Annotated in this window: 58 protein-coding genes and 1 pseudogene (1 of these 59 cut by a window edge); 20 read left to right on the forward strand and 39 right to left on the reverse strand. The window is 40.1% G+C overall.

Annotated elements, in window-relative coordinates:
• The 3 genes in view from SYN7502_RS06385 to SYN7502_RS06395 are tightly spaced (at most 56 nt apart) and all read left to right on the forward strand, a layout consistent with a single transcriptional unit that may run on beyond the window.
• A protein-coding gene (locus tag SYN7502_RS06385) for a cytochrome c oxidase subunit II (RefSeq protein ID WP_015168052.1) crosses the window boundary here: on the forward strand, positions 1–422 show its 3' end. Its footprint begins 601 nt before the window's first position; only the last 422 of its 1,023 coding nucleotides appear in the window; its start codon lies beyond the left edge, outside the window; its stop codon occupies positions 420–422.
• Between the two features lie 38 nt (positions 423–460).
• Complete coding sequence (gene ctaD / locus SYN7502_RS06390) at positions 461–2,125, forward strand: cytochrome c oxidase subunit I (RefSeq protein WP_015168053.1); 1,665 nt, start codon at positions 461–463, stop codon at positions 2,123–2,125.
• Between the two features lie 56 nt (positions 2,126–2,181).
• Positions 2,182–2,793 (forward strand): cytochrome c oxidase subunit 3, encoded by a 612-nt coding sequence (locus tag SYN7502_RS06395; protein WP_015168054.1) that lies wholly within the window; start codon positions 2,182–2,184, stop codon positions 2,791–2,793.
• 3 nt (positions 2,794–2,796) lie between these two features.
• Here SYN7502_RS06395 and SYN7502_RS06400 read toward each other — a convergent pair whose 3' ends face one another.
• Positions 2,797–3,921 carry a murein hydrolase activator EnvC family protein gene (locus SYN7502_RS06400; RefSeq protein WP_015168055.1) on the reverse strand — a complete coding sequence of 375 codons (1,125 nt, stop codon included), beginning with the start codon at positions 3,919–3,921 and terminating at the stop codon, positions 2,797–2,799.
• 96 nt (positions 3,922–4,017) lie between these two features.
• Here SYN7502_RS06400 and SYN7502_RS06405 point away from each other — a divergent pair, with 96 nt between their 5' ends.
• The gene (locus SYN7502_RS06405) at positions 4,018–4,275 is read left to right on the forward strand and encodes a hypothetical protein (RefSeq protein ID WP_015168056.1); all 258 of its coding nucleotides are present in this window, start codon (positions 4,018–4,020) and stop codon (positions 4,273–4,275) included.
• On the opposite strand, the gene SYN7502_RS06410 is transcribed toward SYN7502_RS06405, so the two are convergent.
• On the reverse strand, positions 4,268–4,840 hold the full coding sequence (locus tag SYN7502_RS06410) for a 5-formyltetrahydrofolate cyclo-ligase (RefSeq protein ID WP_015168057.1): 573 nt from the start codon (positions 4,838–4,840) through the stop codon (positions 4,268–4,270). The two genes, SYN7502_RS06405 and SYN7502_RS06410, sit on opposite strands and share 8 nt — an antisense overlap.
• A 162-nt stretch (positions 4,841–5,002) precedes the next feature.
• On the opposite strand from SYN7502_RS06410, the gene minD reads away from it, so the two are divergent.
• From minD to SYN7502_RS06425, 3 genes are read left to right on the forward strand one after another with little or no spacing between them, the layout of a single operon-like run.
• The gene (gene minD, locus SYN7502_RS06415) at positions 5,003–5,806 is read left to right on the forward strand and encodes a septum site-determining protein MinD (RefSeq protein WP_015168058.1); all 804 of its coding nucleotides are present in this window, start codon (positions 5,003–5,005) and stop codon (positions 5,804–5,806) included.
• The gene (minE, locus tag SYN7502_RS06420; protein ID WP_041430006.1) at positions 5,806–6,114 is read left to right on the forward strand and encodes a cell division topological specificity factor MinE; all 309 of its coding nucleotides are present in this window, start codon (positions 5,806–5,808) and stop codon (positions 6,112–6,114) included. The genes minD and minE overlap by 1 nt, the downstream gene beginning before the upstream one ends.
• A 37-nt stretch (positions 6,115–6,151) precedes the next feature.
• Positions 6,152–7,171 carry a thiamine phosphate synthase gene (locus tag SYN7502_RS06425; protein ID WP_015168060.1) on the forward strand — a complete coding sequence of 340 codons (1,020 nt, stop codon included), beginning with the start codon at positions 6,152–6,154 and terminating at the stop codon, positions 7,169–7,171.
• Between the two features lie 21 nt (positions 7,172–7,192).
• Here SYN7502_RS06425 and SYN7502_RS06430 read toward each other — a convergent pair whose 3' ends face one another.
• From SYN7502_RS06430 to SYN7502_RS06445, 4 genes are all read right to left on the reverse strand, one after another.
• Complete coding sequence (locus SYN7502_RS06430) at positions 7,193–8,848, reverse strand: HD domain-containing phosphohydrolase (protein WP_015168061.1); 1,656 nt, start codon at positions 8,846–8,848, stop codon at positions 7,193–7,195.
• 106 nt (positions 8,849–8,954) lie between these two features.
• Entirely contained in the window at positions 8,955–9,716 is a 762-nt protein-coding gene (locus SYN7502_RS06435; RefSeq protein ID WP_015168062.1) for a pentapeptide repeat-containing protein, read from the reverse strand.
• A 3-nt stretch (positions 9,717–9,719) separates the two neighbouring features.
• The gene (locus tag SYN7502_RS06440; RefSeq protein WP_015168063.1) at positions 9,720–10,361 is read right to left on the reverse strand and encodes a bacterial microcompartment protein; all 642 of its coding nucleotides are present in this window, start codon (positions 10,359–10,361) and stop codon (positions 9,720–9,722) included.
• Between the two features lie 96 nt (positions 10,362–10,457).
• Positions 10,458–10,673 (reverse strand): DUF2997 domain-containing protein, encoded by a 216-nt coding sequence (locus SYN7502_RS06445; protein ID WP_015168064.1) that lies wholly within the window; start codon positions 10,671–10,673, stop codon positions 10,458–10,460.
• A 13-nt stretch (positions 10,674–10,686) separates the two neighbouring features.
• Here SYN7502_RS06445 and SYN7502_RS21350 point away from each other — a divergent pair, with 13 nt between their 5' ends.
• A complete protein-coding gene (locus SYN7502_RS21350) occupies positions 10,687–10,785 on the forward strand; it encodes a DUF4351 domain-containing protein (RefSeq protein WP_071880360.1) in 99 nt (32 codons plus the stop codon).
• Between the two features lie 44 nt (positions 10,786–10,829).
• Here the strand turns inward: SYN7502_RS21350 and SYN7502_RS06450 are convergent, their stop codons facing one another.
• Positions 10,830–11,459, reverse strand: coding sequence for a Uma2 family endonuclease (locus SYN7502_RS06450; RefSeq protein WP_015168065.1), 630 nt, complete (start codon positions 11,457–11,459; stop codon positions 10,830–10,832).
• A 91-nt stretch (positions 11,460–11,550) separates the two neighbouring features.
• Complete coding sequence (locus SYN7502_RS06455) at positions 11,551–15,099, reverse strand: WD40 domain-containing protein (RefSeq protein WP_015168066.1); 3,549 nt, start codon at positions 15,097–15,099, stop codon at positions 11,551–11,553.
• 197 nt (positions 15,100–15,296) lie between these two features.
• Here SYN7502_RS06455 and SYN7502_RS20135 point away from each other — a divergent pair, with 197 nt between their 5' ends.
• A complete protein-coding gene (locus tag SYN7502_RS20135) occupies positions 15,297–15,437 on the forward strand; it encodes a hypothetical protein (RefSeq protein ID WP_015168067.1) in 141 nt (46 codons plus the stop codon).
• A 94-nt stretch (positions 15,438–15,531) separates the two neighbouring features.
• Here the strand turns inward: SYN7502_RS20135 and SYN7502_RS06460 are convergent, their stop codons facing one another.
• The 5 genes from SYN7502_RS06460 to SYN7502_RS06480 form a co-directional block, all read right to left on the reverse strand.
• Positions 15,532–16,488: a nucleotidyltransferase family protein gene (locus tag SYN7502_RS06460; RefSeq protein WP_015168068.1), complete on the reverse strand. Its 957-nt coding sequence runs from the start codon at positions 16,486–16,488 to the stop codon at positions 15,532–15,534.
• A 113-nt stretch (positions 16,489–16,601) separates the two neighbouring features.
• Positions 16,602–17,528 carry a gamma-carotene 1'-hydroxylase CruF gene (cruF, locus tag SYN7502_RS06465; RefSeq protein ID WP_015168069.1) on the reverse strand — a complete coding sequence of 309 codons (927 nt, stop codon included), beginning with the start codon at positions 17,526–17,528 and terminating at the stop codon, positions 16,602–16,604.
• A 196-nt stretch (positions 17,529–17,724) separates the two neighbouring features.
• A complete protein-coding gene (gene trpB, locus SYN7502_RS06470; protein ID WP_015168070.1) occupies positions 17,725–18,954 on the reverse strand; it encodes a tryptophan synthase subunit beta in 1,230 nt (409 codons plus the stop codon).
• A 258-nt stretch (positions 18,955–19,212) separates the two neighbouring features.
• The gene (locus SYN7502_RS06475) at positions 19,213–19,527 is read right to left on the reverse strand and encodes a DUF3155 domain-containing protein (protein WP_041430008.1); all 315 of its coding nucleotides are present in this window, start codon (positions 19,525–19,527) and stop codon (positions 19,213–19,215) included.
• A gap of 135 nt (positions 19,528–19,662) precedes the next feature.
• Positions 19,663–20,577, reverse strand: a complete 915-nt coding sequence (locus SYN7502_RS06480; RefSeq protein ID WP_015168072.1) for a YybH family protein — start codon at positions 20,575–20,577, stop codon at positions 19,663–19,665.
• A 177-nt stretch (positions 20,578–20,754) separates the two neighbouring features.
• Here SYN7502_RS06480 and SYN7502_RS06485 point away from each other — a divergent pair, with 177 nt between their 5' ends.
• Entirely contained in the window at positions 20,755–22,374 is a 1,620-nt protein-coding gene (locus tag SYN7502_RS06485; RefSeq protein ID WP_015168073.1) for an NADP-dependent glyceraldehyde-3-phosphate dehydrogenase, read from the forward strand.
• 103 nt (positions 22,375–22,477) lie between these two features.
• Here the strand turns inward: SYN7502_RS06485 and tyrS are convergent, their stop codons facing one another.
• From tyrS to SYN7502_RS06535, 10 genes are all read right to left on the reverse strand, one after another.
• Positions 22,478–23,686: a tyrosine--tRNA ligase gene (gene tyrS, locus SYN7502_RS06490; protein WP_015168074.1), complete on the reverse strand. Its 1,209-nt coding sequence runs from the start codon at positions 23,684–23,686 to the stop codon at positions 22,478–22,480.
• A gap of 115 nt (positions 23,687–23,801) precedes the next feature.
• Positions 23,802–25,244: a hypothetical protein gene (locus SYN7502_RS06495; RefSeq protein WP_015168075.1), complete on the reverse strand. Its 1,443-nt coding sequence runs from the start codon at positions 25,242–25,244 to the stop codon at positions 23,802–23,804.
• A gap of 64 nt (positions 25,245–25,308) precedes the next feature.
• Positions 25,309–26,295, reverse strand: coding sequence for a sulfate/molybdate ABC transporter ATP-binding protein (locus SYN7502_RS06500; RefSeq protein WP_015168076.1), 987 nt, complete (start codon positions 26,293–26,295; stop codon positions 25,309–25,311).
• 55 nt (positions 26,296–26,350) lie between these two features.
• A complete protein-coding gene (locus SYN7502_RS06505; protein WP_015168077.1) occupies positions 26,351–27,298 on the reverse strand; it encodes an Npun_F2552 family protein in 948 nt (315 codons plus the stop codon).
• 47 nt (positions 27,299–27,345) lie between these two features.
• On the reverse strand, positions 27,346–27,855 hold the full coding sequence (locus SYN7502_RS06510; RefSeq protein ID WP_015168078.1) for a nucleotide exchange factor GrpE: 510 nt from the start codon (positions 27,853–27,855) through the stop codon (positions 27,346–27,348).
• A gap of 22 nt (positions 27,856–27,877) precedes the next feature.
• On the reverse strand, positions 27,878–28,222 hold the full coding sequence (locus SYN7502_RS06515) for a histidine triad nucleotide-binding protein (RefSeq protein ID WP_015168079.1): 345 nt from the start codon (positions 28,220–28,222) through the stop codon (positions 27,878–27,880).
• Between the two features lie 85 nt (positions 28,223–28,307).
• Complete coding sequence (locus tag SYN7502_RS06520) at positions 28,308–30,686, reverse strand: site-2 protease family protein (protein ID WP_015168080.1); 2,379 nt, start codon at positions 30,684–30,686, stop codon at positions 28,308–28,310.
• Positions 30,687–30,889: 203 nt separating this feature from the next.
• Positions 30,890–31,549: a cupin domain-containing protein gene (locus SYN7502_RS06525; RefSeq protein ID WP_015168081.1), complete on the reverse strand. Its 660-nt coding sequence runs from the start codon at positions 31,547–31,549 to the stop codon at positions 30,890–30,892.
• Positions 31,550–31,551: 2 nt separating this feature from the next.
• The gene (locus SYN7502_RS06530; RefSeq protein WP_015168082.1) at positions 31,552–32,145 is read right to left on the reverse strand and encodes a pyridoxamine 5'-phosphate oxidase family protein; all 594 of its coding nucleotides are present in this window, start codon (positions 32,143–32,145) and stop codon (positions 31,552–31,554) included.
• Between the two features lie 49 nt (positions 32,146–32,194).
• Entirely contained in the window at positions 32,195–32,794 is a 600-nt protein-coding gene (locus SYN7502_RS06535) for a glutathione S-transferase family protein (protein ID WP_015168083.1), read from the reverse strand.
• A gap of 234 nt (positions 32,795–33,028) precedes the next feature.
• On the opposite strand from SYN7502_RS06535, the pseudogene SYN7502_RS19630 reads away from it, so the two are divergent.
• Together SYN7502_RS19630 and SYN7502_RS06540 are read left to right on the forward strand one after the other, a co-directional pair.
• Positions 33,029–33,154 (forward strand): annotated as a pseudogene (locus SYN7502_RS19630) (IS1 family transposase); the annotation flags it as partial.
• A 37-nt stretch (positions 33,155–33,191) separates the two neighbouring features.
• A complete protein-coding gene (locus tag SYN7502_RS06540) occupies positions 33,192–34,268 on the forward strand; it encodes an Mrp/NBP35 family ATP-binding protein (RefSeq protein WP_015168084.1) in 1,077 nt (358 codons plus the stop codon).
• On the opposite strand, the gene SYN7502_RS06545 is transcribed toward SYN7502_RS06540, so the two are convergent.
• Complete coding sequence (locus SYN7502_RS06545; RefSeq protein WP_015168085.1) at positions 34,265–35,206, reverse strand: DnaJ C-terminal domain-containing protein; 942 nt, start codon at positions 35,204–35,206, stop codon at positions 34,265–34,267. The genes SYN7502_RS06540 and SYN7502_RS06545 overlap by 4 nt on opposite strands.
• A 173-nt stretch (positions 35,207–35,379) precedes the next feature.
• Positions 35,380–35,670: an RNA recognition motif domain-containing protein gene (locus tag SYN7502_RS06550; RefSeq protein WP_015168086.1), complete on the reverse strand. Its 291-nt coding sequence runs from the start codon at positions 35,668–35,670 to the stop codon at positions 35,380–35,382.
• A gap of 454 nt (positions 35,671–36,124) precedes the next feature.
• Between SYN7502_RS06550 and SYN7502_RS06555 the strand changes: the two genes are divergently transcribed.
• Complete coding sequence (locus tag SYN7502_RS06555) at positions 36,125–36,979, forward strand: MBL fold metallo-hydrolase (protein ID WP_015168087.1); 855 nt, start codon at positions 36,125–36,127, stop codon at positions 36,977–36,979.
• Between the two features lie 27 nt (positions 36,980–37,006).
• Here SYN7502_RS06555 and ruvA read toward each other — a convergent pair whose 3' ends face one another.
• Together ruvA and SYN7502_RS06565 are read right to left on the reverse strand one after the other, a co-directional pair.
• A complete protein-coding gene (gene ruvA / locus SYN7502_RS06560; RefSeq protein ID WP_015168088.1) occupies positions 37,007–37,639 on the reverse strand; it encodes a Holliday junction branch migration protein RuvA in 633 nt (210 codons plus the stop codon).
• Positions 37,636–38,337: a hypothetical protein gene (locus SYN7502_RS06565; RefSeq protein ID WP_015168089.1), complete on the reverse strand. Its 702-nt coding sequence runs from the start codon at positions 38,335–38,337 to the stop codon at positions 37,636–37,638. Before SYN7502_RS06565 ends, ruvA begins: the two co-directional genes overlap by 4 nt.
• Positions 38,338–38,488: 151 nt before the next feature.
• Here SYN7502_RS06565 and SYN7502_RS06570 point away from each other — a divergent pair, with 151 nt between their 5' ends.
• Positions 38,489–40,279: a serine/threonine-protein kinase gene (locus SYN7502_RS06570; protein ID WP_015168090.1), complete on the forward strand. Its 1,791-nt coding sequence runs from the start codon at positions 38,489–38,491 to the stop codon at positions 40,277–40,279.
• Here the strand turns inward: SYN7502_RS06570 and SYN7502_RS06575 are convergent.
• Positions 40,276–41,193, reverse strand: coding sequence for an NAD(+) kinase (locus tag SYN7502_RS06575; RefSeq protein ID WP_015168091.1), 918 nt, complete (start codon positions 41,191–41,193; stop codon positions 40,276–40,278). The two genes, SYN7502_RS06570 and SYN7502_RS06575, sit on opposite strands and share 4 nt — an antisense overlap.
• A 219-nt stretch (positions 41,194–41,412) precedes the next feature.
• Here SYN7502_RS06575 and aroH point away from each other — a divergent pair, with 219 nt between their 5' ends.
• Positions 41,413–41,820, forward strand: a complete 408-nt coding sequence (gene aroH / locus SYN7502_RS06580) for a chorismate mutase (protein WP_015168092.1) — start codon at positions 41,413–41,415, stop codon at positions 41,818–41,820.
• 4 nt (positions 41,821–41,824) lie between these two features.
• The gene (locus tag SYN7502_RS06585) at positions 41,825–42,163 is read left to right on the forward strand and encodes a hypothetical protein (protein ID WP_015168093.1); all 339 of its coding nucleotides are present in this window, start codon (positions 41,825–41,827) and stop codon (positions 42,161–42,163) included.
• 4 nt (positions 42,164–42,167) lie between these two features.
• On the opposite strand, the gene SYN7502_RS06590 is transcribed toward SYN7502_RS06585, so the two are convergent.
• From SYN7502_RS06590 to SYN7502_RS06625, 8 genes are all read right to left on the reverse strand, one after another.
• The gene (locus tag SYN7502_RS06590) at positions 42,168–43,343 is read right to left on the reverse strand and encodes a glycosyltransferase family 4 protein (protein WP_015168094.1); all 1,176 of its coding nucleotides are present in this window, start codon (positions 43,341–43,343) and stop codon (positions 42,168–42,170) included.
• Between the two features lie 2 nt (positions 43,344–43,345).
• Complete coding sequence (locus SYN7502_RS06595; protein WP_015168095.1) at positions 43,346–44,218, reverse strand: glycosyltransferase family 2 protein; 873 nt, start codon at positions 44,216–44,218, stop codon at positions 43,346–43,348.
• Between the two features lie 14 nt (positions 44,219–44,232).
• Positions 44,233–45,087: a glycosyltransferase family 2 protein gene (locus SYN7502_RS06600; protein ID WP_015168096.1), complete on the reverse strand. Its 855-nt coding sequence runs from the start codon at positions 45,085–45,087 to the stop codon at positions 44,233–44,235.
• Positions 45,088–45,120: 33 nt separating this feature from the next.
• Positions 45,121–46,911, reverse strand: a complete 1,791-nt coding sequence (locus SYN7502_RS06605; RefSeq protein WP_015168097.1) for an LIC_10190 family membrane protein — start codon at positions 46,909–46,911, stop codon at positions 45,121–45,123.
• A 110-nt stretch (positions 46,912–47,021) separates the two neighbouring features.
• The gene (locus SYN7502_RS06610) at positions 47,022–47,384 is read right to left on the reverse strand and encodes a LapA family protein (RefSeq protein WP_015168098.1); all 363 of its coding nucleotides are present in this window, start codon (positions 47,382–47,384) and stop codon (positions 47,022–47,024) included.
• Between the two features lie 40 nt (positions 47,385–47,424).
• On the reverse strand, positions 47,425–49,203 hold the full coding sequence (locus SYN7502_RS06615) for an Rqc2 family fibronectin-binding protein (protein ID WP_015168099.1): 1,779 nt from the start codon (positions 49,201–49,203) through the stop codon (positions 47,425–47,427).
• Between the two features lie 52 nt (positions 49,204–49,255).
• A complete protein-coding gene (locus SYN7502_RS06620) occupies positions 49,256–49,570 on the reverse strand; it encodes a DUF6679 family protein (protein ID WP_015168100.1) in 315 nt (104 codons plus the stop codon).
• Positions 49,571–49,773: 203 nt separating this feature from the next.
• The gene (locus SYN7502_RS06625; protein WP_015168101.1) at positions 49,774–50,712 is read right to left on the reverse strand and encodes a S66 peptidase family protein; all 939 of its coding nucleotides are present in this window, start codon (positions 50,710–50,712) and stop codon (positions 49,774–49,776) included.
• 88 nt (positions 50,713–50,800) lie between these two features.
• On the opposite strand from SYN7502_RS06625, the gene SYN7502_RS06630 reads away from it, so the two are divergent.
• From SYN7502_RS06630 to ntcA, 3 genes are all read left to right on the forward strand, one after another.
• Complete coding sequence (locus tag SYN7502_RS06630) at positions 50,801–51,970, forward strand: pyridoxal phosphate-dependent aminotransferase (protein ID WP_015168102.1); 1,170 nt, start codon at positions 50,801–50,803, stop codon at positions 51,968–51,970.
• Between the two features lie 104 nt (positions 51,971–52,074).
• The gene (gene gloB / locus SYN7502_RS06635) at positions 52,075–52,851 is read left to right on the forward strand and encodes a hydroxyacylglutathione hydrolase (protein ID WP_015168103.1); all 777 of its coding nucleotides are present in this window, start codon (positions 52,075–52,077) and stop codon (positions 52,849–52,851) included.
• A 260-nt stretch (positions 52,852–53,111) separates the two neighbouring features.
• A complete protein-coding gene (gene ntcA / locus SYN7502_RS06640; RefSeq protein ID WP_144050276.1) occupies positions 53,112–53,741 on the forward strand; it encodes a global nitrogen regulator NtcA in 630 nt (209 codons plus the stop codon).
• Positions 53,742–53,843: 102 nt separating this feature from the next.
• Here ntcA and metK read toward each other — a convergent pair whose 3' ends face one another.
• Both metK and SYN7502_RS06650 read right to left on the reverse strand, forming a co-directional pair.
• On the reverse strand, positions 53,844–55,085 hold the full coding sequence (gene metK / locus SYN7502_RS06645; protein ID WP_015168105.1) for a methionine adenosyltransferase: 1,242 nt from the start codon (positions 55,083–55,085) through the stop codon (positions 53,844–53,846).
• A 125-nt stretch (positions 55,086–55,210) separates the two neighbouring features.
• Positions 55,211–56,656 (reverse strand): protein adenylyltransferase SelO, encoded by a 1,446-nt coding sequence (locus SYN7502_RS06650; protein ID WP_015168106.1) that lies wholly within the window; start codon positions 56,654–56,656, stop codon positions 55,211–55,213.
• A 154-nt stretch (positions 56,657–56,810) separates the two neighbouring features.
• On the opposite strand from SYN7502_RS06650, the gene SYN7502_RS06655 reads away from it, so the two are divergent.
• Positions 56,811–57,266, forward strand: a complete 456-nt coding sequence (locus SYN7502_RS06655) for a peroxiredoxin (RefSeq protein ID WP_015168107.1) — start codon at positions 56,811–56,813, stop codon at positions 57,264–57,266.
• Positions 57,267–57,313: 47 nt separating this feature from the next.
• Here SYN7502_RS06655 and SYN7502_RS21355 read toward each other — a convergent pair whose 3' ends face one another.
• Positions 57,314–57,643 (reverse strand): IS1 family transposase, encoded by a 330-nt coding sequence (locus SYN7502_RS21355; protein WP_371257824.1) that lies wholly within the window; start codon positions 57,641–57,643, stop codon positions 57,314–57,316.
• Positions 57,644–57,671 lie beyond the last annotated feature (28 nt).

Below are 57,671 nucleotides of genomic sequence, written 5' to 3' on the forward strand. Positions count from 1 at the left end.
GGCAAGAAGTAAAGCTAAATCTTTCTGCTGCTGATGTTATTCATGCCTTTTGGGTACCCCAATTTCGTCTCAAACAAGATACTATTCCTGGTATGGCGACCTCAATTCAATTTACCCCTAATAAACTCGGTACCTATCCTATTGTTTGCGCTGAATTATGTGGCTCCTACCACGGCGGTATGAGGGCAGAAATAGTTGTGGAAACTCCTGAAGAATACCAAGCATGGCTCCAACAAGAGCAAGAGGAGTTGGCAAGTTCTAATTCTAAAAATGCGATCGCTTCCAATGTATTTAGAAACAATTTATTTAATCAAGAAGAAAATCCACCTCAGCATAAACAACTCCTCACTGCTCAAACTCAGAAAATGGGGATTACGCCTGAAACCTTAAAAAGTTTGCACCATCTATCTCCCCAAACCTAGTCCTGCTAACTGTATTTTTGTAATATTTATACTTACCTATGACTCAAGTAATTACTCAAGCTCCTAGTACTGAAGCCTTTGAGCCAAATAAGCACTCACCTAAATCCCAATGGCGGGAATATTTTAGTTTTAGCACTGACCATAAGGTAATTGGGATTCAGTACCTAGTCACAACTTTTTTCTTTTATCTCATCGGTGGAGCTTTAGCCTCGGTAATTAGGGCTGAACTTGCTACCCCTGACTCCGATTTGGTACCACCCGAACTCTACAATGGCTTATTTACAATTCACGGTACAGTCATGATCTTTTTATGGATTGTACCTGCGGTCACAGGTGGTTTTGGTAATTACCTGATCCCCTTAATGATTGGTGCCAGAGATATGGCATTCCCCAAGCTTAATGCTTTGGCATTTTGGATGATTCCACCTGCTGGGGTGCTACTGATTAGCAGCTTTTTCTATGGACCATCTTCCACGGGATGGACAGCCTATCCACCTTTGAGTATTCTCACCGATCAACATTTCGGACAAGCAGTATGGATTGCCAGCATTATTATTCTGGGAACATCTTCAATTTTGGGAGCGGTTAATTTTGTGGTTACCATTCTATCTATGCGGATGCCCGGTATGGGAATGTTTGATATGCCTTTACTCTGTTGGGCTATTCTCTCAGCCTCTGGTTTAGTCCTAATTGCTACTCCAGTTTTAGCAGGGGCAATGATTTTGCTAGGCTTTGATCTATTGGCGGGAACAGCATTTTTTAATCCTACGGGTGGCGGAAATCCTGTGGTTTATCAGCATTTATTCTGGTTCTATTCCCATCCTGCGGTTTATGTGATGATTCTGCCCATTTTTGGCGTGATTTCGGAAATTTTACCCGTACATTCCCGTAAGCCAATTTTTGGATATAAGGCGATCGCCTACTCCAGTATGATTATCTGCATTTTAGGGCTAGTTGTATGGGCGCACCACATGTTTACCAGTGGAACTCCGAATTGGCTCCGCATGTTCTTTATGATTGCCACACTGCTAGTAGCTGTACCTACAGGTATTAAGGTATTTAGTTGGATTGCAACTTTGTGGGGTGGAAAATTGCGCTTAGAAAGTCCTCTCCTATTTGCGATCGGATTTATCTCGATGTTCGTAGTTGGCGGTCTAAGTGGCGTAATGCTTGGTTCTGTACCTGTGGATATTCACCTCCATGATACTTATTTTATCGTGGCTCACTTTCACTATGTGTTGTTTGGGGGCAGTGTGTTTGGCATTTATGCAGGTATTTACCATTGGTTTCCGAAGATGACAGGAAAGATGCTAAACGAGTTTTGGGGCAAAGTCCATTTCTTTTTGACCTTTGTTGGATTCAATCTTTGCTTTCTACCTATGCACCTACTGGGTTTACAGGGAATGCCTAGAAGGGTAGCGCAGTACGATCCCCAGTTTGCTTCAATTAATGTAATTTGTACGATTGGGGCGTTTTTATTAGCAATTTCCACCTTCCCATTTTTATTCAATGTCATTTTTAGCTGGATCAAAGGCGAAAAAGCTACGGATAATCCTTGGAATGGTTTGACTTTAGAATGGACAACTAGCTCTCCCCCGATTGTGGAAAATTGGCATGGTGATCCAGTGTTAAAAACAGGACCCTACGATTACGGTTTGGAATACGCCCATGAAGCTGACCTTTTGGCAGAGCCTACTCATTAGTACTCCACTAGTAGATCAAGGAAGATTCAAGGAAATATATTAGGAAATAATATTTTATGCAAAGTGCAATTACTGACTCAACTGAAAATCTGGCGATCGCTGAAACTTCCCACGGGCACCATGAACATCCTGACCTGCGCGTATTTGGACTAATTGTGTTTCTATGTTCAGAAGGAATGCTATTTCTAGGACTGTTTGCCGCCTATTTAACCTTTAGGGCAGTATCAACGGAATGGCCCCCTGCTGGTACACCAGAGCTAGAGATTCTGCTACCCGGTATTAACACAATCATTTTGCTATCTAGTAGTTTGGTAATTCATCAAGCCGATCATGCCATTAAAAAAGATGATATTAAGGCAGTGCGGTGGTGGTTTCTTCTAACTTTTATTATGGGAGCAACTTTTCTGGCGGGACAAGTTTATGAGTATCAGCACCTAGAATTTGGCTTGACTAGTAATTTGTTTGCTAGCACTTTTTATGTGCTTACGGGCTTCCACGGGTTCCATGTATTTGTGGGGCTAACTTTAATTGCAATTATGGGGATCAAGTCTTTTCAAAAGGGTGCTTTTTTAGGTGGTAAGCACTATGGTATTGAGGCTGCTTCAATTTATTGGCATTTTGTCGATATTATCTGGGTAGTTCTGTTTTTAATGCTTTATATTCTCTAGGCTTTATAAAAACTGTGCTGGATCGACTGGTTCCCCATTTACTCGAACTTCAAAGTGGAGATGGGGACCAGTGGAAAAACCTGTGGAGCCAACTCGGGCGATCGGTTGTCCCTTTTGGATCGCTTGACCTTCGGTTACATATACTTCACTGGTGTGACCATAGAGGGTGCTAATACCGTTACCATGCTCAATAATTACCGCATTACCATAGCCACCGTACCAGCCCGCAAACACAACGTTACCGCTATCGGCGGCATAGATTACCGTACCGTAATCCGCCCCAAAGTCCATACCAGAATGAAATTTTTGATAGCCTAAAATTGGGTGCATACGGTAGCCAAAGGGACTAGTAATCGGTGCAATTACTGGATACATCATCTGTCCAGTGCCGGGGATTATGCTATCGGGAGTGAAGGTTTTAGCCAGAATGATATTTCTAATTTGGATGGAGTCTTGAACTAATCTCGATTCGGCGGCTTCGAGGGCTTGGCGATCGCTTTTTAATCTGGTGACTACTTGTGCCTGAGCAGTGGCTTGTGCCTCAAAGTTTTGCTTTTGCTGTGCTAGTTCTTGATTAAGCAGAATAATTTGATTTTGGGTGTTGATGATGGTTTGAGCTTGGTCATTGACTAGATCGTTACTATGCTTAAGGGTAGCTAAAAGTGTGCGATCGCTTTTATAAATTACGCTTAACTGACGGCGGCGATCTAAAAATTGGGATAAGTCTTTACTGCTTAGTAATAAAGCCCACCACTGGGCAGTTTGTTGTTTTTGGAGATACTGTAGTCTTGATGTTGTAGCTGTGCGTTGCAGTTCTAAAGCTTGGGTGGATTTTTCCAGTTGTGCTTGTAAATTTTTGAGGCTAGTGGAACTGTCACTTAGTTTTTGTTGATTTTTTTGGATTTCGGCATCGGTAGCTTGTACGTTTTTACGAAGTAGGTCTAATCTAATTTCGGCGGGCTTAGCAATCGCATTGATTTGTGCCTGTTGTTTTTGAATTAACTCCCGTTGTTCAATTACCTGTTGCTGATAGTTTTGCAAATCTTGAATCGATTGGGCTAGAGCTGTTGCTGGAAATTGGGCTAATACAAGGATTAGTAGGCTTAATAACCAAGATATTTTGATCATGCTGCAATTGAATTTGGCACCCCAGCCTAATATAGGTTAAAAAAAGGCTAGACTGACTGTAAAGATATTACAAGTTTTGGCATCTGCATCACTAATATGGAAGTCCCCTACATATATTACATCCCAATTTATCCAGATGATGACTGCTCAGAGACGCTGATGCATTTATTTAGCGGTGAACCGGGTTTAGATATTAAAATTTTGGCTCTCTTAAAAGAACTAGACCATCGGGAACGTAAGGGAGAAGGGGTAAATTATATTCAAGAGTTTGAAGATAAAATTGGCTTAAAACGAGTCTTAGTTCATCAATTACACCGCGATCGCAATCGCTTTTTTACAGCGCAGCCTAAGTAATCCTGTCAATCCCTTTTTCGGTGCATACTGCCTGTATTGGTAAGTCCCATGCTTGGTTTGGCAAGGTTTCAAGGTAAAAGTCTGCAAATACCACGCCAATGGTAAAGCTCGTTTGAATAACTAAAAATCGATCATAGAATCCACCACCGTAACCTAAACGATAGCCTTTCCGATCAATGGCGATCGCTGGCACTAAGATTAAATCCACATGATCTAGGTTAATTCTTGGTAAATCTGGTTTAGGTTCGAGGATGTCAAACTTTCCAACTTCAGTAGATTCAGGAAAGCGATCGGGTCGAATTTGGTACCAATCTAAGTTCTTATTTTGATTAAGACACTTGGGAAATCCCCAAACTTTCCGTGGAAATTGTTGCCAGAGATGAGATAAATCTGGTTCTTGCCGAAAACTGATAAACCCTAAAATCACCTCAGCATTTTGAACTAGCTCTGATGCGGCTAGATGGTTGCAAATTTTTTGACTTTGTTGTTGCCAAGCTAATTTAGAAAGCGATCGCCGTTTTGATAATAATTCTCGCCGTAATTCAATTTTGGGATTTATTTGCAATTTTTAATTTAATTAATCTTGATTAATCTGGATATATTACTCATACAGAAAAGGGTTACATGAACTCAGGGGTTAAGTCAATCTGGACTAATCTGGCGGCGTAATCCTGAGTATAAACAGCTATAGTCAGCTATACTTTAGAATAAATTTTTATAGTATCTAATGAGTCGTACCATTGTTGTTACCTCTGGCAAGGGAGGGGTTGGCAAAACTACATCTACCGCAAATCTAGGTATGGCACTAGCTCGCCTAGGTCGAAAAGTTGTTCTAGTTGATGCCGATTTTGGTTTGCGAAATTTGGATTTACTATTGGGACTAGAAAATCGTGTGGTTTACACAGCTTTAGAGGTAATTGCCCGAGAATGCAAACTAGATCAAGCATTAGTCAAGGATAAACGTCAGCCCAATTTATCCCTATTAGCAGCACCCCAAACTCGCAATAAAACAGCGATTACGGCTGGTCACATGAAGGCTTTAGTCGAGGTTTTAAGCAGACACTTTGATTATGTCTTGGTAGATTGTCCGGCAGGAATTGAAACGGGATTTCAAAATGCGATCGCTGGGGCAAAGGAAGCAATAATTGTTACCACTCCAGAAATTTCGGCAGTGCGGGATGCGGATCGGGTAATTGGCTTACTAGAAGCAAATCGGATTAAAGATATTAAGCTGATCCTCAATCGTTTACGTCCAACTATGGTCAAAAATAATGACATGATGAGCGTGGAAGACGTGCTGGAAATTCTATCTGTGAAGCTAATTGGCGTTATTCCTGAAGATGAGCAGGTAATTGTTTCTACCAACAAAGGGGAGCCACTGGTTTTAGCAGAAAAGTTGTCTTTAGCAGGTGAGGCATACGATAATACCGCCCAAAGATTAGATGGCAAAGAAGTGGATTTTCTCGACTTTTCACCCACCAACAATTCAATTTTTGCCCGATTAGGCAGATGGCTTAGAGGTAACCCATGATTATTACCGAAATTCTGGAACGTTTATTTGCTGGACAAAAATCCAATAGTCGAGGACAGGTTAAACAACGGCTGAAATTTATTCTGGCTCACGATCGGGCAGCTTTAACGCCAAAGATGCTAGAAGATATGCGTAAGGAGATTTTGGCTGTGGTGTCTAAGTACGTGGAGCTAGATGAAGATGGCTTGGATGTGACACTAGAATCTGACAATCGCATGACCGCCCTAATTGCCAATTTGCCCATTCGTAAAGTTAGAAATCCCATAACCGAAGAAACCAGTGCAGAAATTGAGGCTATTATCGAGTAAACCTACCATCTAAAAATCCTCTTGTTAAAAGTGCTTTGTGAAAACTGTCTATAGAATTTTGGATGCTAATCTTGATCGGGCGCGGGAAGGACTGCGTGTGATTGAAGAATGGTGTCGCTTTGGTTTAGAAAACGCTAATCTGACTGCTCAATGTAAACAACTACGGCAGGAATTAGGCTCTTGGCATCAAGATGAATTTAAGCTAGCTAGAAATACGATTACGGATGTTGGTACAGCAATTAGTCATCCTTTGGAAATCCAGAGAGAGGATGTTCATGGGGTTTTAGGGGCAAATTTGGCAAGGGTGCAAGAGGCGTTAAGAGTTTTAGAGGAATATAGCAAGATTGACCAACCTGCTATGAGTGCGGCTATCAAGCAAATACGGTACCAAGTTTATATAATTGAAAGTGCCTTAATCGGTAAAAGACAAAAAAACCTACAAAAATTAAATGAGTCCCTGCTGTATTTAGTGACCATGCCCAGCCCTAATCTATTGGAAACGGTGGAAAGTTGTCTCAAGGCTGGGTTATCTCTAGTTCAGTATCGAGATAAGGATATTAATGATTCCGAACGGATGGCGATCGCTACTCAATTATGTGAACTTTGCCATAGTTATAATGCGCTGTTTTTGGTGAATGATCGGGTGGATATAGCCTTGGCAGTGGGTGCCGATGGAGTTCATTTAGGGCAGACTGATTTTCCCATTGCGATCGCTCGAAAATTACTAGGATCAGATGCCATTATCGGACAATCTACAACTAGTCCCCAAGAATTAGAAATTGCTTTGAATAACGATGTGGACTATGTAGGTGTAGGTCCAGTATTTGCCACGCCAACTAAACCGGGTAAAGCTGCGGCAGGTTTTGAATATGTCAGCTATGCTGCTCAAAAGTTAACTATTCCTTGGTATGCGATTGGGGGAATTGATGCCGATAATTTAGCTGACGTGATTAAGGCTGGTGCCAAAAGAGTGGCAGTGGTGCGATCGCTAATTCAAGCCTCAAGCCCAAATCTGACGACTCAAAATCTTCTTAATCAACTGCGATCGGCTACTTAGTTATTTTTAAAAGTGTTAATTTTAAGTGGATGGCGTGTAACCTGGAATTTTTGTTAAATCGACATCATCAATTTGATCGGTAGCAATAAACTCTTCAGCGTACTTGAGATAAACTTTCTCGTTAATAAATAAATCAAATAGGTCGGGATCGATATGGGAATTAAGCTTCATTTTGCCAAGGATGTGCAAGCATTCAGTTAAGGTTTTCCCTTTTTTATAGGGGCGATCTGTGGCACTTAATGCCTCAAAGATGTCAGCAATCCCCATCATCCGCGCAGGAATAGACATTTGCTCCCTAGTTAATCCTCTCGGATAGCCCTTGCCATCCATCCGTTCATGGTGTCCGCTTGCATACTCCGGGACACGGCGTAGGTTCTTGGGATAGGGTAATGCCTCTAACATTTCAATGGTCACTTTCATGTGATCGTTAATAATCTGTCGCTCTTCATTGGTCAGCGTACCGAAGGTAATATCAAGGTTATAAAATTCATCCTCAGTTAAAAATGGGACATCTTCACCATGCTCATTGATCCATCGGTATTTCTGCATTTCTCGCAATCTAGCTTTATCCTGATCTGACATTCTTTCGCTGCCAATATTACAAAATCGGAGAAACTGGCGATCGCTCTCTAGCTGCTGTAGATAGTTTTGATGATTTATCTCTAGTTCAGATAGGGTTTCAGTTAGGGGTGTGGTCTGGTCATGCCCTTCTAAAATTGCTATTTTTTCCTTTAAGTATTTGATCTCGGCATCTCGCTTTAAAACCTCAAATCTTGTATCAATTAAGTGAATGCGATCGTAAATGGTTTCTAATTTTGTTGCCTTATCGACAATATGCACAGGAGTGACCACCTTACCGCAGTCATGGAGCAATCCCGCAATTTTAAGTTCGTACAGTTCTTCCTCGGTCATCTTAAAATCTTTAAAAATGCCTTGATCAGTCTCACAGGCAGCTTGGGCTAAAAGCATAGTTAAGACTGGAACGCGCCGACAGTGACCACCTGTATAGGGAGATTTATCGTCGATCGCCTTAGCAATTAAGCCAATGAAAGACTCAAACAGTAATCTAAATTCTTCCACTAGTTCTCGATTAGTTAAAGCCACTGCCGCTTGGGAAGCCAGTGATTCTGCTAGGTGTTGTGACTGTTGGGAAAAGGGAATAATTTCTTGGGTATTTGGATCAATGGCATTAATTAATTGCAGTACACCAATGATTTCATTTTCATGATTTTTCATGGGTACGGTTAAAAAAGATTTAGAGCGATAGCCAGTTTGCTGATCAAAGGCTCTAGTTCCCGAAAAGTCAAAACCTTCAGCCGTATAAGCATCGGGAATATTAATAGTTTTGCGGTGAATGGCACTATAGGCAGCAATCATAGAACTATTGGGGGTGCGATCGCCGTGATAGAGAGGAATTGGTCCAAGGGGAATGGATTTGCCAGTGGTTCCGCCCATTTTAATCCCAAGGGAGTCGGTAATCATGATCTCAAATTTAAGTTTCCGTTCTAGGGCATCTTGATCTTTTGTCACCATGTATAGGGTACCGCCATCAGCATTCGTCAGACTTTTTGCTCCCATGACGATCATTTCAATTAATGATTTTGGATCTGTCTCTGCAGAGAGGGCAATCCCGATCGCATTTAATTTTGCAAAACGTTCTATATAGTCTTCATTCATGATCTTTGTTATTACCCTAATCCTTAGACTACCGATCTATTTCCAAATTTCTGCTACCTTTGTATATCTTAATTTTGTTAATTTTTTAGGCTGCTTTTAAATACTATTAATTAAGGCTTGGCATAACTGCATATCCAGTATTTGCTCCCTGTAGATTAACCTTAGTCAGATCGGTATAACTCAGATTGGCTTTGAGTAAGTTTGCCCACCGCAGATCAGTTTTGTAAAAAATAGCCCCACTCAGGTTAGCAGCAACTAAATTAGCGTGACATAAATGGGTTTGCCACAGCTTTGTTTTACTTAAATTAGCCTTATACATATTAGTACTACTCAATTCAGCTTGGTATAGGTTTGCCCCAGTCAGATTAGTTTCCGCAAAATTGGCGGCGATCGCCACGGAGTTACTCAAATCAGTACGAGTTAAGTCCGCATCCATGAGGTCAGCATCCCTTAGGTTCGTATCACTGAGGTCAGTGCCAATTAGGTTAGCACCGCTCAGATCAGCATCTTGAAGATTGGCATATTTAAGACTGGCTCCAATCAGGTTAGTACTGCGGCAATTAACCTTGGTTAAATCAGCATGATCGAGATTGGCATTAATAAGTTCAGCAGCTTGAAAATTAGCATTAATCAGTTTGGCACCATTGAGGTTTACCTGTGTAAGTGCAGCATGACTAAGATTAGCAGCAATTAAAATTGTGTTTTGGAGATTTGCCCGTACAAGGTTAACTCCCTGAAGATTAGCACCGCGCAAATTAACTCCACTTAAATCAGCATCACTCAGATCGGGAATAATGTCTGGATTTTGCGATCGCCACTTCAACCAAGTTACTGCCCCCCGCTGTAATATTGCCAAGTGTTGTGCCATGACCTATTCCCTACGCATGGTTCCCATATTTTCTCTACCCGGTGCATTAGCGATCGCATCTAGGGCAGCCCTCGATCCCGCAATAATATCTCGCTCTTCACCCCCTAGGTAAAGCCGACCAAAGCTACCAACGGCGGAAATTTGCAAAATATTAATTAAAGCCCCCTTCTCAGCTTCATTGGCGGCTAAAGCAGCATAGGCAGCAGGTTCTACTTCTAACACATATAAAGTTTGCCCCGCTAAAATCATCTGTCCCCGACGGCTACGATTAATTAATTGGGTTTGGTGAGCATCAATATTCCGAATAATCTGGCTAGAAATCACCCGTGGCTTGATGCAGTCTTGGCGACTAACGCCGATCGCTTCTAAAATTGCTTTACCTGCGGCATGAACTTCTCCTTGACGACTGGCATGAACTTCCATTAAGCCATAGAGTCTTTCGACAAACTGAACACCCGGACGGACAGCAGCAGACTTCAGAGCAATATCCATAATCCGCATAATTTCAATGCCGGGGGAAATCTCAATCCATAAAGAGGCATCACCGGGTAGAGGTAAAAAACCCTGTGCTTCAGTTCCCAAATAGGCGGCATGCTGGGGCTGTAAATTATCCAAATAAACGTAGCTACGGAGGTCTATACCCACAAAATCACAGATTACAAACGTTAGGTTACCCCAGTATATATTAGTTCAGCTATCAGATACGGACAGGGCAACCCATCATAAACCTCAGCTTAGAGCCTAGATTTGATTTTTTAGATTCACACTTTCTTGACTCACCAATAAATCATTAACCTCAAAATATTCAGGTAGTAATTCCCGTTGCTGGACTTGTCCCAGTTCAAGCTCGATCGCCGCACTACTCTCTATACAATCACTACCACTACCATTAATTACCCTTTCTGTAATCTTGCCATCGGGAGCAATCAAATACTCAATTTTTAGATATTTAGTCATAAATTACCTATGAATTTCTAGTTTACCCTTGACTGTGGTTGAAGATTTGAGTGAGGCACTTTTAGATTTTACGAACTTGTTTAATTTAAATGTTTGGTTAGCAGGTAGATGAATTAAACCCTTAGCTAATTTTGTGCAAAATAATTGTTCTATTTGCTAGAGATAGATCGTTCCAGTCTGAAAAATCTGAGTAGCGGTGAGATTTAATTCGGGAAAGGTTTGAGAAATTAGGCGATCGCTACCTTGAAATTTACTAACTTGATATTCTGCATCCACTAAGTTACACACTGAGATAGTCGGTTGTTTGGGATTACCAATAAAATTACGTCCACCTAGGGCGGCATAATCAATAATCCAATATTCAGGAATTCCCATTTCCTCAAAATCGGCATATTTTAAGTAGTAATCATCTCGCCAGTTGGTGGAGACAATTTCAATAGCTAAGGGGATTGATGCAGCCTGACTTAGAATCGATTCTTTTTTCCATAATTTTTCGTTATGCAGATTGGCACGATTTACCACCAATAAATCTGGAAAATATCCTGAATCTTTACCTTCAGGTCTGACTATAACCTGGTTAGGAATACCAAAAGGTAATCCCAATCGCTTAACTTCAACAGAAATTTCGACGGTCAAAAATCCTTTGATTTCTTCGTGATCGCCAACTGGTTGAGCCATTTCAATAATATTTCCGTTACGAAGTTCGTAACGTACTCCAGTGTTTTCGGGGAGCCAATCGACAAATTCCGCAAAGGTGGTAACTTTAGGTAGGGTTTGGAGGATCATGGCTTTTGAGGATTGTTAAGGATAAGAGAAGTGATTTCCTTAGCTTCGTATATACTATCTAATTTTTCTGAGTGATCTGTAAAAAAACGGATTAGGTTATTTCTACTGCTCCCAGACCTTTTAGAGTAGCTTGTTGGGCAGATGTAATTCCAGTTGCTCCCGTAATATTCATCCCCTCATAAATACGTTGGGGGCGCAATACCTTAAGACATTCGCCAGTGTCAGTATTCCATAACCGAATTGTATCGTCATAACTACAGCTAGCTAATTGATGAAGCTGAGCAGGATCATAGGCAATACCAGTAACTGAGCCTATATGCCCCTCTAAAATTCTGATGCATTCCCCAGTAGCTACCTCCCAAATACGGATAGTAAGATCATTACTGGAGCTAGATAAATAGGCTCCATCGGGGCTAAATTTTACGGCATTAATCGTACTCGCGTGACCTTTCAAAACTTGAAGACATTCACCAGTTTCAATATGCCAAAGACGGATGGTCTTATCTTCACTACCACTGGCTAAAATCTCGCCTTGGGGATGAAAATCAACCGACCAGATGTGACTAGAATGCCCTTGGAGCGTTTGATGACAAGTTCCAGTTTTGATATCCCAAACTCTAAGATCGGTAGAATCGTGGCAAGCACTAGCAAGTAAGTGCCCTTGGGGATGAAAGTCTAAATTAACGATGATGCTTCCTTGAACTGTCATAAAAGATTGCACCAGTTCCCTAGTCCGATAGTTCCAGAGGCGAATCATGGCATCGCTACTACCACTAGCAAGGATATCTTCATGGAAGGCGATCGCCACAATAAATGCGAAGTCTTTTTGTAATGGAGGTGGCAGTTCTTGGATATGGTTATTATTTACTACATTCCACAACTTGAGTGTACCGTCTGTACTGCAACTAGCTATTATATTGCCTTGGGGAGGAAATACTATACGCCATATAGACATGGCATGACCTGTAATAGTACTCAAACATTGATTGCTGGTAATATCCCATAACCGAATTTTGCGATCGTCACCACTGCTAGCTAAGAGATTTCCTTCTGAATGAAAAGCCAGAGTTTTAAATGCTTTGGGAATACTATTAAGGGTTCTCAGGGCTTGCCCAGACTCAACATCCCAAAATTTTAGCTCCCCTCCATAGTCGCCACTAATCAGAATTTTGCCCGTGGAATCTAAGGCGATCGCACCAATATTATTGAGTCTCTGTAGAACTCTAGAACATTGCCAATTGTCTTGTGGGGCTATCTCCCAAAACTTTATGGTTGAGTCAAAAGAGCCACTAATAATAAGTTGATCGTCAGGACTGAATATTACCCCGCTAATAACGGCAGTATGTGCCTGGATGGTTTGGATGCAGGAAGCAGTTTGCACATCCCAAACTTTCATTAACTGATCAAAGCTACCACTGACCAACTTTGTACCTTCAGCATTAAAAGAGAGCGACCACACGACTTGAGTATGTCCAATCAAAGTCTCAATACATTCACCAGTAGTTAGATCCCATATTTTAATTGTCAAGTCAAAACTGCTACTTGCTAATAGTGTGCCATAGGGTTGAAACGCTATATCTCTTACCTGTGCAGTATGACCCGTCAACTTTTGCAGCAGTCGCTTGGTAGCCAAATCCCAGAGTAAGATTGATCCATCTTCACCACTATAGGCAAGTATTTTGCCATCACTACTGAGGGCAATCCCATAAATATCTGCTGAAGACTGCCATGATTCCAAGCATTCGCCAGTGCTAATATCCCAGATTTTAATATGTTTATCGAAGCTACCACTAATTAATCTGCGGCTATCAGGGGTAAAAACAAGTCCAATCACATAACTATCATGGGCTTTAAGATTCAGTACATTTTGACCACTGCCCACTTGCCAGATGGAAATGCTACCGTCATTACAAGAATTAGCTACCAGTCGATCATCTGGGCTGACAACTATTTTATGAATTTCCCCGATCGCTTCGGCAAACATAGAAGTCGCAAGATTAGCGTGAGATAGATTAACCTGATGTAGTGAAACATCTCTTAGATCGGCTTGACGAATACTTAGCCCCGATACATCTAAGCCCGTTAAATCTGCTTGCAGATGACAGAGCAAATTTAAGCAGTTTCCCGCGCCATAGCTTGTAGCAGAAGATGAATTAGAAGATAAATTTTGCAGGATTTGTTTAATGGTCAGAGCGATCGCCTGTTCTCCACCCAAGTCTTCTTGGAGCATCACCAACAGAGGCTGCATGATCATGCGAATTTGACTTTCGCGCACATAATCCTTAGCCTGAGCTTTGATTAGGGCATAGCGTAGAAACAATTGAGGTGTTTGGTTACTTATTTCAGTCCTTACCGCAGTTAATAGCTTTTCGATCATGTATTCCATCACCACGGGTTGCTGGGTAAACTTCCCTTTGTTCTTTTCGATCAGCGATCGCCCTTGCAAGTATTCTAAAGATTCTAGAAGCCGAGGTGTAGAGATGGTAGGGGAAAAATCCCCTTGAAGCTCTACCACAGATACCCATTCTCGATTAATTGCCAACCCAAACATAATCTGCTTTTCCACATCTGAAAGGCGATCTAACTGCCGATCCAGTAACTTTCTGATGCCATTAAAGACGGCTGCACCTTGGTTAAAGAATTCTGAAATCTGACCATCAAACAATTCCAAAATAGAAGTCGAAATTATCTTTAAAGCAAGGGGATTTCCTGCATATAAATCAATTAATTGCTGCCCTTTATCCATCGTTAGAGGTAATCCTTTATCTTCCAAAATTGCCATCCCTTCTGCGATCGCTAGTCCCCGCAATGGCAACACCCGAATCGGTAAACTTTCCCCTGCCAAAATCGCTACTTCTTCAATTTGTTCACGACTGGTTAATAAAACACAGCTTTGATGGGAGCGTTCAGAAACCTCTCTAAATAAGTCTCCGTAAGCTTCATAACCTTCTAAATATTGGCGTGGTTTAGCACTGAGTAAAATTGACTCCACATTATCTAAAATCAATAAACAGCGATGTTGTTGCAAATAGTGAATCAGTCTGGGAATATGAGTAGTGGGCGCAATTTGGATTTCTTGTTGTTTGGAGAGTAAAGCAATAATTTCCGCTAATAGAAGCTCAAATATTGGAGCATTTCGCAGCGATCGCCAAATCACATATTCAAATTCACCCTGAAGCTGTTCAGCTAGCTTTAACGACAGCGCAGTTTTACCAATGCCCCCGATGCCTAAGATTGTGACTACCCGAGAGCGATCGCGTTCAATCCATTGGTTCAGTTTTTGTAATTCTGCCTTGCGTCCATAAAACTGGGAAATATCGATCGCCTCTCCCCAACTTATATTTTGGTGGGCAGAATTTACGGGTAAAGAGACATTTTTATCTTTTTGGCGCTCGGCATATCTTTTTAATACGCCATGAATATTACTTTTGGTGACTTTTTCATTTAAGGCTGTAGAAAGCGATCGCCAAAGTTCCGAACCAACATCTTTAATATAACTAGGATCATATCCTGCATTTACAGAAATATTTAGGTAGGTCTGTCCTTCCCAAGTCTGACGGAATACAATCTCTTGAACTTTTGTTAAACGTCCTCGCTCTAATAATTGCTCAACTAGGGCGATCGCTTCTCCAATTCTCATTTATAAGTACCAGAACGCAAGCTTTTTGACCATATTCCCATAAATATTCTCAAAAATATCTGATTATATTAAGAAATTTTGCGCAAATATCCTACTTTTTTCCTACCCATGCAATTGATGGGCTGTAGTTAAATAATCCATAGAATCGGACTTTAAATATACCTAATTAACCTCAAGCAAAATAGAGAAGTTAAATCATGGCGCTGGTAAGTTTTAGCAAAAAAGCTGTTGATGAATATTTAGATACATTTACAGATCATGTCAATGAGGGATCAAGTCCCTATGACGAGAATAATAGTAATTCCAGCCAAAACGAAGTGATCGAAACTGAAGAGTAAATAAATTTCTGTTTAGTAAAACTTTTAGGGGCTTTAACACATAAAAAGCCCCATTTATCTTGTTTAGGAATAGCAATCTTAAATTTGATCCGAACTAAAGCAGCATAGAACCATTGGCATAAATTCCCGAACTAATACCACGATTAACTAAGCAATTTGCCCCAATAACTGTATTAGCTGGAATCATGGCATTACTTAAAATATAACTGCGATCGCCAATAAAACATGGAGACTCTAACTTGGCATCGGGATGAACTTCGGCTCGATTAGCTATCCAAATCCCCGCACTCGGACTATGGGCGATCGATCCTAAATCGTAGGGAATTAATTCCTGTAAAATATCGATATGAGCTTGATAATATTTTTGCGGCGTACCCAAATCCATCCAATAGCCATCAGAGACAAAGCCCATCATTTTTAAGCCCTGTTTCAAAGCCTCTGGAAATACTACTCTTTCAAAACTAAGAGGCTCACCCACGGGATAATCGGTAAAAACCCTAGGCTCAATGACATAGGTGCCAGCATTGATCGTATTAATTCCTTTTGCAAGAAAATCTACAGCTTGCGCGGGGGTTGGTTTTTCTCGAAATGCTAAGACTTGTGAATTTTGATCTAATTCGACTAAACCAAAGGGGGTAATGTCCTCAACAGTCTTAAGCGCAAGGGTAACAGCAGCTTGGTTAGTTTGGTGAAATTTAATCAACTCCGCTAAATTTAAATCTGTGAGAATATCGGCATTAAAAATAATTAGGGACTCACCCGTGAAATATGGTTCTGCTAATTTAATTGCCCCTGCGGTATCTAAAGGTGTAGATTCTTCAATGTAGCGAATTTGGACTCCAAAGCGATCGCCATCCCTAAAATAATTAACCACTTGATGCGCTTGGTAATGCACATTGATCAAAATATCCGTAATACCCACAGCCCTGCAGCGACTGACCATCCATTCTAAAAATGGGCGATCTAAAAGAGGTAACATGGGCTTAGGGCATCCAAAGGTTAGGGGCTTTAGCCTTGTACCTTTACCACCAGCAATAATTATGGCTTGCATACTTTAGGGTATTCAAAGGATATTGGGAGGGTAGGTTCTTCAAATAGCTTACTACCCATTAGCTTCAAGATTTTCTCACAAAACTTCTTGTAAAGCTTCTATTTGCTCCATATTCATTTTTTAGGACTTAGAGCCGTTATTTGTAATTCAGGAGTCGAGATAATTGAATTTGCCGATTTAGGCGTGAATACCAATGGAAGAGTCAAATCTTGATCTGGAGCTAATTTCCATAAACCCAAGACTGGAGCAACGCCTAATAACAAGCCTAGCAATACGGGGATATAAATTCCTGCGGATAAGCTCAATACCAAAGCAAAGGTAAAGTTACCCAGATACATAACTACGGGGAAAGTAAGTTGTTGCTTAGTTAATACGGGCTGAGAATCCTTACCACCCATAATTGCGGCAACAGTCATAAATAAGGCACCTGTTCCCATCCATCCCGCAAAGTTTTGCAAAGGCATACCAAAAAATGCGCCATACTGTCCCCATTCCCAGAAAGGATAACGGGCTTGGCTCATGGCTGGATCAAGCACAAAATCCCAAGAAGTTAACATCAATGCCCCAAGGGCGATCGCCTCTAATCTGTGCATCCAATGATTACCGTAACGCAAAGACACATTGGCAATTACAAAGCACACAAACCCCATATAAAACCACGAAAGCGGAATCGTAAATGGCACTAAATCATTAATTTTTGCCCCCAGTCCACTGAGATAACCATACTTACCAAAGGGAAAGCCTGTACTTGTTCCCAGTAATTCGCTGGTCAAAGAAATACCGACAGAGGGAATTAAAAATGTTAGTAGTCGCTTTGCCCCTAGGGTTTTCCACCCATAGATTGAAACTGCGATCGCCCCCACAATCATATAAAAAGCACCGCCACCTGACATCCCAAAGGAGAAAATTTGTAAGCCTAATTCAGAGAGATTTTCAATAAATTCAGGATGGGGCAGCACTAACAGTAACCCTGCCAGACCAAAAAGCATAGCTGATAGGTGAATCGATAAAGCCAGCCATTGTGTTGTTACGCGCCTCATCACACAAACTCCATGAGATTAATAGTTTTAATGGTTATAATTCTAGTCTCAACTAATTGTTTAGATTTACTAATGGTTTAGATCATTCTAGGCACTAGATACTAACTAGATTACTTATGAGTATAAACGACTAACTTTTAGTTGGCACCCTTGATTGTAAATACGCTCAAGCTTAATCTAAAGTTTTAATCTAAAGTTAAATGGCATTAATTACAGTTTGGACATCCTTATCTCCTCGCCCTGAACAATTAAGTACCACCTTAAGATCAGAACTTAACTGCGGCATTAGAGTCTCTAGGTAGGCGATCGCATGGGCAGTTTCTAGGGCAGGAATAATTCCTTCTAACTTAGATAAACGCTGAAAAGCATCTAGTGCCTCACGATCGGTAACACTGTAATACTCAGCCCGACCTAAGTCCTTGAGATAACTATGTTCTGGTCCCACGCCCGGATAATCTAAGCCTGCACTAATCGAATGTGCCTCTTGGACTTGACCATCTTGATCTTGCAGTAAATAGCTCATTGCTCCATGCAGAACCCCAACTCGACCTTGGGTTAAAGTTGCAGCGTGCATATCTGTGTTTACCCCCTGTCCTGCTGCCTCAATACCGATTAATCTCACCGTAGACTCATCCACAAATTCATGGAACAAGCCCATAGCATTAGAGCCACCGCCCACACAGGCAATCAATATATTAGGTAAGCCCTGCCATTTTTCCCAACATTGCTGACGGGTTTCTCGACCAATTACAGCATGGAAATCACGAACTAGCATCGGATAGGGATGAGGTCCTGCCACTGAGCCAAGAATATAGTGGGTGGTTTCTACGTTAGTAACCCAATCTCGAATTGCTTCCGAGGTTGCATCCTTAAGGGTACCAGTTCCTGATGCCACAGGTGATACCGTTGCTCCCATTAAGCGCATTCTAAAGACATTTAATGCCTGACGCTCCATGTCATGGACACCCATGTAGATCACGCACTCTAGTCCAAATCTAGCGCAAACCGTTGCTGTTGCTACGCCATGCTGTCCCGCCCCTGTTTCAGCAATGATCCGCTTTTTTCCCATTCTGACTGCTAAAAGAGCCTGAGCGAGGGCATTATTAATTTTATGTGCGCCTGTGTGATTCAGGTCTTCTCGTTTGAGATAAATCTGAGCCGTACCGTAGTGAGCCGTTAGGCGTTCTGCTAAATATAAGGGGCTAGGTCTGCCCACATAATCCTTTAAATAACCATCTAGCTCTTTGATAAAATCGGGGTCTTGTTGATAATGCTTAGCTGCTATTTCTAACTCACTGAGAGCACTCATCAGGGTTTCAGGTACATATTTACCACCAAATTTGCCAAATCTGCCTAAGCGATCAGGGCGACTTCCTAATATCTCGGTTGCTGGTTTGGAGGTAGGAGCAAGAGGGGTTATGGTCATGATTATGTAAGTTTTTTGTTTGAATATTATAACTGAACCAAATTTTTTTGCCTCTCAAATACAGTCTTTTATTACAGAGTACAGGGGCATAGTCCACCCACTCCCAGCACTATAATCTTTCGCTGGGAAGGGAGTAATAGCCAAAAAAATTCCACAACCGATCAGCTTGTTCGAGCTTGACATCGTGTGGAATATGAAAAATATAAAAGTAAAATAATATGGATTAACTTAGATATTAATGTAGTCGAGCAGTAAAACTTAGCGCATACTCGCCACCATCTCAAATTCTTCTCTTTCTTCAGGAGGCTTTAAGCTGGGGAATAAAAAATGATTTTCTTCAACATACTGCGCCCCAAATAGTCCCTTTTCCGCCCAGAAATAGCGATCAGTGGTATGTTCGTTACGTCTTACCAAAAGTAGTGCTGGTGGCAATATTCCCGCCGAGTGGATAAACTTACGAGCCGCAGTAACTGGCTTGTCTTCACCACTGTCAATATTAAACTGAGGAATATGCTCCAGAATCTTACGCCCTTCTTGGCGACGTCTGCTTTTGCGCTTGCGTCTTCTTGCCAACTTCATTACCTCCTATTACAACTCTTGTATGTGATTAGGATTACAAAACCGAGTGCATTATACTGAACTTTTCCCTGAAATTTCAAACTTTCTTTACAAATGTTAGTTTGTCTACGCTTAGTCTATGGGCAAAATTTACGAAAGACTCGTTTGCTTTTTAGGCTGAGATGGCACTCTAATCCTGATGGAACCAGTTTCAGGCAAAGGGGTATATTGCCCACCCACAAAGTCTTTGCTTACCCGTAACCTTTGGCTATTAATAGCTATACCATTTTCCCGTACTAGCACCACTGAAATCCAGCGATCGCCCTCAGTATAAGGAGCCTGTCCAATTTTGAATATGCCTCCCGATCTCAATGCTTCTAAGTCAATGGTGGTATCCTTAATATAGTTGGACGGATTAACTTTTTCCTCAACTACAGCACCTAATAATAAACTAGCTTCTAAGGGTTCGGTCACGATCGCATCGAGGGCATACTGTCTACCAATACCAATTACTTCAGGTAAGCGTAGTTCCACGGAAGGTGGCTTTTCCCCAGAGGTTAAAGAACTTTTTTCTGAGAGAATATCTTGGTGTACGATTTGCCAGCCATCACTTTTGTTTTGATAGACTTGAACTGAAGTTAAATTTGCCAACAGCTTAAATTGCGACTGCCCCTGTCCTTGAATTCCTCTAATTTGCGTATTAGTTTCTACTCTATAGGTTTCCCCCTTAGGTTCAATCTTAATGATTTCGGTGCGGTATTGCAGGTCTTTATATCTTTGCCACAATGCTTCTAGGGATTCTCGCAACTTTTGCTTTGTCAGCCCATCCCCGTGGGTAAATTCATCGGGATAGTATTTCATCACTGCACCTATGTCTCGTTTGTTGGCAGCACTATCAAGGTTAGAGATCGCATTGACCAAGCCCTGAGGAGCAGTAATAGATTTAATGGGAGCAGCAGAAACAGAATTATCTAGGGAATTAAATACGGGATTAATAAAAATACAAGAAATACTAGCGATCGCAGCAGAAGCAACTAGGATTTGAATTGGAATCAGTTTAGGCATCTATTTTTAGGACAGATTGAGACAGATTTTAGACAGGACCATTTTTAGTGCAGATGCGATCTAGGGTAACGCATAATTCTATTTTAGACCATGAACTATTTAGTCAACCTTAAAGACTGGGTTAGTTATAAATATAGATGGGAATATCTAAATGCAGTCTTAGTAAAATGATCAGTCATGAAGTTAGATCAAATTCAATCAATATTTCCAGACGAAGCAACTATTCCTCCTGAATTTCAGCTTGGTACACCGATTACCCAAAGAGAATACCTGATTAATGGTGAACTCCGCTATTGGCAGGGCGATTTACAGCAAGCCCGATCACCTATTTATGTTAAAACCGCCGCAGGACTATCATCAAAAATTATTGGCGAGTTTCCTTCCCTAACCGCAAGAGAGTCACTACAAGCCTTAGATGCTGCTGTTAATGCCTACAATTCAGGTCGAGGGGTTTGGCCCACCATGTCCGTAGCGCAGAGAATCGAGCATATTCAAGAGTTTACCTATCGCATGGGTGAAAAAAGAACGGAAATTGTCAAATTATTAATGTGGGAAATTGGTAAGTCCTATCAGGATTCAGCCAAGGAATTTGATCGAACCATTGATTATATAGGTGCCACCATCGATGCCCTTAAGGATTTAGACAGAGCGTCGTCACGGTTTGTGATTGAAGAGGGAATTATTGGACAAATTCGGCGATCGCCCCTAGGCGTAGCTTTATGTATGGGTCCTTGCAACTATCCCCTGAATGAAACCTTTAGTATTTTTATTCCTGCCTTAATCATGGGCAACACGGTGGTATTCAAGCCACCCAGACCTGGGGTCATGCTTTACTATCCTTTATTAGAAGCTTTTCGGGATTGTTTCCCCCCCGGTGTAGTCAATACAGTTTATGGACAGGGCAGTGTGATCATTCCGCCACTTATGCCTACGGGTAAAGTTGATATTCTCGGATTTATTGGTTCGAGTCGAGCCGCAAATGACCTAAAAAAGCTGCATCCCCGTTTACACCGCCTCCGTTGCGCCTTGGGTTTAGAAGCTAAAAATCCTGGTGTGGTTCTAGCAGATGCCGATTTAGAGCTAGCGGTCAAGGAATGTCTGCTAGGTACTCTTTCTTATAATGGACAACGATGTACAGCCTTAAAAATCCTATTTGTGCACCGAGATATTGTCGATGCGTTCCTAGAAAAATTTACCGATGGTGTGCAGAAGCTCAAATGTGGAATGCCGTGGGAGAAGGGGGTAGCAATTACGCCTTTACCAGAGGGTAAGACTAAGTATTTTACAGAACTGGTGGAAGATGCTAAGTCTCATGGGGCTGAGGTCATTAATGAAGATGGTGGAGCCGTGAATGAAACCTTTTTCTATCCTGCGGTGCTGTATCCCGCCAATGAAAATATGAAGCTATACCGAGAAGAGCAGTTTGGTCCAGTTATTCCCATTATTCCCTTTGATGATTTAGAGACCCCAATTCAATACATTGTTAATTCTGATTATGGTCAGCAGGTGAGTATTTTTGGTACCGATGCTGATTTAATTGCGAGCTTAGTTGATCCTTTGGTTAATCAAGTCTGTCGAGTTAATATTAATAGCCAATGTCAGAGGGGACCAGATAGTTTTCCCTTTAATGGTAGGAAAGATTCGGCTGAAGGAACTCTATCCGTAAGTGATGCTCTAAGAGCTTTTTCCATTCGGACGATTGTGGCAGCCAAAGATGCAACGGCAAATAAGGCAATGATCTCAAATATTGTCAGGGGACACAAGTCTAATTTCTTATCCACTAATTTTATTTTGTAGATTTAGGTAGAAATTATTTTCAGGTGGGGGCTGCTTCCACCTTTTTTTATTGGGCTTCTAGTTGAGATTTTAGTTACAGCCAAAATTATCGGTAATTAAATTATTAAATTAAACGTAAAAACTTCTTTTTCCCCACCTGTAGAACTTTTCCTGTTAACTCTTGGGCGGAGCTAAAACTAAATTCAGGATTTTGGATTTTTTGACCAGCTAAGCGCACGGCACCATTATTAATCTGGCTAAGGCTTTCACTATTACTTTTGCACAAATTACTGACTTTGAGAAGATAAAACAAAGGAACGGGGAATGTGATGCGATCAAGAGCAAATTCAGGAATTTCGCCTAGGTCTGTGGTATTGCCGGCAAGGACTATTTTTTCGGCATCCTGTTGAGCTTGGAGAGCCACTTCGAGACTGTGATATTGACTAACTATGGTTAAAGCAAGTTTTTTCTGATTTTCCCTAGGGTTAGAGGATAGGGAAGTTATATCAATATCAGTTAGTAACTCAAAGTAACTTTTAACTAAAGCGTCTGGCACTTTTTCCAGCTTGGAATACATGGATAAAGGGTCTTCGGTTAATCCCACATAGTTATCTAGGGATTTGGACATTTTCTGGACGCCATCTAAGCCTACTAATAATGGCAGTAACATCCCCAATTGTCCTTGTTTGTGTTCTTTAATTTGCAGATCACGACCGACAAGGATATTAAATTTTTGGTCAGTTCCACCTAGTTCCACATCGGAGGCGATCGCTACGGAATCATAGCCTTGCATCAACGGATAGAGAAATTCATGGAGATAAATCGGAGTTCCTTTTTCATATCTTTCTGCAAATCCTTCCTTTGCCAACATCTGTCCTACGGTCATGCTAGAGAGCAGAGTTGTAATATCTTGGAGATTAAGTTTGCCTAGCCAATCACTGTTATATCTAAGTTCTAGGCGATCGCTACTAAAATCTAAAACTTTTTTTGCCTGCTCTAAATAGGTTTGGGCATTGTGAGTTACTTCATCAGGGATAAGTCTGGGACGGGCTTCGGATTTGCCTGTGGGATCACCAATTTGGGCAGTAAAATCCCCGATAATTAAAACGGCAATATGTCCTGCATCTTGAAATTGACGTAATTTTCTTAAGGCAACGGTATGTCCTAAGTGTAAGTCGGGACGGGTGGGATCAATACCAAGTTTAATTCTGAGGGGACGATTACCTTCGTTATGCGTTCCGCCGCTCTCACTAATTCTTGCCGCTAGATTTTCATTAGCATTGTTAGGAAATACTTCGACTACACCACGTTGTAATAAATTTAGAGAATCCATATAACCAGACTAAACAACAAAATAACCCTGTGACATGAAGCTTTATTTTAATCCTAAACAATGCCAGTCTTGAACTAAATAATCGAAGCTCAAAACTATCCTTAAATCATAATAATTATTGAGGTCGTACTATCTTTAACGGTAATGGTATTACTTTAATTTTTTGATTTAGATCCGATGATTCAATAGATTTCTGAGTTACGGGTACATTTTTCAATTGAAATAAAACAGATATTTTTTCGAGTGTGAAAGGTAAGGCAGAAACAAGAATAGAGATGAACATTGCAATTAGAGCTACTAGAGTAGACATCATACCCGTATGCAAAGCTGGAGTAACCGTAAGTGATTGAAGAAGCTCAAATGACTGATCAGTCAAATTATGAATAGCCAAATAAAACTTGTTTAAGTTTTCTGGTTTATTTTTAAATACTCTAAATAATTTGTCATTTCCAGTAACTATTAACTTGGATTCGGTAATTTCTAAGCGAAATGGAGATGGGGTAGAAAATTGATCCTGATGAGTAGATATTCCCTCTTGATTACAATAAATAGATGGCAAGTTATAAAATCCATTCTCTGATTTCTCAAAATCCGAATATGCTTGAATAATTGCTTTGAAAATTGGTAAATAAAGTTTGTATTTTACAATTCTTTCAAGGCTTCTTTGGAGAGATGTAGCATATCCTATTGCTTTACCCCAAACAAATGGGTTAAGAGTCCACTTTAAAAGAGGAACTTCATGAAAGAGGCTATTTTGAATCATCAATACATCATCTCTAATTGATTTAAGCCTCTCTTCAAGATAGTTAAGATAGCGAAGAGTTTCCCAATCATGAGCAACAACTTGCCTTAAATGGGATTTATCCCCAATGAGAAAGTAGTATGTTTCACCTTGGCTATATGTTTGAACTGGCATTGTCAAAGTAACTAAATTTTGATCAATTAGAGATATGGAAAAAATAAGATGCTGTATTTGAAATCCTCCACTTAACTGAAATTTATTATCACAAAAATCAACTGAATTTGATGTAAATATCCATTCACAAAATGCAGAAATCTTTTCTGAAAATTTTTTACTTACAGATGTTGAAGGTGAGCCAGTTTGGACATTATTTAATAAATATGATGTCTCAGATTCCTTTTTTATAAATTCTATTGCTTTTTCAACAGAATAAGAGTCATTTGATATATTTTGTTCAGAAATAAAAATTAAGCCGTCAAACTCTGTCCTTATATTTGTTACAATGTGAGTATAAGCTATAAATTTTGGTAATCCAATCACTGATGGACTATCAATTATCTCAATATTTCTAAACTCTTTAGTTAGCTCTAATTCATTCTTTAAATTAATTAGCTCATTATATTTTTGTTTATAGATATAGTTGATTCTTTTTAAGTAGCTGTGAATTGGTATATCTAAAGCTGGATCATTCTGATATTTAGAAATAAATGAGTAAGCATCCTCCTCAAATGGAGTAGTTACAATAAATTCATCTCCATAGTAAATACGAAATCCTAATCTCCAAATTTCTTTGACATTAATAGGCTTAATTTCCATACTCTTTATAATCGTTCACCTTTTTATATAGATTATGATCATTTCAAGATGAATTAGTATTGTTTTAAATAGAATAACTAAGCGGGAAAGACTTGGTATCCCTCGATTCAACAAACACCTGTTGCTGTGGTTGCAGGTTTAAGATGTCAAACTGATCACGGGTTAAATGTGCCATTAATACCTGTCCATCTCCTAAAACCAGTTCAACTTGAATTTCCCAGCCCAGATGAATTAGGCGATTAATCCTTGCTGGCAGAGAATTAGGTTGGGGTGTTAACTCAATTAAAATGTCTTGGGGACGGATGAATACTTGATCTTGAGTGCCGTTGGGAGCCACAATATTTACAGGTCCAATAAAGCTCATGACAAAGGCGGTGGCGGGGCGATCATAAATTTCCTGAGGTGTGCCAATTTGTTCTACTCTGCCGTGGTTCATGATCACAATTTCATCAGAAACTTCCATTGCTTCTTCTTGATCATGGGTGACAAAGACACTAGTAACGTGAACTTCATCATGCAGTCGTCGTAACCATGCCCGTAATTCTTTGCGAACTTTGGCATCTAATGCTCCAAAGGGTTCATCTAAAAGCAAAACCTTGGGCTCTACAGCTAAAGCTCTAGCCAATGCGACTCTTTGTCTCTGTCCACCTGAGAGTTGGTTGGGATAGCGATCACCCAGTCCTTTTAACTGCACTAAATCTAATAATTCATCAACTTTGGCTTTAATGATATTCTTGGCAACCTTACGAATTTCCATCCCAAAGGCAATATTTTTGCGCACCGTTAAGTGCTTAAACAGAGCATAATGCTGAAAAACAAAACCAATGTTGCGATCTTGAACATCTTGAAAGGTAGCATCTTCACCCGTGAGAATAATTCTGCCTTGATCTGGAACTTCTAACCCTGCAATCATGCGGAGTAGAGTTGATTTACCCGATCCTGATGGTCCTAAAAGTGCAACTAGGGAACCAGTTTTAACTTCAACACTGACTTGATCTAATGCTTGAAAATTACCAAATCGCTTTGAAATGTTGTCAACAATTATACCCACTTATGCCAATTTCCAGTTACTACTTATATGTGCGGATAATTTTACTCCAGAATCCCTAGCTTTTAGCATAGGTTGCCATTGGTTCCTTAATAAACTTGATATATAAGTGTCTGAAGGTGGATTTAACAACCCGTGGAAAGCCAAAGTCAATGGGAATAATAGTTGTAGGTAGTTGCCAATCATGAATTTGCAGATTTTGAATTGATGTGCCAGCGATCGCAATTTGATTGAGATTTTGATACTTACCCACTCGCAGGGTCGGCACAAGTTCGGGATTAACCCCTAAAACTTCGATTACCACACGATCTAAGGCAAATACGTCCGTTGAAGCAGCCAGCATTCCGATGTATTTAGGTTCACCATTACTAGGTCCATTGCCTTCATGCCCAATAATGCCATCCATAATTGTTAACGATGGTGCGATCGCCTCAGCAGTTGCCACTAACATCCGTGCAAATTTACCAACATCTTTACCTGCTTCAAGGTGCCACCAAGCTTTCATTTTTCCCGGTACACATCCAAATAGATTTTTGACCCCCATCGTTACGGTTAACTGCACATGGGATTTAACCTTGGGTAAGTTAATCACAACATCGGCATCCATTGCTTCTTTACTTAGGCGCAGGTGCTGAAAATCACTTTCGGTTTGGTAACGCTGTCCATGAAATTCAACAATGGGAATATTTAACTCTTCAGCGATCGCTATTAAACCATTTGCCTTGGCGACTCCTTTAGCAGTTCCAAAGGCGGGGCTATCTCCTAAGAAAGGCTTACCTCCTACTGCTTGTACCATTTTTGCCACACAATAAATAATTTCGGGACGGGTTGTACATTCCTTTGTGGGTCGGGAACCAGTGAGCAAGTTGGGTTTTAATAGCACCCGATCGCCAGCTTTAACAATATTCGCCATGCCACCGAGCGGTTCCAATAATTGCTCTAAAGCGATTTGCAAGGACTCTAATTCATAACTAGAGGCAGACAACAGGCTAACAGTAGGTTTCATAGCAATAGTTAGAATAAGGAATATGGAGCTAGTTTACTTTAATTATCTTAAATCGGTAAATTTCGACTTACCTTGGCAGGGGCAAGAATGCGATCGCCAACACAATAACCCACAAACCGAATATAAACTTTTTCACCAACTCGCATATCAGCCGTATCTGCTTGGTGATATTTAGGATCAAAATATACTTGTTCCCAAGGCGTGCCGATAGTTTCATATTTCCAAGACTGGATCAAGTTGTCTAAGGGGACAAATAAACCCATAATATGCTTTGCAGGGAAATCGGGCTGAACTTCAAGAATTTTTTTGAGACTAGGATACTGGGTTAATAAAGTTTGCAGTTGTTCAAAGGTAATCAGCTTATATTCCGTGGCAATTAACTGTCGTTGTGCCTCGATTTGTTCTTTTAATCTGGCAGCATCTTGTTTTAAAGCCTCAATTTCTGCTCGCAGGGATGATAATAATTTTCTTGAGGTTCTTGTCCAAAGCAAATTCGAGGTTAAATCTAATACTAAAAGAATAGCGATCGCACCTAGGAGCCAATAGGGATCATTCATAGTAAATACTTTAACTAGAAGCTTAACCGGGGGGCCATTGCATAAAGCGTTTGCCCAGAATATGAATATGTAAATGATAAACAGTTTGCCCGCCATCATCACCGTTATTAATTACTAGCCGAAAGCCATTTTCCAAACCCTCTGCCTTTGCCACTTTTGCACTCACTAATAATAAATGTCCTAAAAGAGCTTGATCTTCAGGTTGGGCATCACTAATTTTGGCGATCGCCTGTTTCGGAATTACTAAAATATGCACAGGAGCTTGGGGAGTAATATCCCGAAATGCCAAAGCCAAATCATCTTCATAGACTATATCTGCGGGAATTTCTTTTCTGATGATCCTACTGAAAATTGTGTCTGTGGTCATAGCTGAAGTCAAAACATTATTTAGTAAGAATCTTATCGTAGTTTTTATCTTTAATCAGGAGACTCTGCCTTATGCGGATTTTAGGTTAAGGTTCCGTATCTTCAACATCTTTATCTGAATAGAAGCTTTCCGCTTTTTTAGCATCAGCATCGGCTTTCAGCATGTCTCCAAGTTGCTTATATACCTCACTTCTAAAATAGTATGCTTCACTAGATTTAGGTTGGAGTTTAATGGCTTGGTTGGAGTCTGCCAAAGCTTGTGAGTAATTTTTATTGTCCAAGTAAAACTGCCCTCGGCTTAAAAATATGGCAGCATTTTGAGGCTTTAGTTTTAATGCCTGATTAAAATCTGCTAATGCCTTTGTTGAATTACCTATCTGAGCGTAAGCATGACCACGGATAAGATAATAGCTAATATCTTGGGGATTGGTTTGTAGTTTTGAACTGGCAAGATCAATCTGCTTTTGAGCGTAGAGCGTTTGAAAGATTTTGTAATCTGCTTCCTCGCCTTTAGTGTCCTTCAACATTCGCCGAATCTGTCCCCGTAAGGCATAACTATGTTCGGATTTAGGATCGAGTTTAATCGCTTGGTTGGCATCGGCTAGAGCTTGGGGGAGGTTCTTTAGCATAAGATAGGCACTGCTGCGATCTTGGTATGCCTTGGCATCTTTAGGGTTGGCTTGAAGCTTGCGATTTGCTTCCTCGATTCTTGATTGCGATTCCTGTTGCACGATCACTTTGGCATCTTTGCCGATATAACTCAAGTATTTAGCCATCCCTGCCCAAGCCTGAGGATTTGGGAAAATCGCATATAGTCCCCCGATCGCTCCTCCAATCAGACTAATAATATAGATAGCACTGAGCCCAAGTCTGGTGTACCAATGGGCGGATTTTTCCCTTTGAATATCAAGAATACCTTTAGCAATAAGACTTTTTTGGGCAAAGGCAAACCTATTGTAAGGTGGCTGTTGCAGGTTTTCAAAAATATGGCGGATTAGTTCTGGTCGCTCGGTGGGTGGATTATTTTGGAAATTCTCTTGTAATCGTTTCTGTAACCTTGCTACGCGAAAACTGTGGGGAACGGATAGGGCAATTAAAAACGCAAAAGCTAGAAATAATGGTTGTTTTAAGCCAATTAGAATGAATAGTCCTACGCCTAAGCTTTTATACAATACACTCAAGTAGGGATTACTAGAAAATAATAATAGGTCAGCAACTTGTCCACCATCAAGGGGATAAACTGGCAGCAAATTAAATAAATTCAGTCCAATTAGGGTGAATGTTAAAGTGTGAATCCATGAATCATTTGCAAATCCAGAAATACCATGATCGACATTAAAAAAAGCGATCGCTAACCCAGTACCTATAATTAATCCGGGTAACGGACCCGCCAAAGATATCCAGACTTTTTCCGTAAGGGAAGCATTATCTTTTCTTGCCGTTGCCAAGGCTCCGAGAAATGGAATAAATAGCATTGTTACATCCCGATATCCAAACCATTTCATCGCCAGTACATGACCACCCTCATGGAATAAGAGTACGCCGACAAAAATTAGCATTCCTTGCCATGAAAACCACGCAGCATAAACCACCATAAATATCGCTAACGTTCCCAACGCTAAAGCCCGTTGCAATTTGGGAGAGAGTTTTGCGGGCTTCTGTTCTAGTTGAGCTTGAAATTGACTGATTTCTAGTTCGAGGCTTGGCACCTGATTCAATTTAGAAGTTCCACCTGCAAAATTCGCAAATATCGCAGACCACACCATAGGGGTATAAATTAAAGCCGATCGCAATATCAGCAACCAACCGTAACGATAGGATTTGTCTGGCTCCACCCACACCATTTCTTTGGTAGAAACCAAGCGACTGACTTCGATCGCTGCATTTCGTTCTATAGTTTCTTGATAGGCTTCAGGATCAAGGGTAAGGATTTCACGAGTTAAGGATTGTTCTTGGAGGATGTCTTGATGCTTTTGCCACAGATCGGGAATGGTAGCAAATCCCAGATGTTGAATACGACTGATCTCTGGCTTAGGTTGACTGACAATAGCCTTGAGTTTTGGGTCAAGCTTAAGGTTAATCGTAGAAACATAGCCACCATCAGCAAAAAAGCTGGAGAAGGCAATGTTAACAGGTGGATTATCTAAAATAGTAACTTCAGGAATTGAACCTCCAACATATACTTGATGTGATTCATCACAAAACAGCACCCCCCAGTCTGATTTATCAGCATTCAGATTGGCTTTTTCAATTTCGTAATAGCCTAAAAACTTAAATCCTAATGATTGGAGTTCAGAAATCGTGGACTGTAATGTATTTTTAACAAATTCTGGTGGTTCGGTAGTGGCTGGGATAACGTGACGCACCGAGCGCAAAGTTATTTTGGCAATATTCCAGCACATCAAGAAAAATGGTATTACTGCGATCGCCAGAATTACCAGAAATATTTGTAACCAAGTATTCATAACTGCTAAATAGAGTTGTTGAGCAAAAACCAAGAACTATCGAACTGTCTTCTAGTAAGAGTTTTAGGGATTTTACTCGTTACATCCTTGCAGGTCTATTTTTTAAAGATAGAAATTAATGAATGTTACTGAAAGTCACCTTATCTAACCTAATTTAAGGTAATTGCCCATTCAAAGTAAATATGAGCAAATATAATGTTTTTCTATTTTTGATTTAAATGTCCAACTTTGACATAAATTAAACAACCTAATTGACTAAAGGGAGTATGCTTACTACCCTTGGGATTACGCAGCCAACTACCCTTGGGATAAGCCCCAAACTCATCTTCAAAGATGCCATCCAGTACAAAGATTTCTTCTCCACCTAAATGAATATGGTGTTGAAACTGGGTACCAACATCCCACTTAACTAGGGCAACATTTTCAGTTTTATGGCTATGGAGAGGCATTACCTGTAATCCCTTGACTAAGCCATTAAGCCAAGCTGTTTGGGTAGTAGCGATCGCCACCCGTTCCTGATCATCGGGTTCCATTTGCCAGAGCTTAACTAAAATTGTGCAGCCTTCCTTACTAAAAGGCGTATGTGTTGATCCAACAGGATTACGGACGTAAGTCCCCGCAGGATAATCACCGTATTCATCAGAAAAAGTACCTTCAAGGACAAAAAACTCTTCACCACCACCGTGGGTATGTGCAGAGAAATGACTATTGGGAGCATAGCGGACGATTGAAGTTGCCCTTGCGACCTCTTCGCCATCACGTTCTAACATCCGACGCTGCACCCCAATCATGGGCGAATCAACCCAATTTAAGGCTTCACTATCAACGACCACACGCTGACTAAAATCTGCATGAAGTTTCATAGTTATTTCTTCTTAGCCTCACTAAGCAAGTTTTCCAACTCAGTAATTCTAGTCTGCATTGCTTCGACTTCTGCTTGGGAATAGCGAATCGGTATATGCTGCGGACAGTTCCAACTATATGCCTCAATCTTAAAAATGATTGCTCTTTCTACTACTGCCGAATAGTCTGAATCAATTACTTGGCTAATCAGACTTTTATCCGCTTCGGTGTAGTATGCCCTTCCCCATAATTTGAGGCGACGACGATGACGATAGTCCATTAAAAACAGAAAAGCTTTATCGTTATCATCCATATTGCCCACAGACACATACTGCACATTCCCTCTGTAGTCAGCAAACCCAATCGTTTTTGGATCAAGAACCTTGAGAAATCCTTTTTGTCCGCCGCGAAACTGAATGTAAGGATAGCCATTTGATCCAGTTGTTCCCAAGTAGGCACCATCCATACTGGCAATAAATTCCGCAATTTCAGGGGTAATTGTATCATTGGCAGCACCTTTAGCAATATAGCGATCGTAGGTCTCACGGGAACCCATGCGCTCCTGTACGGCTTTAACGGCAGGGGTAAAGGCAATCTCTCCAAATTTACTGGGCATAGATTTCTCATCCTCAACTTGTTTGCATATCTTTAATTTTCTATGAATTTTAAATTCCTACCATTGCTACAAATCCAGATAACTGTTTAACCCGTTCAATCCAAGCTAAAACATGGGAATAGGGTTTAATATCAATCTTGCCACCAGCAGCTAGGGCAATGTACGGGAAAATAGCAATATCAGCAATTGTCGGGTGTTCAAATTCTAACCAATTCCTTGTACTTAGATGTTGATCCAGTTGATTGAGGATAAATCCAGATTTTTGCGTAGCCAGTTCAATATTGATATTAGTCGCCCCAAATAGGTAATAGAGTCGCGCATTTTCTGTCCCCTGCCGTACTTCTCCCGCAGCCGTAGATAGCCAACGTACTACTTGTGCTAAGGCTACAGCATCTAAGGGGAGCCAGCGATCGCCTCCATATTTTCGTGCCAAATAGACCAGAATGGATTGGGCATCAGCTAAAGTAACGTCACCATCGATCAACACAGGAACTTGACCAAAGGGATTTCGAGCTAAATGTTGCTCACCTTTATGTTCCCCTTGCATTAAATCAACTTTTATCCATTCATATTCAAGATGAAGTAGGGAAAGAAGCAATTTAACTTTGTAGCTGTTACCCGAAAGTTCATGTCCGTAGAGCTTAATCATAGGTTTAATTTTGGATTGGATTTTTTAAGAGTTAAACAATTTGTACCGATCGTTCGATACACAAATATTGTACCGATCATTTGGTATAATGTCAATGACTTACTTATATTCCATTTTTACTTAACCTATTTCGGCAATATGTCTATGACGCCTTAGTAAAATCTCTGAAGCCACTGGACTCGGTAAAGCCAGTCTTTATGGAACGCATGTGCGATCGCAGTGCTAAAACTTTTTATCAGCAAGACTTACATGACCAGAGTTGAGGGTGAAAACTCTCGGTTACGCCACTATCTTGCTAGATTGCACTGTGAGATTTTCTGTTATTCTAAGTCTTTGGATATGTTGCGCTACTCTGTTTAATTTTAGCTTTCTAGCTCTTTTAACTACTTTTAAATAAATGACCTTACTCGATGCTGCGGCAATTTTTAAAGCTCTGACTCCTATCCAAGAACCAGAATCACGCAAGAGCTTAGTTGAACTTAACATGATTCGAGATATCAATATCAAACCATCAGGGATTGTTGGTTTTACCCTTGTTCTAGGTGGTAATACAGCACCTGCCGTTAAGCAATCCCTCATAGATCAATGTAAAACTGTAGTTAAGTCCCTGCCAGATGTTAAAGATGTGTGGGTTAAAGTGGATATGCCTGAAAAACCACCAGTCCCATCTTCCCCAGTTTCTAGTCTGACTCCTGTGCAAGGAGTTAAGCATATCGTAGCAATTTCTAGCGGTAAAGGCGGTGTGGGTAAAACCAGTGTATCAGTGAATGTAGCAGTAGCTTTAGCAGAAATGGGAGCTAAAGTGGGCATTTTAGACGCAGATATTTATGGTCCTAATGTGCCTTTAATGCTCGGTATGGATGCTGCTCGTATGGAAGTGATTAAAGATGCGAGTGGTAAGGATATAGTTCAGCCTGCATTTAACCACGGTGTCAAGATGATTTCTATGGCATTTTTAGTAGATAAGGATCAGCCCATCGTCTGGAGAGGTCCCATGTTAAATGGCGTAATCAGACAGTTTTTATATCAAGCTAATTGGGGAGAACTAGATTATTTAATTGTAGATATGCCTCCAGGTACAGGGGACGCTCAGTTAACTTTAGTACAGTCTGTGCCACTGGCTGGTGCGGTAATTGTGACTACGCCTCAAACCGTATCCCTCTTAGATGCGCGCAAAGGTCTAAAAATGTTTGAGCAAATGGGAGTACCTGTCTTAGGAATTGTGGAAAATATGAGTTACTTTATCCCGCCAGATTTACCCGATCGCCAGTATGATATTTTTGGTTCTGGGGGAGGTTCTAAAACTGCCTCAGAGTTACAAGTACCTTTATTAGGCTGTGTACCTTTAGAAATTGATTTAAGAAAAGGTAGCGATCGCGGCATACCGATAGTATTAGATCATCCAGAATCTGCCTCAGCTAAAGCTCTAATTAGTATTGCTAAAGCGATTGCCGCCACAATCAATTCATACTAAACCCTGCCCAAATATTCCCTTGGATCATAGGTTTGGATTTTTAGTAACTGTTCATAAAGTTCCCGTTCTCGTCCCGTAGGATTCTTGGGAACTACAATCTGCACTTCTACATATTGATCACCAAAACTGCGGGCATCCTTAGGAAAACCCTTTCCTGCCAAACGTAACTTCTGTCCCGATTGCACCCCCGGTGGAACTTTAAGTTTGACCACTCCGCTTAGGGTGGGGACTTCGACTTGTACCCCTAAAACTGATTCACTAGGAGATACGGGTAACTGACAACGGATATCATAACCCTCAAGGGTAAAAAATGGGTGGGCTTGTAAGCTAATTTTGAGGAACAGATCTCCTCCCGCAGGACCCTGCCCTTTGAGACGAATGCGTTGTCCAGTCATTACTCCTGGGGGCATATTTACTTCTAGCGATCGCCCATCTTCTAATCTAATTCTCTCTCTTCCCCCCACATAGGCTCTTTCCAAAGGCAGAGTTAATAAAGCTTCGGTATCACGGCGAGTGGCAGTTCTAGGAGCAGCACTGGGAGGACGATAGTTATAATTTGGTTCGGGCTTGCGTGCCTCATTGGTTCTAAACTTGCCTAAAAGTTGATCAACAAACTCTTGAAAATCACTAAATTGGCTAAAATCAACCTCGTTATTTTGATTAAAGTCCGCCCCATCATCGTACCTTGATCTACCGCCTTGAAACCCTCCTTGCTTCCAAAACTGACCAAACTGATCGTATTGTTGTCTTTTAGTGGGATCAGATAAAACCTCGTATGCTTCACCAATTTCTTTAAACCGATCTTCAGCAGTTTTGTCCCCGGGATTAACATCGGGGTGGTACCTCCGCGCTAAGCTGCGATAGGCAGCCTTAATTTCGTCTGCGGATGCGGTTTTTGGTAGATTTAGGATTTCGTAGTAGTTACGGAAATTTTGCATAATTTGTGAAGTCAACAGTCAGAACAGTCAGCTCAACCCTAGGTTGCATAATAACCCAATTGCGAGTTTAAGCCATTGAGGAAAACCGTAAAAATAAAGCCACCCCAGCAATGTTGCCAGAGCAGCCCATATTTTAGTTTCTGATGAATATATGATGTAACCCAAAAGATAACTTAGTAACGGTTTCTGCCGCCACCTCGATTACCGCCACCACCACGTTCTTCACGGGGCTTAGCTTTGTTTACCTTTAGATCACGCCCCATCCATTCGGCTCCGTCCAGAGCTTCAATTGCGGCTGTTTCTTGGGAATCTTCTTCCATATCGACAAAAGCAAATCCACGCATCCGACCAGTTTCGCGATCGGTGGGGAGTTGTACTCGCTTAACCTTACCGTAGTCATTAAAAACTTCCATTAAGTCTTCTTGACTGGCTTGGTATGACAAGTTACCTACATAAATAGTCACTGTAAAATCTCTCCAAAACTGAAAATTCGTTGTTGTAACGCCAGACTTCGGAAAGAGCTTGATCAATCATGAAATTGTGCAAATCTTGAACCCGAACCTCGACTAGAAGTTATTGTAGCTGTTCTGGTTAAAAAATTGGTAAATACAAATACAAAGATTGCTTAAGAATTGCATCAATTTACTGGTTCAGGTAAAAATTAGGTAAAGAAATCCTTGCTTAAAGTCTTACTTACAGTATATATGTGATTTATGTCACTAGTTATAGAATAAAAAACTGGAATAATTACGATTCAGGGTTTATTAGCTTATTACATTGTTAGGATAGGCTAACGATAAAGTAATGTCATAAGCTAAGAACATTATTGGTTTACATCGCTTTTAGAGCGTTTTTAGAATACCGGAATATAATCCAATTTAATTACCAGTTACTACCTCAGTTAATATAAAAATATTTATGCCTATCAGTGAAAAAGAGTTTTCAGTCCACTTTTGGGGTGTAAGAGGTAGCATTGCCACTCCGGGGGTGGGAACTGTGCGCTATGGTGGCAATACTCCCTGCGTGGAAATTCGCTGTCACGGTAAACGTCTTATTATGGATGGGGGAACTGGAATCAGGGCATTAGGACAGTATCTGCTCAAAGAAATGCCTGTGGAGGGACACATCTTTTTTACCCATAGTCATTGGGATCATATTCAAGGCTTTCCTTTTTTTATTCCTGCATTTATTAAAGGTAATACTTTTGACATTTATGGCAGAATTGCCCCCAATGGAGCTACCTTACAAGAACGGCTAGAAGATCAAATGCATCACCCTAATTTTCCTGTACCTTTGAGAATTATGGGTTCCACGATGAAATTTCACAATATTGAAATTGGCGAAAAAATTGATCTTGGTGATGGCGTGATTGTGGAAACGGGGATGCTTAACCATCCAGGTGAGGCTACGGGCTATAGAGTTTGTTGGGATAACTATGCGATCGTCTATGCTACGGATACTGAACATTTTGCTGACGGAATTGATCAAAATTTAGTTAATCTGGCACGTAATGCTGATGTTTTAATTTTGGATGCTACTTACAGCGATGAGCAGTATTGGTCAAAAGTCTCACCTAAGGTGGGATGGGGACATTCAACTTGGCAGGAGGCAATTAAGGTGGCAGAGAGCGCAAACGTTAAGACCTTAGTAATCTATCATCACGATCCCCTCCATGATGATGATTATTTGGATGAGGTGGGTAAAAAAGCAAAAGAGCAATTTCCGGGCGCAATTATGGCAAGGGAAGGTATGGTTTTATCTTTAACTGCTTGACTTTAGGTGATTAAGGTAAAAGGTGATTTAACAACTATTTTGACTTAACCAGTTAATTGCTACTTTTAGCCATGTTTCTAGATCTTGATTATTGATAAGTAGGGGTGATGTGGCGATCGCTCCTAATGCCTGATTAATTTCTTTAGGACTATATCCTAGTGCGAGTAGGGTCATTTCTAAATCTTCTTGCACTGCCACAATAAAAGTGCTAGCCGTTCCTACTTGGGAAAGTCGCCAATCTGCTAATTTTGATTTTAGCTCTAAGGCTATTCTTTCAGCAGTTTTAGTACCGACTCCGGGGGTAAGGCTAAGAATGCGGGTATTACTGGTAACGATCGCTTTGACTAAGTCTTCTATGCCTAGGGTATTAATTAAAGCGATCGCCATTTGGGTCCCAATACCTGAAACCGCAATTAACTCCCTAAATAAATCCCGTTCACTAATAGATAAAAAACCAAATAATCCTAATCGATCTTCTCTGACTTGGAGATAGGTATATAGTTTTAATGATTCGTCAATGGCAGGTAATTTACTCAGAGAATTGGCAGTAACTTGTACCTCATAGCCAATGCCTTGAATATCAAGGGTAATAGTTGGGATCGATTTTTTCAAATCACCTGTTTTAATTTCAACTAACGTACCTCGTAAATAGCCAATCATCGAGGTTTAAGTGGGGCAAACTGAGGTAATTTAATGGTAGGAGACTTGGGCTTCTCTTCAGATATAGCTTTAGCTGCTAAAACTTCATGGGGCTTGTGGGCTGAAGTTGAAGGCTTAGCTGGAGGTTTGATATCAGATAACTGCTGATTTGAAGACTGGATTGAATGCTGACTTGAATGACTTGGATTCCCCATGTCTTGCAAGAACTTAGGCGAATCAATGGGATGGGGAACTAGACCAACCCCATGATGGCTTTGGGAAGAAACCGCAGATTTTTCTTCTCTTTCAGGTAAGAGGTGGGAAGAATTATGGGTAAGTTTACGGGCTTGAGTGAATACTTGCTTTGCTTCTTCGGGGGATAAATGGGAAGTATCTAAACATCTATGCAATGCGGCTTTATATTGCGAAGCATTATGTTTTTCTGATTTGATCCGCCGTCGTAGTTCTTCATGCTCAGAGCTAACGAGTGCAAGTTGCTCAGACTTAAGTTTTAGTTCATGCTCAAGGGCTATGATTTGCTTTTCTTTCGTCTTAGAGAATTCTTGGTACTGGCTAAGTAAATCTTGAGTGACGTTGAGCTTATTACAAATCTCAGCCAAAAAGAGATGAGCCTGATTACATTGGGTTTGACAGTTATGTAACTCATGTTTGAGCTTTTCTAATAACTGATCACTCTGCTCGGGATCAACTTGACTCATGACTACTCTACCTAAACAACGCTAGAATGAGATTATGGATTCTTCCATCGTAGCTTAAAATTTAGTTCTATTCATATCAAGATATACAAAACCTCGATTTAGAGTAAAAACTTAAACCCTAGAAATTTAAACCTAGAAAATTAATAAGTTAATGCAACCGCCAATTCTTTCGGGTTCTATCCTGCGCGATCGCTACATTATCAAAAATATCTTAGGTCAAGGAGGTATGGGGCGAACCTACATGGCGGAGGATATGGAAAGGTTTAATGAGCCCTGTGTTCTTAAGGAGTTTATTCCCTACAGCCCTACTCCCGAAGCAATCAAAAAAGCAAAGGAATTATTTCAACGGGAAGCCAGTATTCTTTATCAGATTAAACACCCGCAGGTTCCCCAATTTAGAGCCACCTTTGAAGCGTCTGGACGTTTATTTTTGGTGCAGGATTATGTGGATGGAAAAACCTTTAGGGATATTTTAATTGAGTGCGTTAAGCGTAAAACTACATTTAGTGAAGCTGAGGTGACAGAGTTATTACTTACGGTTTTACCGATTCTGGTGTATTTACATAGTCACCATATTATCCACAGGGATATTTCTCCCGAAAATTTAATTTTACGTAACAGCGATCGCCTACCAGTATTAATTGATTTTGGCGTAGTTAAAGAAACTGCCACTAAACTTTTATCTCACTCTTCTCATTCTACAGTTGTGGGTAAACTGGGCTATGCTCCCCCTGAACAAATGCAATCGGGACGCGCCTATCCTAATAGTGATCTCTATGCTTTAGCAGCAACAGCAGTGGTTTTACTAACGGGGAAAGAACCTCAAGAACTATTTGATGATGTGAGTTTAACTTGGCATTGGGAGCAGTTTGCCTCGGTTAGTGCAGGACTCAAGCAAGTATTAGACAAAATGTTGAGTTTTAAGCCTAATGACCGCTATAGTAATGCCCAAGAGGTATTAGCAGCCCTAGAGTTTGCCCAAGCCTCTTTATCGCAGGTCAAGACTTTTATGGTAGGGGCGCAACCCTCTGTATCTAACAATCAAAATCTATCTACACAACTATCAACGCAACTGGCAACACAGAAGTTTGTGAAATCTCAAAAAAGTAATCTATCAGGAATTTTATTAGGAATTGGTCTAGTCGTTATTTCAGGAATTGGGGCATGGGCGATCGCTTCATTGGTTTTAAATTACAAAGACATCCCAAGGACGACAATTGTTCCCCCTCCGCCATCGATACCAACTAACATCAATAAGGGACTGGATTTACAAAATAATCAAGCTAAAGTTAGCGATAGTATTACTGCCGATCAAACTATTACCTATCGACTTGATGGGAAGAAGGGGCAAACCCTAACGGCGGCATTGACTGGGTCTGGCTTGGTGATGACTTTGATTTATGTTGATCAAAAGCCCATAGATAATTATTCTAGCAACCTTACCATTGGCTACTGGAGAGGGAAGCTGCCAGCTACGGGGGCATACTTTATTATCATTAAAACCGCTAGTGGCACTACCGAAAGTAACTATGATTTGGAAGTACAACTAGAGGAACCTGTGATTCCTAAGCCTAAACCTACACCAACGCCTATTCCCACCCCTGATCCCACTGCCAATCCAAATAATTCAAACAATCCTGAAATTTCTAAAACCTTAGAATTCCCGCCCGGATTATTGAGTACCTCCGTGGGTGGCAATGTCAAACCTCAGCAACAAATTCGCTATAGTGTGAATGTGTTAGATGGACAAACCCTAGAAGTAGGAATTATTGGTAATATTTTTGCTGAAATCATTAATCCTGACGGGGTGGTGGTTTGGGATTCTAATAATATTAATCCTCCTAAGATCACCAAAACCCTGAGTGGCAATTATCAAATCTTAGTGAGGACTAAAGGAGATACTGAGGCTCCATATAAGTTAGATGTTGCTACCAGTAATTAGGGTAACTCCACCGAAGTTGGCTTAGAAATATGGGGTAAGCCCCAGCCTAGTTTTTCCCTAAGTACCCGCAAAAACTCTCCTCGTTCTAAGCGAATAAATCGGGCTGCGTAGGGCGATCGCTCCACCTTAACGTGATAGTCAGGATAAACATAACATCCAGCGTTACCATCCACCACCAAAACTAAACGGTGTTGATTTGCAGGCTTAACGATGACTTTTTCCGTATTAGAAAAAACCAATGCCCTTGAAGCCATGGAATGTGGGCAAATTGGCACCAACTGTAAAACAGGAATTCCGGGTTCTATCACTGGACCGCCCGCTGATAGAGCATAGGCGGTGGAACCCGTGGGCGTAGAAATAATTACCCCATCCGCCGCCACATCTACGGGAGTATGCTTGCCAATCGTAATTTCAAAATGGCACATACTAGTTAATGGTTCTCGATGCAACACCATTTCATTTAACGATAAAGCTTCCCAAATTAGCCCAACTCGATCAAATACTTGGACGGCAATCATTGATCGTTGTTCAACCACATAGCTGCCACTGATCATCTGTTCTAGAGCCTCATGCAAGTGGGAAAGATAAATTTCCGTTAAAAAGCCCATGTGTCCAGTATTAATGGTTAAGAGGGGAATACCTTTAGGGGCAATTTGCCTAAATGCTGACAGGACAGTTCCATCTCCGCCTAGGGAAATAGCAAAGGACATATCTTGATCAAAGCCTGATGGCACTAAGCTCTTAATCGGTGTATGACAGGCGGGACTGTTGGGTTTACCATAGCCCAAAATACCTCCCTGCCCAGTTGTAATCAGTACTTCCCAGCCTTGATTAGTTAACCATGATTTGATCTCTAGGGCTGCTTTTTCGGCAACTGGTTTGGAATCGTTGAATATAATGCCTGCTTTTGGCACAAATCGTCCGCCTAAATTAATTATTAAAATTTTTATAATATTGAAGAATTATAAGGCTTTAAGCAAAAGTAAATAAACTCATATTTTGATTGATGCTGCTGCTTGTCAAAAGCAAGTAATTTTACTAGATAGCCCTTCCTAGGCTTCACCGATCTAAAAATATGAAAATATCTAGCAAAACGGTACAATCTGGTAGATAAAAAGACTGGGGAAAAAACTGTGGGCTGGCGAGTGAGAGGAGTAAGAGGGGCAACAACCGTAGAAGCAAATACGGTAGAGGCAGTGAGTGCGGCTGTACTAGAACTGATGACGGCGATCGAAGAAAAAAATCAAATTGATCCCAAGGAAATTGTGAGCGTTACTTTCTCAGTTACCCCTGATATTGATGTTATCTTTCCTGCTCAAATTGCTCGTTCTCGCAGGGATTGGGAATATGTACCTTTGATTGATGTACAGCAAATGTATGTAAAAGGTGGGCTGAGTAAGTGTATTCGTGTATTGCTTCACGTTAATAGCTGTTTAGAACAATCAAAAATTCAGCATATTTATCTAAATGGGGCGAGAGATTTACGTCCCGATCTGGCATCAATAAATTCCACACATAAACCTGAGCTTAATACGGGGTAAATATATGGGTAAGAAACCAAACAACCTAAAACTAGAAATTTCCTCTCGACAAAAAGTATTTATGTATTCATGTTTAGTTCCAGTTTTTGGGACTCTTCCTGCCCTCATGGCATTGATCAGTAGCCGTGGTAGTAAGCAACTTAAGGAGATTGCTCAAGTTTCTTTAATACTCCTTTTAATTTGGCTTTCTGGCTATACGATGCTTGGAGAAAGTAGTCAGATTACCCAAGGGCTATCTAAGGCGACTTTAACTTCAACTTATTTTGTCCTAAATTTGTACTTGATGTGGCGATTAGCTCAAGGTAAGAAAATTTCTCTGTGGCGCTGGGATCGTTTTAAGTAATTCTTCACCTTAATACTTTTTGATAGCCTTCTAGGGTTGCTAGGGCAGTTTTTTCCCATGAGAAGGCTTTAGCTCTTTCCTGTCCTTTTGTAATTAGTTCATTTCTGAAATTGCGATCGCTAATTACTTTTAAAATACTTTCAGCTAATTCTTCAGAATTATTAGGATCAATTAATACTGCTGCATTTCCTCCCACCTCTGGCATTGACGAAACATTAGATGTAATCACTGGTGCACCCAACGTCATAGCTTCTAAAATCGGTAAGCCAAATCCTTCATAGTGAGACGGATAAACAAAAACATCTGCTTTAGCATAGAAAGCTGCGACTAATTCGTCGGAAAGATAGTCTAGGTGATAAATATTGTGTGTGTATGCAGAGTTAGCGATCGCCTCAAATATAGGTGTATAGTTCCAACCCTTTTGTCCAATTAAAACTAGGTTATGCTCAATCTTATATTTTTGCTTTAGTGAGTTAAAGGCTGTAATTAAAGCCTTAATATTTTTTCGAGGTTCGATAGTGCTGACAAATAAGATATATGGTTTAGTAAAATCGTAATTGGCGAATGATGAAGTCAATATCTCAGGCTTAAAATTTTCAATAAATTTATGATTATATCTACTAGCTAAAGGGGTAACATGGATGCGTTCTGCGGGAAAACTTAAGTATTCAATAATATCTTGCTTAATACTCTCAGAACTAGAAATTATTAAATCAGTCCAAGTAAGACATTGCTTAACAACTGCAAAATATTTGCCAACAACAGCATCAACATACTCAGGATACTTAATAAAGGTTAAATCATAAATATTTAATATCTTAAGACTTCTTTTAAATGGATAAACTAAATAATTTGTCCCATGAATTATATCTGGATAACCTAGAGTAGGTTCAAAACAATTGCAAAATAATGTTGGAGCATATAGTAAAAATGGATTCACTAATCTAACAGGAATAGGTAAGCTATAAAGATTGGGATAAGAATTAATAAGGTCAGGAAAAATCTGCTTACCTTTAAGCCAATTTTTTAATCCAGGTTGATAGGATATTCCCATTTCATAGCTAAAATTAAGAGAATTTCTATCTTGTAAGATATATAACCAATGGATTAAATTCAATAAATGCAAACCTACTCCACTGGGATTAGATTTAATAGGTGTACCATCAATTAAAATTCTCATTTTTAATTATTTCTGTTGTTGAGATTAAATTTATTAGATTGATAAATTCTATTAAAGCTTTGGTTAAATATACTAATAACGTTAATAATATTTTGACGATTAGCTGCTAATAAATTAGCTTCTTTTGTTAGTTGTTCAGTTTTAATGATTAATTCTTGCAATTTAATCACTCTTTGTTTTTTCCAATAGTCAGTTTGATAAACTAATGCTTTATCCTGAATAGCCCATACTTCTGGGAAGACTTTACGAAAATCACTGGATAACCCGCCTCGATAAAATGAAGAAATTATTCTTGGATAATAAAATAAATAGACATTTTGTGCATTTAAAATTCTGGTGTACCATTCATAATCAGAAGCAATTCTATAATTTTCACTAAAATTACCAAATCTCGTGAATAATTCAGCTTTAAAAAATGATGCTGCTTGAATCGGAAAATCTCCTAAAATTAGCATTTCATCAAGAATCTTCTTAGGCTCCACTGGTTCATAGACTGATAATATTCCCAGAGGTGATCGAGTTTGGCAGTTACCATAGATGAATTCAGATTTCGGATTTTTAGTAATAAAATTTACAACATCACTAATTACTCGTTCATCGAAAATATAGTCATCAGAGTTTAAAAAATATAAAAAATCTCCTGATGCCAACCTAAGACCTTTATTCATGGCTTCATATAGACTATGATCTGGCTCACTTTTAAAAGCGTGAATATGGTTTTTATATTTATTAATTATTTCACAAGTTTTATCGTCAGAAGCTCCATCTATAATTATATATTCAATGTTTTTATAGGTTTGAGAAATTACGCTTTGAATGGATTTTTCAATATGATTTTGGGAATTTTTACATACAGTAATAATTGAAATTTTCATGGTTAATAACTGATTTAGCTTTTTAATGCCTTTATAGCTTTTTTTACTGAAAGTAATAATTTACCTAAGGTTGATGCTTCAATAAAAGCAAAACGTTCATCAGCTAGTGTGCGTGCTTCTAATAATTCCTCGTATTTACATGCATATATTTTCTGAATAGCTACTAGCCGCCTTGCAATCCAGAAATCAGATTGATATATAGGAACATTATTTTGAATCTCAAACATTTCAGTAAGATTTTCTTTGATATTACCAGACAATCCACCTGAGAAAAATGAAGCAATTACTCTTGGCATATAAAATAATTTAAGAGTTTGATCTTGCATTAATTTAGTTACCCATTCGTAATCAGAGCCAATTTTATAGTTTTCGTTATAAAGACCGATTTTTTCAAATAAATAAGGTTTTATAAAACTACCTGCATGGGGAATACTACAGCCAATAACCATAGATTCAACGATTTCGATTGGATAAGGAGACTTTTGAATAACTGGTTTATGGGGTGGTGTCCTAACTTCAATATCACCATAGACAAAATCAGCATCAGGTCTTTCTTTAATAAAAGTAACGACATCACCAATGACATTTTCGTCAAAGATATAGTCATCTGAATTTATAAAGTATAAAAAATCTCCTGTTGCGAGTTTAATCCCTTTATTCATGGCTTCCCATAGACATTTATCGGGTTCACTCACAAATTTGCTAATGCGATCGCCGTAGCTTAAGACTATATCTTTGGTTCTATCTTTCGAGTTTCCATCAATAATAATGTACTCAATATCTTTGTATGTCTGAGAAACTACGCTTTTGATAGTTGTTTCAATAGTTTTCTCAGAATTTCTACAAACAGTAATAATCGAAATTTTCATAATTAGATTGATTAGAATTTTGCTAAACGGAATTTATCTCTGAAAAGTTGTAGCGGTTGAACAAGATTGAATACTTCGGAACCCATCATGTAGATCAGAGCTTCGCAGCATAGTCTCACCATAATAAAAAGGAGAACAAGGAACATCAGAGTACCAACATAATTGATTCTTAATTGGTTGAAATACATTAAATCCACAAGCACGTCTCAATGTTAAAGTCGCCTTTGGATAGCCATTTGGTTTGCGATAACTAGCACTAACAAAAAAGTCTTTTGAAGGCATAATACCTGCCCCTAATGGCTGCCACTGAAATGATGCCGAGTAAAGCATAATTGGTAAAAGAGCAATTAAGAGAGTAATCGATATCCCAGTATATGCTTGAGGATGAAATAAAAGAATTGGTTGATTTGATGCAAGGCTTAATAGGATGGGCGGAACAAGTAATAAAAGAATAAATCCCCAGAGAAACCCAAATCCAAAGCGAATGTAGGGAGCAGCGTTGAACCAATACAAAAGCCCAACAAAACTAGTTATATAGAGTACACCATACTTAAATACTATCTGCGTTTGTTTTTGTTTCCAAATAACTAATCCGATAAGACATATGCTTATGGAAATAATTAAACCTAAGGCAATGGGACTAGAACAGAACGTATTTATCCAAGATGGAAACCAGTACTGAATACCTCTACTAAGAACTAACTTTTTATCAACAAAGCGTAGCCTAGCCCAAGATTGAATCCATTCCATCTCAGCAATAACGAAGGATTTAGGCATTTTCCAGTCAGGATTGAAAATATCTAAATATGGAAAGGGATAAAGTAAATAACCAGTTAAAATTAATGTCCGTAGAGCCTTAGGGATTAAAAATTCTGCGAGAACACCACCCTGTAATATTAGCCAGGTAAAGTCTCTTTTATTGTAGCTAGTCCACAATACATAAAGCGTACAGAGTAAAATTGGGATTGAGCTAAGCTTGATCGTAACTGCGTAAACTGAAAAGGTAGCGATCGCTATCCCAATTAAATTACTTAAATTAGTGGATTCTTCTGCTTGCGTTTCAATAAACTGTGCAGTCAAAACTAAAACCAACAATACAAAAATAGCAGATGGTTCATCAGTAGATGGAGAAGTTAAATTACTACATAGCTCTAATAAAGGTATTAGGGTTAAGACATGCAAAACTAAACTGAAGGATGGCTGTGTATGATTTAGGATAAAATCTTTTACTCGTCCTAGAACTAAATATATTGACCAACAGATGGTTAGCCCTATAACTTTGTGCAAAGGGTTATCTAAAAGAAAGGCAAAGCCAAAAAGAGCATTAGTCTGGAACCATATAGAATCTATACCTAAGGGTGCAAATAAATTGACGAGTCCAGGTACAACACCATAGGTCTCAATCCATCGAATTGAAGGGAGATGATAAAAGCCACTATCGTAATGAAAGAAAATATTAGTAGAGCATTTTATCGCTAGGATAACTTGAATAATAACTAGAATTAAGTTGAATAGAGGAGGAGTGAATTTGACCTGCTTAATTATGCGATTAACTTCGTCTAGGCAAATTTGTCTCTGAAATCCAAAAAAAATCACTGGAACTAAAGTAGTCAGTACAACTGCCAATGCCCCGATATTAATAAATAGCGATAGCACTGTACTTAAAGCTGAAACTTCAGCTAGTCCCAATAAGCACACCAGACTAAATGGCAGCTGGATACCTTCACCTTTTAACTCTAACTTTTGTAGTAACTTCAGTAATATAAAACCATAGGCATAGCAGATGAGAGTTATATAAAGCCAGTTAATAAGGATTAGAACCATAGAACTTTATTTAGTTATACGCATAAGTGCCTTATAGGAGTTAAATAATCTTCGTAAATTCTAGTTTTTAGGGTAACTGTAAATGCTTACTTTGTCTTAGGATTACAAATTTATGCTTGATTAGTTTTTTCTTCTGATTCCACATCAATTACTGATGCTGTAGATGTTGATGAGGTCAAAATTTTATTCCGCTCTTCCACTTGAATTGATAGTTCTGATACTTTTCTTTGTAGGTTTTGAATTTGTTTGTTTTTCCCCACAGTGGCGATCGCATTTTGAATACCTGTCCATACACTAAATACCCAAGCGATCGTAGCTCCAATTCCCATAGCAACAATTAGTTCTACACTAAGGGGAGCATCAAATGTGGTGCCAGGGATGATTTGAATTGTGGCTGCCCCTGTATTCTCTAGGGCAAATAGAACCAATGCCATGGTGAACAAAAATAGTACTAAAAAGTTAATTTGTTTCATAGCTAATCTCCTAATGATTTTTGAATTGTTGGAATTATACCTACAAAAGCGGTACTACATCGGCAGGTTGTCCCCAAACAATTTGCTCCTGTCGATAAATGACCATTCCGGGTTTAGCGCCTTTGGGCTTAAAGACATGCTTGGGCTTTGTAAACACTACAGGTACTTGATCGCTTTGCCGAGCTTGACTATAGTATGCTGCCAGATTTGCGGCTGTTTGCAAGTCTTGAGCTTCGGCTACCGTTCCGGGTTCTAGTCGTAAAAGGACATGGCTACCCGGAATTTCTTGGGTGTGTAGCCATAGATCATAGTCGTTGGCGAGTTTGAAGGTGAGTTGATCATTTTGATAGTTATTTCGTCCAACCCAAATTTCAAAGCCACTGGGACTCTTGAAGCGATGACAGTTAAGAACCGTTTCCGCTTTTTGCCTAGATTTCTGATTTTTACCTTGGGATTTGATATTTTGATGAGTAGAGCGATCGCTTGTCAAATATCCTTGTTGAACTAACTCTTGATGTACTTCTTGGAGAGATTTTAAATCCCCTGCTTCTAAATGAGATACAGCCGTATATACCTGTTGGAGATAATGAATTTCTTGATTGACTGCCTCTAGTAATGGAGCGATCGCTAATTTTGCCCGTTTTTGTTTTTGATATTTTTTATATAGTGACTGGGCATTTTGAATGATATTTTGCTGCGGGTCTAGGGGAATTGTCACGGGTGCAAGGCTATGAAAGTCCTTAATCGTAATTGAGGTATCTCCCTGTTCCCAGTCGACAATATGAGCCATGAGTAAATCAGCATGGGTTTTAATCAGTTCAGCTTGATCAGATTGCTCTAGGCGTTCTTGAAATGACTGTGCCTTAGCATTTAATTTTTTGAAATGAGTTTGTAGAATTTGATTAACTTGATCGTAAAGCTGCTGAAATTCTTGTTTTGTCGTAATTTTGCCGTAATAGTCTTGCACTAACTCATTAACGCTTTCGTACTTTTCATACTTTAAATTTTCATAGCTTAAATCAGAAAAATTATAAGTCCCGATCACTGTGTAACCATCTGTAGTTAGCTCAGGGAAAAATTGCTTGGATTCTAAACACTGTAGCCATTGCTGCCAAGCTTGATAGAGATTTTGCCAGTCCTGAGGACTAAGTTTATCTGTACTGGTATTACTATCAATTCCTGCTATGGTCAATAGCGATCGCCCCAAGGATGAACTGACACCACGATAATTAGTCACCAAACTTCTCAAAATTGGCTGGGGAATTAATCTTAAGCGATCGCCCCATAATTCTAGCGACTCCGATAGGGTGGGAATATCTTCAACCAAGGCAGGGGGTAACTCGTAGCGATCGCCCGTTTGAATTGGACGTACCCGTGATTGCTTGCTACTAACTTGATGGGAAGCAGTAACAATATCTCCATCCCCATTCACTAAAATGACATTGCTGTACTTACCCATAATTTCAATGTACAGGTGCGCTTGGATCGGATCATGAGGGCGTTTAGCAAATTGCAAATCAATAACTCTTTCCCACGGACTAACTGGGGCGATCGCTACCAATGCCAACCCTGTAACTTGGTGCCAAATCTGTTGGCTAAAGGTAAATGTATCGGGGTATGGTGGTGGCGGTAAACTTAGGTGAATTCTGGCGGTTTGGGGATGCCAAGAAATTAGTAACCATAGTTTCTGTTCTAAAGTTCTTAGTGCCAAATAAATAGTGTGGCGATCGCTTTGATAAACCTGCTCTAACTTAGCGGGTAGAGAGTTTTGAAGTTCATGACAAATTGCCACTAAAGTGGTTAGATCAACGGGCTGCATATCTAGCTAGATAATTATTAATCGATCATTAAGCGAGACTAAATAACCGAAACTAATCGGAAATGTCTGGTCGGTGCTTAATTTGCTCAGACTCTGGACATTCGTCGGAAGTTAAAATATCTTGAGATGAAACATATCCCCTCGGTACAGAAGCTAATTTTTGGGTTACAGCTCCAATACTTTCCAGCCTTACCATTTCTTCCCACGAAGATACTTCATCTTCATCTTCGGTTTCGTAGCGTAGAGTAACTATGTCACCCTCTATATCTAAAATTTTTGCTCTTTCTAACCAACGCCCTTGATCCCTTAGATAAATCCACACATCGCTTTTGGCTTCGCACAGTTGATAGATTTTGCGATGTAGCATTTGCTTTATTCCTCTGCAGATACATCTATATTTATTAAGTTAAGAGCATACCAGTTATTTGCTAACTTATTCGCTAACTTATTGGTTAACTTATTCCTTACCTTTAAAATGGTATGTGTTCTAAACAACACTATTGTATTGTATTTATGATTGCTATTTAAGCAAATTTACTAAATATCAAGAAAAAAAAGAAATAGTACTGATTAATAGCTAGTGTGCCAATAGCTTAAAAGTCCAGTATCCCCATCTAATTGAGCTTCAGCCCCAATTACTAAAGGTACATTTGTGCCATCATGCCCAAAGGGTAAATCCACAACTATCGGAATATTTAGGTCTTCGAGGCGATCGCGCCAAACTTCCTGCATAGAGAAACTGGGATAATTGGGAAATGGTTCAGAACGACTAAACCGACCAATGGCAATACCTTTAACTTTTTCTAATAGTCCTAACATGCGCCATTGGGTGAGCATTCGATCAACTTTATAGGGCGACTCTGCCACATCCTCGAAGGCAAGGATCACATTGTCTAAGTCTGGAAATACCGAAGTGCCAATTAAATGGGTGGCAATATTCAAATTTCCTGCTAATAAGACACCCGTAGCTTTGCCTAATCCCCAACCTGTACCACCAAGGGTAATTGTTTGTACTTTTCCCTCTAGCCAATCAAATAACTTTTGGGTTGACCAATCTGGCTCTGCGGCTAAGGTAGTCAATACGGCACCATGCACACTGGCAATTCCTAAGTTTACCGCCAGCCCCCATAGCAAAGCCGTAATATCAGAAAACCCAATTAACCATTTAGGATTAGGGTTTAAATCTTGCCAAACCAATTTTTCTAGGAGACGAGTGCAACCATAGCCCCCACGAGCAGTAATAATTGCCGCACATTCAGGATCATTCCATGCTTGGATAAATTGTTGCAGGCGATCGCTATCTGTCCCTGCCAAGTAGCCCCAATTTCGATCAATATTTTCTGGAACTTGGAGTTTATAGCCCCGCTCTCGCCAAATCTCTAAACCTTGGGCAAATCGTTCTGGTTCCCGCAACGCTCCGCTGGGAGCAATTACACAAATTTTCTGCCCTGAGCTTGCTTCTGCATTTAAACCCGAACTTAAAGCTGGTGGGATTAATAATGGTTGCATAGGAACATAATATATTAATCAGTTTGATACAATGCGGTACTAATTATTTACCACAGATCATCATGTGGGTATTTTTTGGAAGTGTAAAATGAATTTGGCAAATCGAGTCGGTCTAGTTACGCCCTCTTTGACCTTAGCAATTGATGCCAAGGCGAAATCCTTACGGGCAAGTGGTGTAGATGTATGTAGCTTTGCCGCAGGGGAGCCAGACTTTGATACCCCAAATCATATAAAAGCAGCTGCTAAACTAGCATTAGATCAAGGTAAAACTAAATATACCGCCGCCGCAGGGATTATCGAACTCCGACAGGCGATCGCTGACAAACTGCTTCGAGATAATCAATTAAGCTATACCCCAGACCAAATTATTGTCACCAATGGTGGTAAGCATTCCCTTTATAACTTGATGATGGCTTTGTTGAATGCAGGAGATGAGGTAATTATTCCTGTCCCGTTTTGGGTGAGCTATCCAGAGATGGTGAAGTTAGCACAGGGCATCCCGAAACTGATCCTAACCAATGAGGCTAATGGCTATAAGATTACACCTGAACAACTTGAGGCAGCAATTACGCCGAGAACTAAGCTATTTGTGCTTAATTCGCCTTCAAATCCTACGGGTATGGTCTATAGCCCTGAAGAGATTAAGGCATTAGCAGAAGTATTATTGCGGCATGAGCAGGTATTTGTCGTATCTGACGAAATTTATGAAAAGATTATTTACGATGAAGCCAAGCACTTTAGCATTGGGGCAGTTAGTCCCGAAATTTTTGCCCGTACGATTATTAGTAGTGGTTTTGCCAAAGCTTATTCCATGACTGGCTGGCGAGTGGGGTACTTGGCGGGAGCTAAAGAAATTATTAAGGCAGCAACTTTAATCCAAGGACATAGCACCTCTAATATTTGTACCTTTGCTCAGTACGGGGCGATCGCTGCTTTGAACGAATCCCAAGACTGTGTGGAAGAGATGCGTCTATCTTTTGCCGCTAAACGGGAAGTGATGTATCAAGGGTTAATGCAAATCCCTAACCTGACTTGTTTAAAGCCCGATGGTGCTTTTTATCTGTTTCCTAACACTACCAAACTTGGCTTGAGTTCTATGGAATTTGCTGAAAAACTATTAGAGCAACAACAGGTGGCAATTATTCCTGGGATTGCTTTTGGGGTTGATACTAATGTTAGGCTTTCCTATGCTACGGATGTTGAGACGATCAAAAAGGGCTGCGATCGCATTAGTAAATTCGTACAGTCCATTACTTAACCAATTACTTCAAAAATCTCAAGTCAACTCTCTTTTTAGCATTAGGTTAGCATTGGGATAGTAGCGAGAGGCAATAGCAAATAACGAATATCTAACAAATACCTATGGAAGTCCATCTTTTACCTGTTTTGAAGGACAACTATATCTTTCTCCTCCATAATCCTGAAACTCATACCGCTATTGTTGTCGATCCAGCGATCGCTGCTCCTGTTATTACAAAAATTACCGAACTTGGGGCAACTCTCATTGCTATTCTCAATACCCATCACCATTCTGACCATATAGGGGGCAATACTGAACTATTAAATGTATTTCCAGATTTAAAAATCTACGGGGGTAAACTTGATCGAGGACGGATTCCCCATCAACAGGTCTTTCTCAAAGATGGCGATCGCCTAGATTTTGATGGACAGTTTGGACATAATTCTGCCCAAGTTTTATTTATCCCCGGTCATACCCATGCCCATATTGCCTATTATTTTGCCGAGAGTAATAATCTATTCTGTGGTGATACCCTCTTTGGTTGTGGTTGTGGCAGATTATTTGAAGGTACGCCCGCTCAGATGTTAAGCTCACTGCAAAAACTTGCCCACCTACCCGATCAAACCCTAGTATGGTGTGCCCATGAATATACCATCGACAACCTCAAATTTGCCCTGACCATAGATATTGAGAATTTAGCATTACAAGCACGGATGAGATCGGCAACTCAAACCAGAGCTAATCACCAACCCACAATTCCCACTAATATCGGGCTAGAGAAACAAACTAATCCTTTTTTACGCTGCGATCGCCCTGAAATTCAAACAAAAATTGGCTTTACTGAGCCTGTTAGGGTGTTTACAAAATTACGGGGGATGAAAGACCTATATAGGGCATAGCACTTTGATTAAATCTTGATCTATTTTTGATCTATATAAGCACAAAATATCTGGCAAAAATCTCACTTAAATCCTTTTTGCCCAAAATTTAGGATAAACTACAATAATATGTATTCAATGATACAAACGACTATTTGTTAGTAAGTTTAAGTGGAAATAAGTAGTTTTGAATACCAAACAACTTAAATTATTTTAGATAGGTTTTGGAGATCGTAGTGGTAGCAGTTCCTAATAAGCCTCTAGTCGAGGTATTTCGTGAAATGAATGGAGGCTCATTCCCGCCAGTAGTTGAAACCTTTGAACGAGGTAAAACGATCTTCTTTCCGGGTGATCCTGCCGAACGATTTTATTTTTTGGTGCGTGGAGCCGTAAAGCTTTCCCGAGTGTATGAAGCGGGAGAAGAAATTACCGTGGCATTACTGCGTGAAAATAGTGTGTTTGGGGTTTTATCTTTAATAACTGGTAACCGTTCCGATCGCTTTTATCATGCCGTTGCGTTTACGACACCAGTTGAACTGCTATCTGTCCCAATTGAGCAAGTAGAAAAAGCATTAAAGGAAGACCCTGAATTACCAATGTTTTTACTCAGAGGCTTGTCTTCACGGATATTGCAAACAGAGATGATGATTGAGACCTTGGCACATCGAGATATGGGTTCTCGGTTAGTTAGTTTTCTCCTAATTTTGTGTCGTGATTTTGGTATTCCCTCGGCGGATGGGGTTACGATTGATTTAAAGCTTTCCCATCAGGCGATCGCTGAAGCAATTGGTTCTACACGAGTTACGGTCACCAGATTACTTGGGGATTTACGGAATCAAAAAAGAATATCCATCTCTAAAAAGCGGATCACAGTTCATAACCCGATTGAACTCAGCCAGCAGTTTGCCTAATTTATTAATTTATTTGCTAAATGCAAGGCTTATGACATTATGGGCTTAAGTTTTAGTTAAATCTCATAAGTTTAAGCCCCACACAACTCCTCTTAACTTGTGTCAGAGAGCGTTTCTTAGGATATCAACCTTATCCGTTTTTTCCCAAGGCAAATCTAAATCAGTCCGACCTAAATGTCCGTAAGCAGCTAGATTTTGATAAAAACGACCTCCTCGCTCTTTTGGCAGATTTCTCAGATTAAAGGTTTTAATAATTCCTGCGGGTCTCAAGTCAAAGTTATCTTGCACTAGTTTAAGCAATACCTGATCGGGAACCTTGCCTGTACCGAAGGTATCGACATTAATACTAGTAGGTCGAGCTACTCCGATCGCATAACTAATTTGGATTTCACACTTAGTTGCTAAGCCAGCCGCCACAATGTTTTTTGCTACATACCGACAGGCATAGGCAGCACTGCGATCGACCTTAGTGGGGTCTTTACCTGAAAATGCGCCACCCCCATGACGGGCATAGCCACCATAGGTATCAACAATAATTTTACGACCTGTTAAACCAGAATCACCTTGAGGTCCCCCAACCACAAATTTCCCCGTAGGATTAACTAAGAATCGAGTTTCCGCAGTTGGCTTAAAAGCTGCATCCTCAGCAAATATGGGCAGAATTACCTGCTCCCAAAGGTCAGATTTAATTAGCTCTTGGATTTTTTTCTCATCCGTAATTCCATTAATCGAGGCGGTGTGCTGGGTTGAAATTAAAATCGTATCAATGCCAACAGGCTTATTATTTTCGTATGCGATCGTTACTTGAGTTTTGCCATCAGGCCGCAGATAGGGCAGGGTACCATCTTTTCTGACATGGGCTAATTGCCGTGCAAATCGGTGGGCAAGAGAAATTGGAATTGGCATTAACTCAGGAGTCTCATCACAGGCAAAGCCAAACATTAAACCCTGATCTCCCGCCCCGATCGCCTCAATTGCCGAATCCGAGTCCTCACCCTCTCGCTTTTCCATAGCCTCATTTACACCTTGGGCAATATCTGGAGACTGTTCATCAAGGGCAACTAAAACGGCGCAGCTATTAGCAGAAAAACCATTTTCCGAGTCAGTGTAGCCAATTTCCGCAATTTTTTTACGCGCTAAATCCGAAATATTGACATAGGCTTCGGTTGTGACTTCACCCGTAATTAATACTAAGCCAGTGCTAACAACTACCTCTGCCGCCACCCTAGACTTGGGATCGTTAGTTAGTAGGGCATCGAGGATAGTATCTGAAATTTGATCACAGATTTTGTCAGGGTGACCTTCCGTAACCGATTCAGATGTGAATAAATAACGACCAGACAGATGTTTTCCTCCAACGTAACTAGATGAGTTTAAGTATTGATGATTGTAGAATAAATACCTAACTATGATTCAGAGATTCAGCCAAGATTCAGAGACCCTAGACATTTAATTATAGATTGCTTTAATTAAGCCTGAATTTCTGTAATTAATTCGTAAAATGGCTGCCAATTATCATCGGTGGTAATTTTTTCCCAGACCGTCTCAATTTCGGGGCGTAACAAAATTTTGCTGGGGTTATATGTATGCAGCTTTAAGCTCACTTCAGATATTTGCTCCATTGGGATTTGGCTTAGGAATTTATGGTAAAGCAATCGCCAATTTCCCAGAAGTTGAGTTTGCTCCTCATTCAGATTGCCCTCAAATCCTAAAACTATATTTGCTAAATCTTCGCGCCAGTTCGGACTAAAGCTATTTTTAAGCTGAATAAAAAAGTCATGGTATCCCATTTGGGTTGTTGCCAAAAATTCCAAGGTCAAAGTAATCAATTCTTCTAATGCTTGAATGGCGATCGCCGACTCAGGGGGTAAAAGTGGCTCTAATCCTAATCTTAAGGACATTTTATCGATGTATTCTTGGCGGTAAGAATCCTTAAATTTTGCTAATCCCAAATCCAGATCGGCAGCAGCCATCACCAGTTTAAGTGGGTATTGCAGCATTTCTAAATTCCAGTAACATACAGCCGGTTGATTAGCATAGGCATAGCGACGGTAATAATCAAAGTATGCAGCCGTAAATTTAGGATCATAGTTGGGAATAAAAGCATAAGGTCCATAGTCAAAGCTCTCACCCGTAATCGACATATTATCTGTATTTAAGACCCCATGACAAAAACCTGCCACCATCCACTGGGCAGCCAGTTGTGCCACTCTTTGCACTAATTCGGCATAAAAATTAGGATCTCGTTCCTCTGAATTAAAGGCTAATAAGTGCGGATAGTAAACCCCAATGACGTGATCTAAAAGCTTGCGAATTAAATCTGGACGGTTCAGGTAATGTAATCTCTCAAATGTCCCAAACCGAATATGTGATCGGCTAAACCGCACCATTACCGATGATCGTGTGGGCGAGGGTTCATCCCCCCGATACAACTGCTCTCCTGTTTCAATTAGGCTTAGACATCTGGATGTTTTAACTCCTAAGCGATGTAATGCCTCCGCTGCCAAAACTTCTCTAACGCCACCTTTTAGGGTTAATCTGCCATCGGCAGTGCGTGAATAGGGTGTGCGTCCCGATCCTTTCGTCCCAAAGTCATAGAGTTCTCCATCTATGCCCCGCACCTGTCCATATAAAAAACCTCTACCATCGCCAAGATTTGGATTATATTCACCAAACTGATAGCCGTGATAACGTAATGCCAAAAATGGTCTCACCGATGCAAATGTGCCAAAGGCTTCGATAAAATCATGATCTGTAACCTGATTGGGGTCTAAGCCCAGTTGTGATAAGACCTGAGCATTACGCCAACGCAGAGTATGGATCGGAAATTTGGCGGCGGTAACGATATCAAAATAATCTTCACCCAGATTTTCTAAGGCTGGTTCGTAGTTAAGTTCAAAAAATGGATTGGTCATTATTAAAATGCTTAAGTGCTTAGTATAATTCCAAGAAATATTTTGGGAATGTTTTTAGAGAATATTTAGAGATGCGATTGGTGTAGTTATTGCCCGTAATTGCTAGTATAGGTTTGATCAAGATGAGAATTTAATTTTTATTCATTAAATCATTATGTCTCTAGAAATCGGTAAACCTGCGCCAGACTTTACTCTCCCTAGTGATCGCGGTGATATAACCCTTAGCCGCTATCAAGGTAAAACCAATGTCCTACTTGCCTTTTATCCAGCAGATTTTAGCCCCCTTTGCACTTTGGAAATGCAGTGCTTTGCCAATGATTGGACTAAATTTAGAGAGCTAGGTGCGGAAATTTTAGGTATAAATTCTGATCCCATAGAAAAACATAGTGAGTTCTCAAAAAAATTAGGTTTGGAGTTTCCCCTATTAAGCGATCGCTCCAAGGAAGTTGCGAAAAAGTATGGAGTCGATGATTTATTACTAGGAACAAAGCGTGCCTATTTCATTATTGATATTCAAGGCATCTTGAGATATAAACACATTGAGTTTTTACCAGTATTTAAGCGAGATGATACGGAACTACTGGTAGAACTGCGTAAATTAGCTACCTGAAGTGGACTGCACTAAACATCGGTAATGTGTCACATTTGTTGGAGAGTTCAAGAAGATTGAAATGAGAACTCATATTTGTTGATAAACAAACCGATGACAATATCATGCATCACAATAGATTTAGAAAAGCAAATCGTCTTTCTGGCTAAACGCTTAATCCTCGTTCTCAAAGTTAGATGTTTACGTTCAATCTTCTGAGTATTTTTCTTGCCGATCAAGTGAGTGTCAGGGTCAAGAATCCTTTCGTATGATCCCCAAGCATCAGTGAAAAAACGTTTGATGCCAAATGGTTTTAGCAGATTCACTAGCTTAACTAAGGCTTGGTCTTGATGTGGTGCTAAGACATAAGCTAAGAGTCCTCCAGTTACATGGTCAATGGCGTGCCATAACCATCTTTGTTGTTTT

Origin of the sequence: Synechococcus sp. PCC 7502, assembly GCF_000317085.1 — a bacterium.
Lineage (GTDB): Bacteria > Cyanobacteriota > Cyanobacteriia > Pseudanabaenales > Pseudanabaenaceae > PCC-7502.

Coding starts and splice junctions, on each gene's coding strand:
- trpB (WP_015168070.1), bottom strand. CDS start 18,954: ATGACCATAACCCCTCTTGCTCCTACCTCCAAACCAGCAACCGAGATA.
- cruF (WP_015168069.1), bottom strand. CDS start 17,528: ATGAGGCGCGTAACAACACAATGGCTGGCTTTATCGATTCACCTATCA.
- SYN7502_RS06630 (WP_015168102.1), top strand. CDS start 50,801: ATGAATTTGGCAAATCGAGTCGGTCTAGTTACGCCCTCTTTGACCTTA.
- SYN7502_RS06655 (WP_015168107.1), top strand. CDS start 56,811: ATGTCTCTAGAAATCGGTAAACCTGCGCCAGACTTTACTCTCCCTAGT.
- SYN7502_RS06455 (WP_015168066.1), bottom strand. CDS start 15,099: ATGAGAATTGGAGAAGCGATCGCCCTAGTTGAGCAATTATTAGAGCGA.
- SYN7502_RS06405 (WP_015168056.1), top strand. CDS start 4,018: ATGGAAGTCCCCTACATATATTACATCCCAATTTATCCAGATGATGAC.
- SYN7502_RS06535 (WP_015168083.1), bottom strand. CDS start 32,794: ATGATTAAGCTCTACGGACATGAACTTTCGGGTAACAGCTACAAAGTT.
- SYN7502_RS06520 (WP_015168080.1), bottom strand. CDS start 30,686: ATGAATACTTGGTTACAAATATTTCTGGTAATTCTGGCGATCGCAGTA.
- SYN7502_RS06625 (WP_015168101.1), bottom strand. CDS start 50,712: ATGCAACCATTATTAATCCCACCAGCTTTAAGTTCGGGTTTAAATGCA.
- SYN7502_RS06400 (WP_015168055.1), bottom strand. CDS start 3,921: ATGATCAAAATATCTTGGTTATTAAGCCTACTAATCCTTGTATTAGCC.
- SYN7502_RS20135 (WP_015168067.1), top strand. CDS start 15,297: ATGGCGCTGGTAAGTTTTAGCAAAAAAGCTGTTGATGAATATTTAGAT.
- SYN7502_RS06460 (WP_015168068.1), bottom strand. CDS start 16,488: ATGCAAGCCATAATTATTGCTGGTGGTAAAGGTACAAGGCTAAAGCCC.
- minD (WP_015168058.1), top strand. CDS start 5,003: ATGAGTCGTACCATTGTTGTTACCTCTGGCAAGGGAGGGGTTGGCAAA.
- SYN7502_RS06435 (WP_015168062.1), bottom strand. CDS start 9,716: ATGGCACAACACTTGGCAATATTACAGCGGGGGGCAGTAACTTGGTTG.
- SYN7502_RS06395 (WP_015168054.1), top strand. CDS start 2,182: ATGCAAAGTGCAATTACTGACTCAACTGAAAATCTGGCGATCGCTGAA.
- SYN7502_RS06510 (WP_015168078.1), bottom strand. CDS start 27,855: ATGAATGATCCCTATTGGCTCCTAGGTGCGATCGCTATTCTTTTAGTA.
- SYN7502_RS06540 (WP_015168084.1), top strand. CDS start 33,192: ATGACCTTACTCGATGCTGCGGCAATTTTTAAAGCTCTGACTCCTATC.
- SYN7502_RS06600 (WP_015168096.1), bottom strand. CDS start 45,087: ATGAAAATTTCGATTATTACTGTTTGTAGAAATTCTGAGAAAACTATT.
- SYN7502_RS06650 (WP_015168106.1), bottom strand. CDS start 56,656: ATGACCAATCCATTTTTTGAACTTAACTACGAACCAGCCTTAGAAAAT.
- ctaD (WP_015168053.1), top strand. CDS start 461: ATGACTCAAGTAATTACTCAAGCTCCTAGTACTGAAGCCTTTGAGCCA.
- SYN7502_RS06515 (WP_015168079.1), bottom strand. CDS start 28,222: ATGACCACAGACACAATTTTCAGTAGGATCATCAGAAAAGAAATTCCC.
- SYN7502_RS06530 (WP_015168082.1), bottom strand. CDS start 32,145: ATGCCCAGTAAATTTGGAGAGATTGCCTTTACCCCTGCCGTTAAAGCC.
- SYN7502_RS06610 (WP_015168098.1), bottom strand. CDS start 47,384: ATGAAACAAATTAACTTTTTAGTACTATTTTTGTTCACCATGGCATTG.
- SYN7502_RS06555 (WP_015168087.1), top strand. CDS start 36,125: ATGCCTATCAGTGAAAAAGAGTTTTCAGTCCACTTTTGGGGTGTAAGA.
- SYN7502_RS06585 (WP_015168093.1), top strand. CDS start 41,825: ATGGGTAAGAAACCAAACAACCTAAAACTAGAAATTTCCTCTCGACAA.
- tyrS (WP_015168074.1), bottom strand. CDS start 23,686: ATGGATTCTCTAAATTTATTACAACGTGGTGTAGTCGAAGTATTTCCT.
- SYN7502_RS06505 (WP_015168077.1), bottom strand. CDS start 27,298: ATGAAACCTACTGTTAGCCTGTTGTCTGCCTCTAGTTATGAATTAGAG.
- SYN7502_RS06450 (WP_015168065.1), bottom strand. CDS start 11,459: ATGATCCTCCAAACCCTACCTAAAGTTACCACCTTTGCGGAATTTGTC.
- SYN7502_RS06495 (WP_015168075.1), bottom strand. CDS start 25,244: ATGGAAATTAAGCCTATTAATGTCAAAGAAATTTGGAGATTAGGATTT.
- SYN7502_RS06615 (WP_015168099.1), bottom strand. CDS start 49,203: ATGCAGCCCGTTGATCTAACCACTTTAGTGGCAATTTGTCATGAACTT.
- gloB (WP_015168103.1), top strand. CDS start 52,075: ATGGAAGTCCATCTTTTACCTGTTTTGAAGGACAACTATATCTTTCTC.
- SYN7502_RS06480 (WP_015168072.1), bottom strand. CDS start 20,577: ATGCCTAAACTGATTCCAATTCAAATCCTAGTTGCTTCTGCTGCGATC.
- SYN7502_RS06565 (WP_015168089.1), bottom strand. CDS start 38,337: ATGAGTCAAGTTGATCCCGAGCAGAGTGATCAGTTATTAGAAAAGCTC.
- SYN7502_RS06605 (WP_015168097.1), bottom strand. CDS start 46,911: ATGGTTCTAATCCTTATTAACTGGCTTTATATAACTCTCATCTGCTAT.
- SYN7502_RS06570 (WP_015168090.1), top strand. CDS start 38,489: ATGCAACCGCCAATTCTTTCGGGTTCTATCCTGCGCGATCGCTACATT.
- SYN7502_RS06445 (WP_015168064.1), bottom strand. CDS start 10,673: ATGACTAAATATCTAAAAATTGAGTATTTGATTGCTCCCGATGGCAAG.
- SYN7502_RS06595 (WP_015168095.1), bottom strand. CDS start 44,218: ATGAAAATTTCAATTATTACTGTATGTAAAAATTCCCAAAATCATATT.
- SYN7502_RS06525 (WP_015168081.1), bottom strand. CDS start 31,549: ATGAAACTTCATGCAGATTTTAGTCAGCGTGTGGTCGTTGATAGTGAA.
- SYN7502_RS06590 (WP_015168094.1), bottom strand. CDS start 43,343: ATGAGAATTTTAATTGATGGTACACCTATTAAATCTAATCCCAGTGGA.
- SYN7502_RS06620 (WP_015168100.1), bottom strand. CDS start 49,570: ATGCTACATCGCAAAATCTATCAACTGTGCGAAGCCAAAAGCGATGTG.
- SYN7502_RS06485 (WP_015168073.1), top strand. CDS start 20,755: ATGAAGTTAGATCAAATTCAATCAATATTTCCAGACGAAGCAACTATT.
- ruvA (WP_015168088.1), bottom strand. CDS start 37,639: ATGATTGGCTATTTACGAGGTACGTTAGTTGAAATTAAAACAGGTGAT.
- ntcA (WP_144050276.1), top strand. CDS start 53,112: ATGAATGGAGGCTCATTCCCGCCAGTAGTTGAAACCTTTGAACGAGGT.
- SYN7502_RS06545 (WP_015168085.1), bottom strand. CDS start 35,206: ATGCAAAATTTCCGTAACTACTACGAAATCCTAAATCTACCAAAAACC.
- SYN7502_RS06430 (WP_015168061.1), bottom strand. CDS start 8,848: ATGAATGAAGACTATATAGAACGTTTTGCAAAATTAAATGCGATCGGG.